Source organism: Pirellulaceae bacterium, assembly GCA_029243025.1.
Lineage (GTDB): Bacteria > Planctomycetota > Planctomycetia > Pirellulales > Pirellulaceae.
The window spans coordinates 115,344-169,813 of sequence record JAQWSU010000010.1 but is presented as its reverse complement, the minus strand read 5'-3'; the positions used below and the strand labels follow the sequence as shown (position 1 = coordinate 169,813).

The window sequence follows — 54,470 nt, the reverse complement described above, 5'->3', positions numbered from 1 at the left end:
GCTGAGGAGTCCAGGAGCCGTCGGATTAAAAGTGGTGTCTTGACTGAGGTCATAGGATTCACCGGTTGCGACCGGCGCGTCATTGATCGGATTGACGGTGATCGTCACCGTCGCGATGTTCGAATCGTTGCTCCCATCGTTAGCATGGTAGGTGAAACTGTCGCTTGTTGTTTCTGAGCCATCGTGCGTGTAGGTGAAAGTACCATCATCGTTGAATTGGAGATTGCCGTTTTCAGGCGAGCCCAAAAGCACTGCCGTCAGAGTTTGCTCGTCGCCATCCGTGTCATTTGCTAGGACGCTAAGTGCACCACCTTCGAGATTCGATGTGGTTTCGTTTTCATTGACCGTAACCGCGTCCGCAACGGCTATGGGGGATTGATTGTCGTCATCGTCCTGGTTCGTCAGATTAACATCGGTTGGGTTGATGCCAGCGTAGTTCCCATCGTCAGAACTGGCGGCTCCGATCACGATTGAGTAGTTCACATCGCCATCGTCGACGTTGTCATCGACACCGGTGACGGTGACGGTTTGAGCCACATTCCAGTTGGAGGAGGTGAAGACGATCGACGAGGGGCTCACGCTGGCTTCGGTCGAGTCGCTGGAATTGATCGGCAGGGTAACATTTGCGGTGGGTTCGGAATCTAACTCGATGGTAAAGCTAACCGTGCTGCCCGTTTCGTTGGTGGTGGAAGCCGAAGGGCTGCTGACCGTGATGCCTGCCGTATCCCCATCGTCCTGGTTCGTCAGGTCGATATCGGTTGGGTTGATACCACTGTACTTTCCATCGACAGAACTCGCGGTACCGATCACGATTGAGTAGTCCACATCCCCATCGTCGAGGTTGTCGTTGACACCGGTGACGGTCACGGTTTGCGGCACGTTCCAGTCGGACGAGGTGAAGACGATTGACGTGGGGCTCACGCTGCTTTCGGTTGAGTCGCTGGAGCTAATCGGTAGGGTGACATTTGCGATGGGTTCGGAATCTAACTCGATGGTAAAGCTGACCGTGCTACCCGTTTCGTCGGTGATCGAAGCCGAAGGGCTGCTGACCGTGATGCCAGGCGTTTCATTATCCTGATTAGTCAGGTTAATATCGGTTGGGTTGATACCACTGTACTTTCCATCGTCAGAACTGGCGGCTCCGATCACGATTGAGTAGTTCACATCGCCATCGTCGACGTTGTCATCGACACCGGTGACGGTGACGGTTTGAGCCACGTTCCAGTCGGACGAGGTGAAGACGATTGACGTGGGGCTCACGCTGCCTTCGGTTGAGTCGCTGGAGCTAATCGGCAGGGTAACATTTGCGGTGGGTTCGGAATCTAACTCGATGGTAAAGCTAACCGTGCTGCCCGTTTCGTTGGTGGTGGAAGCCGAAGGGCTGCTGACCGTGATGCCTGCCGTATCCCCATCGTCCTGGTTGGTGAGGTTGATATCGGCTGGATTAATGCCGCTGTAGTTCGAATCGCTGGAACTCGCGGCTCCGATCACGATTGAGTAGTCCACATCGCCATCGTCGAGGTTATCGTCGACACCGGTGACGGTCACGGTTTGCGGCACGTTCCAGTTGGACGAGGTGAAGACGATTGACGTGGGGCTCACGTCGCCTTCGGTCGAGTCGCTGGAACTGATCGGCAGGGTAACATTTGCGGTGGGTTCGGAATCTAACTCGATGGTAAAGCTGACCGCACTGCCTGTCTCGTTGGTGGTGGCGCCAGAGGGATTACTGACCGAAACAGAGCCCGGTGGAGTCGTCATGTAAACGCCGAAATCATTCGAACTGGCGATCTCTGTTCCCACAGAGACTTGAATCGAGACCGGAGAGCCTTGGCCGGAGAAGCTGTATTTCAAATTGTCTAATGCGCCGAATTGACCATTGCGGCCGGACGCAAGTACGTAGGCGATGTCGTTCGCCGCTCGCGTGATCGTCATTGTTTCGACATCAAAGTATCCAAGATTGTCGGTTGCGACTTCGGCTAGCTGATTGTCATTCGCATCGTAAGCTCGCATGTGTCCGTAGTCCGAACTGTCATCGGAAATGAAGTCAAGGCTGACCTCATTGATGTCTTGGACGAAGTCGATGCGAAGCGTTGCTGGGTCGGTGTCCCACAATTCAGTATTCCATGTGTTACCGAAGTTGTGTGTGCCAGTCGTGGTGAAAATGCCATCGTAGGCGGTTACATTGGCATTGCTCACTCCCGTTCCGATGGCGGTGAATGTGAGACTGGAATCGACTGAATTGAGGACCGTCCCCGTTGGATAATCATCGGGGTCGAACTCGCCATTTCCATTTTTAGGAAATGTCTGGGTTTGATTTGTGGATGGGTTGATGCCAATCGAGTAGTCACCTGGCGAAACAGAAAAGACATAGTCGCCACTCTCATCAGTGACGGTGGTGATTTCGCCACTGTCAAGTGAGGCGTTGCTATTTGCATCCAGGTAGACGGTGATGCCAGCCGCTCCGGTTTCACCTGAGTTTGGGTTGCCGTCATTATTTTGGTCGTTCCAGACTCGACCCTGTAACTCAGCGTCATCACTTCGGATGTATCCAAACGCTCCGTTGAATGCTTGTCCCGTCGTGGGGTTGCTGAGGGACACTTGGAATGTCTCGTCGGCTTCGAGGTCTGAATCACCTGTCGCATAAACTGTAATGGGGACCGACGTTACTCCAGCCTGGAAAGTCACTTGGCCACTAGGAAGCGTTCCACCAAAGTCCGCAGCGTCAGCCGGCGATGTTCCTGAACCGGTTACGCTCCAGTCCACTGTGACCGTTTCACTTTGAGCCTCTGTCATCAGTACATCAAAATTATAGGCCGTAGTGCCCGCACTACCTTCGTCGTTGTCTGCACTTGTTGCACTAACACTCAAGTAAAGATCGGTGGGGTGAACCGTTCCGGTTACGTAGTACTGTCCGATACTGCCGTAATCTGTGTAGCCCGTTGTTGTCGTGGATGAAAACGGATCTCCCGCTCCGCTGCCCTCAATACCAAGATAGTAAGTTCCTGCTGCTAAGCTGATTTCCGAAAAGCTGGCGCTCAATCCGGTTGGATTCGAGGTGGCGATTTGAGTTCCAGTGGAGTCATACAGCGTTGCCAGTACGTCGAGGTTGCTGCCTTGATTGTTTTGTGGTGTTGTGGAGTAAAAAGTGTTTTCAATTGCAGTGGAGTAGGTCGAATCCCCATTTGAGATGAGTGCTCGACCCGTGTAGGACTCGATGGTTAGATCAACGGTGCCTGCAGCCGTTTCAAATTTGACAAAGTCTGAATCATTGCGGTCTTCGACGATGCCAAAAAGTGCAACGTCGATCAGATTCGAGTTAGAAGAATTCAGGCTGGGATAAGTTACGGAGCCGGCCGTGGATATGTCGTCGCCATGGTCATCCGAGCGTAATCCAAAACCATTTTCCGTTGCAATGACATCGATGTCGTCGCGTCCGTGGGAATTGTTCGCGTCGCTCCCGTCATTGTTTGCTCCATAGTATTCGCCGTGATCCCAGGTTGTCACATTCGAGTAATAGCCGCTGCCCATGATCGGGCCCCAACTGGTTTCTCCTGATCCGTGCCCATTGTAGTAGCTCGCGTTAGGTTGAACCGGATTACTCGAAGTCGTTCCATCGTGTGTCAAGTTCAACGTATGGCCGACCTCGTGACTAATGGCCGCGGAAACGCCAATCTCTGATGAATTGAAAACGTAAGTGGGAGTGTCGCTTGCGTTCGTCGATTGATAATTAAAATTGAAGCTGTCCAGGTAGGCAAAGCCGCCGCAACCGCAATTGGCGAAATCATCGACTGTGATGACAACACGGATTCCCCATTCCGTATCTCCTCCACCCGTATTGACGAGGGCTGCTTCACCCGGGTCTTCGGTAGTCACATCAACGTCAAAGGGCGCATAATCCTCTGCGACACGTTGCCAAATGCGTTGGATGCGCGCGAGCTCAGTTGAGGAAAACGCAGCACCGTCGTTTTCAGGATCGTAGGCGGGGGAAACAATCGAGTTGCCGTAGCTGGAATTCCACCAAGTTCCCGTGGCAGTAAAGCCATCGAAGTCAAGGAAAATGGTCTTACTGGCCGTCGGATTGCTGTGCAATAAGAATGTGTCGGGTAAGGGCACTGTGTCACTTACCGACTGAGTATCCGACGATTGTTGAATCTGATCGGGCTCCGCGAACTTTTGCTTGATGGAATGCAAGGTTTCGTCGCTGATGCCGTAAACGGATTCTAAACGAGCTTGGGAGCCGGGCTTCTCCTCAATTGCATCATCGAGCGTTGTGTAGAAATCATTGTCACGCTGAACCAAGTAATCGGGTTCTTTGGGGAGCTGGCAATGATCGTTGTCAAATCGAAATTCTCCGTTTGGATCATGGATTTGATTTAGATCGTGAGTGTCGTTGGATGGGACGATTTCAACGCCTTGACAGTCAGCGCAGCAACAATCGGGGGAGTGGTTTAACTTGTGAAGATAATTTAAATCCTGAGCGGGATTTAGATCGTGAGCATAATTATCGTGCTCAAGTTCTTCCACATCGAACGGATCGGCGGGAGTCAGCCAATCGGTGACTTGCGGTTGGCCGATGAGATCGCTCGCGAGGAGGTTTCGACTTTCAAGAATCTCCAAACAGGAAATCCTTTCGAAACGACAGCTTCTTCTTGTCGATGTTTGACGCTTGCGAATTTGTCTGGAATGAATTTGATTCCTGAGCATTCAACTCTACCCGTGATGAAAGGATGAGTTCTTAAGACATCCTGTGATGGAAGGCAGAGATGCTCACAGTTCGTGTTGGAGACGCGCACCACCCCCGGTGTCCCCGTCCCCCGGTGTCCCCGTCGTACCAATAGCGGAAGAATAGGTGAAACACCCCTCAACTGTGTTGCATCCACCGATCCAGAGCTTAAGTGAACAGCGATCGCAAGTCAATTTGATCGAGAGACGGCCCGCCCCTCTCAAGGGGCAGAAAGGTGCGCGGGGTTGACTCACTTGGGCCGTATTTTGGGTATGCAGACTATGCTACAGCGAATTAACAAAAGTAGGCCGGATCGCGACTTTGCAGCAGAGTGGCGTTTTGCTGATTTTTGAATCTGGGGCGAGTGCCAAACAATTTGAACAACTTTCTGTCTTGCGCTGCTCTGATAGATCAGGTGACCAGGGCTTTCGTGCCGCGGTAGATCCGTGACCACTGGCAGTTCGCTGTCGATCCGCGGAATGCTGGGATTCGACGAGTTGGCCGATGCCATAATTCAGGATGATCCGTCGGATGTGGAATTCGATGAGGTGAGACAATACTTTTGATCGCGAGAAAAGATGACAGCTTGTCTGTTCGCCTGCAAGTCATTCGGGAAGGTTGCCCTCATGATTGTCAGCCGCAGCGAGTGAAGCCAAGACAGACCGGGGGCCCGTGAATGGCTTTCGTCCGTGCATGACTCGAAGATTATCGACCAACGCCACCTCTCCTTTTTGCCAATTGAGACCAAATGTTGTTTCGTTCGCTAAATCAATGGCTCGTTGGATGGCTTCATCGTCTATCAGTGTGTCATCGTCATATCGAATGGATCGGGTTGGATCATTGCGGCGATCTTTCCAGCCTTTGTATGCGGCGATTAATTAGTTGAGGAATACAGACCGCCCGTCTGACAGTTTTCGTATGGTAGGCATGGTGGCTGCAATTTGGGGATTCTTCGTGTTTCTGTTGGCCAGCAAGGCTCGCTGTCGGCAACATGGGCAATCGCTGTTTCCGCATTTATTCAAGGATGATCCGTGTTACGCTGGCCTGCTGGCATCCACGGCAATCTCCTAACTCAGCCATTTCGCTTAATGATCAGATCGATTGACGATGATGGCGGAGTAACTGAATCCTTTTGGATAGGATCGTAGTGCCTTGCACGGGAAGGTTTGAAGCCGCGGTAGTCAAGATTCTTTTGAGCTGAAATTGGAAGGCATTTTGTTACGAAGATGGATTGTCTCTTGGCAAGGTTTCCGTTGAAATAAGTCATGAGGCGATACATATCAGGCCAAAGTTCAATCCTCTGGACCCATTGGGAGTCTATCGAACGAATGAATACGATCCAAGAAAAACGAAGATTGCTTTGCTTGTCGCTAGTGACAGGTTGTTTGCTTGCTGGTCCGTTGCGTGCTGACGACTGGCTTGAATGGCGCGGCAAGGATCGACTCGCCGTTTGGCATGAGCAAGGAATCCTGCAGAAGTTTCCTGATGATGGACTCAAAGTTAGTTGGCGGCGACCGATTGGGTCGGGCTACTCAGGACCGGTTGTTGCCGATGGGAAAGTGATCACGATGGACTATCGGCCGAAGCCGGAGACGGAAATCGCCGAAGCGATCGAACGGGTCATCTGTTTTGATGAGAAAACGGGTGAGACGTTGTGGACGAATGATTGGGAGACGCATTATCGTGAGGTCATGGGATCCTATCGAACCGGGCCTCGAGCGACTCCAACCATCGATGGCGATCGAGTGTACACGTTGGGATCGGTTGGCCACATTCGTTGCTTGGATATCAACACAGGCGAATTAATCTGGTCGAAGGACAGTCGCAAAGAGTACGGTTTGTTGCTGCCCGTTTTCGGAACTTCCACAGCACCCATTGTTGATGGGGACTTGGTGATTTTCGCGACAGGCGGAAAGAACAGCGATCAAGTCCGCGCTTTCAACAAAATGACGGGCGAGGAAGTGTGGAGCGCATTGCCCGCAAATTATGAGTTAGGCTATTCCCAGTTCGTGATCTACGAACATGCCGGCACCCGCCAACTTATTTATTGGGATCCGCAATTCTTGCGGTCATTGAATCCGCAAACCGGGGAAATCTATTGGGAGATTCCCACACAGGTGAATAGCGGTATGTCGATTGCAACGCCGGTCAAAAGCGGGTCCAAAATTTTGGTTTCTTCTTTTTACAGCGGATCCGTGCTGGTGGAATTAGCCGACGATCAGCCGACGGCCAAGCAGCTGTGGCACATCCAAGGTACAGGTGAACGACCTCAGCAAACCGATGGATTGCATGCGATGATCACGACACCAATCATTCAGGGAGATTACTTTTACGGTACGTGTAGCTACGGCGAATTTCGTGGGCTCGATTTGAAGACGGGCGAAAGACTGTGGGTGAATGACAAACTGACTCGTCAGGGGCGTTGGGGATCCGCCTTTTTCGTCGCAAATGGCGATCGGTATTTTATGATGAATGACGAGGGCGAATTGTTGATCGTCAAGTTCAGCCCGGAAGGTCCTGAGGAGGTGGATCGTACGAAACTGATCACACCAGATACGGAATCCGGCTATGGGGTTCGACGTTTCGCAAATAGCATTGTCAATTGGTGTCATCCGGCCTTTGCTAACAAGCACGTGATCGTCCGAAATGATCATGAAATACTGCGAATGTCGTTGGCTGAGTAATGGGTGTTCTTCTTCCTTCTGCTGGGGGGAATGTTGAATGAACCCTCATGGATTCAGAGGCCTCATGTTTCCCCCTCGTTTGCTGCAAGCTTGCTGCGTGGGCGGTGCACGTAAAAACTGTTTTGATCGGCTTGTAAGGCTGCGAAGTGACCCTTCAAACTAGCCAGCTCGATCGCAACTGCTCAATTGAGATAGTGTTTGCCGCAGCCAATGCTCCAACGGGTGGTTGGGGTTGTGTTAATCGACGGTTTCGGATGATTGAAACGACGATAGTGGCGGAGCCAGTGGCGATGAGGAAAAGAGAGAGAGCAGGGGGGATGACTGCAGCAATAGATCACGGGTGGGCTTGGACCAACCGTAACGGATGTAGAAGCTGCTGCAGGTCCGATCCAACGTCACGTTTTGAAACAGTCGTCAGCAGATTCTATTTCCGTGTATAGTGGACGGTTGGGCCGTATTCCGCTGGAATGGCATAGATTTCCCTGGCCTGAGAAGCATTTCTCCGTTGGCTCAGCTTGCAATAAAGGTAATCCATGATCGCGTTGGACGTTGTGAAATTCGTCTGGTCACATCCGGCCAACCGTGACCGACGCGTACGGGCTGTTGGCACGGCCGTAGCTTGGCAAGCCTACAAACGCGTGGTGCGTCGCCCATGGGATATCTCTGTTTACGGCGACATGAAAATGCGTTGTTATCCCGATTGCCAAGGTGGCGGGTTGATGATCTATACCAATGGCATGATCGACTATGACGATGGTAACTTTGCCATGCGGTATTTACGTGCCGGTGATGCGTTTGTCGACGTGGGAGCAAACATTGGCGTCTATACCTTGTTGGCCGCTTCTCGCGTAGGTGCGGAGGGGAAAGTGCTTGCCTTCGAGCCTGGGAAAGTTGCGTTTCAACGTCTTAATGAGAATGTGAAACTCAATGGATTAACGCAGGTGAAGACGATGTTTGCCGCCGTTGGCGAGCAGAGTGGTGAAGCAAGTTTTCTGCAGTCTGCCAATCTGATTAACCGCTTCTCGTTGGACGGTGAAGCTGAAAAGTCCGAAATGGTGCCCTGCGTAACGCTTGATGACATGATCGGGGACACTCGCTACGCGATGGGGAAAATTGATATTGAAGGCGCTGAACCGCTGGCCTTTCAGGGAGCGATCAAGTCATTAGCTGTTGGAAATCCACCGGTCTGGGTGATGGAGTTGAAAGATCGCCTCTTACAGCGTTTCGACAGCTCTGCAGATCAGTTTGCTAGCCAGATTCGTGACTTGGGCTATCGCCTAGGCCAATATGACGCGGATGCCAATCGGTTGAGTTTTCCAGACCGCCCTTGGGAGAATCGCGACAACGTCGTCGCCGTGCATGCCGAGGCGGTCGAGCAGGTGAATAACCGTCTGGCTGATGCCATCTCCTGACGAAGCGATTCTCGCTCGCCGGAATTGATTTCTCTCGATTCCACACTTCCAACTAGGCTGCTTACGGCTGTCGTCGTCGGGAACGCAATGAAACGACGGTCAAAACTAAGCCAATGATTGCGAGGCTTTGTGGCTCTGGAACCGCTGCAACGGAAGGACGAAGACCCCTTTCGTATCCATTTTTTGTGAACGCTTGAACGAAGTCGGCACTGTCGAATTCGCTGTCGCCGTTCCAGTCGCCAGTTCCCCATGTGGAGTTGCCGGCATCCGAGTCCTCGTATTCGCCGGCTGTGAATACGGAGACGAAGTCGCCACTATTGAATTGGCCGTCCAGATTGGAATCGCCAAACCAAGTGTTCATGATATCTTCGACCCAAACTCCACGGTCGACGCTGTCGACCTTCCCGTCGTCATTCAAGTCAAAACGATCTTCCACCAACCCGTCCCGTACGGCACTACTCAAAAGGTCGATGTCGTGAACATCGATCACGCCGTTCAGGTCGGTGTCTCCGTTTTCGAAAACGATCGGGTCACCGGAAGGTGGCTCAGTTAACATACCCCAATAGAGCTCATTTTGTCCGCTTGGAACGATTCCGACGGTTTGCAACAGGAGATTCCAGGAAGCCTCGGCATCGAGTTGGGTCGTTCCGCCTGTCATGTGGTAGCCGCCCTCATATGGCTTCGTGAGCTCTTCCACTTGATTGCGGCTGTAACCAATGTAGACCACTTCTTCGACTGACTCGTCGAAGGGATGTTCACCAACCAGTAGCCCGATTCCTTCCAACTGAACTGCGTATCCACTCGTTGGAACACCGTCTTTACCAAAGTAGAAATAGAAACCTTGTTCAAAGAAATAAGGCATTTCATCTTCGTCGGAGTTTGCCCAATCCAATCCTAACACCGAGTAGAAACTATTGTCGTTAGCTTCGTTGGCCAAGGCACCGCCATTTGCCGATTTGAAAGAGAATTCGATCACTTCACCTTCGACTTCCCAGTCCAGAAGATCGAATTCGGTTTCGCCATCAATTCCTGAAGCTTGGACGGCGAAAATTCCACCATCTTTTCCAGCCCAAGTAGTGGTCCGTTCGTTTACAAGCAGTCCGCCCGCCTGTTCCTCAATTCCATCAAAGGTGAGTTCCACAGGCACGCCACCATTCCATTCATCACCATCATTTTCAATGCTGTCAAAATCAAAGAAGTCCTGACCCCTTGGCACAATGACCGGATCGTAGGTGACGCCAAAACTGTCGGGGAAGTTGGCAACTGAGATTGTGTACTTGTCACCCATCAATCGAGACTGACCGTGGGCTGAGTTGATACAAGTTGTTACCAAAAACAAAGCGGTAGACCAACAAATAAATTTAAGCATTTTGAATTCCCGTCGCTGATTGATTGGGCAGCGTACCGATGCGAGTGCAACGTTCATCCTACACAACCAGCGAAGTTTAACAAACAACTTTCTGGCGATTTGAACGGCTGGATTTCCGCTTTTCTGACGCCTGCTAACGCGCTGATGCCCGCCAAAAAGCCTGGAAAAGCGGCGTTGAAGCAGAATTTAACCGTTTTGCGGCTTTAAGGAGTCCACCCTTCGTGGGTGCGATCTCTTCCCTACTTGGCCGGTCGATCGGTGTTCGGACATCGTTTGGCCGCCAGCCGGGGGGGAGCTGCGAGTTTTGGCGGGAGGTGATAAGCCCTGTTGACTCGGAGGAGCCGGGGGCCGATTGCGTGCCATGAACATTTATCGAGCCGATTTGATTAGAAGGAGTCACACAGAATGGTGATCGAGCCTCAAGCGTCGCACGGGCATATAGGGTCCTGTTCCACCGTTGGAGACTCCCGGCTTCAGGGGAATCTGTGCGGTCATGATGCGACTTGGTGTCTGGCGCGAATGCTTGTGAGCAATTATTTGACGACTTCGACTTGGACTGGCGCGGTTGGATGACGGGGATTCTTCCGTCGCCATCGAGCTCCGTGGTTGAATTGTGTCCACGCGAATCTGAGCCATCGGAGCAAGGCTGACGCTAACCAGAGTGCCCAGCAGAGCATGGCAAGTCGATAAAACCAGACTGAGATTGAAATGACGAATGGCTGTGGGAGGTTTTGTCCCGTAAGCGGTTGAAACCAGACGAGATGAGTTCTTGTGGACGCGTTACCTTCGATAAACATGTCCGGGTTACCCAATAAGCCTTGTCCCACCACAATTGTTAGGCTGACCATCGCGACAACGGTCGTGCCGATCAGCAACAGTTGCAGCAGATTGAAAGCAGCCCAATGGATCTTGTCGGGATCTTGCTTACCTCGCCAGGCAAGCAAAAACAGCCAGCCAATCACAGATAAAGCCACCATCAAATGAACTTGGGTTAAGCCGATTGCGAGTAAAACCCATTCAAGACGATGGAGCGGAGATAAGGGAAGTCCTGCCAAAATCAACGCTGCGACTATTGCAAAGACGAGAATGGACCAAAAACGAACGGCGGGCCCACGTCTCGGCCCCGTTGCCCACAGAATCCATCGACTTTCCGGCACGTCCATGGATGTTTCAACATTCGAAGCAGGCAACGGCAATGCGATCCTTTCGGTCTCGATGCGTGTTTCGATCTTTGTTGGTGTGCTCCAGGAGATTTTGATTGTTTGATTTCCTGGACCTACGGGGACACTCAATTGTCCTTCATCAAAGCGTATCGGAATTTGGCGATTGTCGATGACGATTGCAAGGATTTTGGCACGGGAGTCGATGCCAATCTTGAATTCAGTTGCCAGGCTGGATTCAAGCTCAATGGTGAGATCTGTATTACGTTGTCGGCGTCCAACGGATGTTTGATGTTCGACTTGTTTGATCGTAACCGTCTCGCCCTCAACGGCAGATGGCCGACTGAATGTCAGCAGGACATTTTCATTGGGCCAGGGATGCCAAGTGGGGATCAGGTTGTCTGCGGATGTTTCGTAGATGGGTTGCAAGCCTATCTGCGTGAAATTCCAGACCGGTGAATTGACAAGGGACCAACGTTCGATCCAACGGGAGGTTTTATTTGCCGTCAAGCTAATTTCTTGACCGACTGGTAATTCGCTTGTCCATTTGAAACTTTGTTGTTCCATTGGAATTGCGACGTTGACCGAGCTGTCGACGACGTTGACATTGGCTGTCAACACGCTTTCATTTGGCAGTAGAGGGATTTGTAGAGATAAGGCTTTATCGGATTTCGACAGACGTGTTACTTGGGTATGAACTTGCCAAATCAGTCCAATCTCAAGTTGCCGTTCGACGGCAACGATCGAGTTGAAATCTCTGCGATCGTAACTCGCTTCGGCGGCGCTCGTCGCCACTTGTTGCTTGGAAAAAAAGATTTGCTTTTCCGGCACTCCATTGGCGCTCAGGCCACTGATATTCCAGCCGGGAGCGGTGATGTTGACTCGCTTGGGTTGGAGCAAAAAGGTCCATTCCCACTCGGCCGTGTCCGGCAGGATTGCTTGCATTTCCACCTGATGGACGCCTGCCGGTAAGACCACCCAGAGGTAATTATCTCGCCGAGTCACAAATGCATTGGGTGAATTGGCGACCTTCACGGAAACAGGGGACCATTCAGGCAAACGTCCCGGAAGCGGAACGGCAACCTGTAACGCCGTGTGAATCTCCGAGGTTACCGTGACACGATTTGCAGCAAGGTTTAAGTCAACGGTTGGAATTTCCGCGGTATTCGGATAGGCATCAGACGGCTTGAGCAGGCGTTCGCGCAACTCTTGAAGCATGGCCTGATCGGGGATTTGCGCTTGCAGCGACGTTGGCAGTAAATAAAGGGCAATGGTGATCACGGCAGCAGCAGCGCGCGGGGATACTTTCTTGAACAGAGGCCCCACGCCGAGCACAATTGCTCCCAGTGATAACAGCAGAACTAACCGGACCACTGTCAGCAAGCGATGGATTGGCAGCGAGATCAGGATGGGGTGGATTTTCTGCTTCTCAGAAACGGGACCATTCCAGCGGATCTCGATTTGATTCCATCGCCATTGTGGTTTTCCTGGACCGGTTTGGATTTTTGCTTGCGGATCGAAAAGCAGATTCGAACTTTGGAAACGTGCATTGGATGAGTCGATTTGTTTCGCCGCCTCATCAAAAATCTGATTTTCGGCGGGCATCAGTGTCCGTCCGTATCGCGCAGACGAAAAGGGAACAGCGCCGATTCGTGAGAGCATACTTCTGGCAGCATAGCCGTTGTTCTGCAACTCGAGTTGCGGATAGATCACGCTTTGTATTTGGATGGCGAAAAACGGGATGAGGCATAAAACGAGGCACAAGATTGCCAGGTACTTCCAGCCGATAAGCCAGCGTCGGTCACTTCCAGATGGGACAACGCGAAGCAATGCTATTGGCATTAGCAAGAATAGCCATAACAAACGAGGTGCTCCGGGTTCCTGGTAGGCCAATCCAAAGGCCAGAAAAGCTAGGATTCCTGCCCGAATGCCCCATAAACGAAAGATGGCTAGTGAGAAAATAAGCAGCAGGAACAGGTCGAGCAGTGTCCAGGAGGTTAACCAGTCGCCTGAAACTTCGTCGGCACCAAAGAGGGCAAGCAGTCGCCAACCGGGGGGAAGGGTGAGTGTCATATTGAGCGAATCAGCTTCTCTTTTCCAGCCCGTTGCAGAGAACTCATCGGTGCGTTCGACTCGACCAATCGCTTCCAGATGAAGGTCTTGCACACGGACTTCAACGCCCTGGGCATCCGTTTCGGGGTCCGTTGTAATCAATTGGGCTTTGCCATTGACGCGAACCGAGCCCAGGTCTTGGCCAGCAACCACGTCGAGTCGACCGATTTCTTGAATAGTGCCATGGAGCTGATCGTGAAACGTGAGCCCCTTGCCACTTTCATCGAGCCAGAAATGTCGCTTCATGTTGAGGCCTGAAGCCATTTGTTTGCCCATCCCTCTTTTTTTTTGGATGAGACGAAAAGGTTTGCTTGTTTCCCATTGATAAATTGGCAGATTACGCCACTCGGCTGGGAAAGTCGTTTGAGTTGCATCGATCGGCCGCACGCCTTCCAGTTCGATCAAGCGAAATTTTGGCTTCGCCCGAAAGCCGACCAACTCCGAGTTGGTGATTGGCTGCGTCGTTGCTGAGTAACCAATTTCCCTCGGATCGTCTGTGCGAAACGCATGGACGTGAATGGACCACTTGCCGGCGCGGATCTGGGCCCGCATCTGACCGTCCTCATCGATCGCCACGGGAATTGGGCTTTCAAGTCGGGTGAGAATCCAGCCTTTCGGTAGAATCCAGCCTAAATCCTCTTCTCGACTCTTACCGGATACGGTCAGCTCAATTTCTGTTTGCAACCAGATGGGGATCCCGTCTTCGAGGACGCGGTAGACCTGGATTGAAACCAAGTCTTTGTCCTCGACTTCTGCCCGTTGCCGCTTGAGCCACAAGTTGCCACTCGTATCCCAGTTAGGGAGAGCAACGGGTTGACCGTCGAGTTCCAAAGACAGAATGCCAACCTCGCTTGGGATCGCGATTCGTTGGGGAATTTCCGACCAAACGAATTCACCAACGAGTTCGTGAACGCCAGGGGAAAGTTGCAACGCAGGCCTGCCGTTTTGTTGCAGGACGGCAATCGGATCTCCGTTCAACTGCACATTGAGCGGCCAGTTCTGATCGCTGCCAGGCAAAGGTATCCAACACCGTTGAAAGACGCGGACATCGATCGACCAAGATGCTCGATTGGCCTTGGCTTTTAGTTGGAGTTCAGAAGGCCAAAAACAAATCGGCTGATCGGCCAGGTTGTAGATGGTCGGGCATTGGTAACCCGGTGTATCTGAAGTCACCCAGTCCACCCATGGCTGAAGAGGAGCAGGTATGTCCGTTTCAGCTGACCTGACACTTGTCCCGAACAGAGCGATGGCAAGGAATAAGCAGGAGGCAGAGAAACATGTCCGGTCTTCCATCGTCTGAGTTCTTCTCTCGATCTGTGCTGAATCGGTTTGCCAAGTAGCAGCCCAATGATCTTTCAACAGCATTATCCTACCTTTTTCGCGACGATCCGATTCTGAAAACGAGTTTGCTGGATGAGGCACATAAAAATCTCGAGAAATCTCTACCTTCGTTCGATGCCGAATCGCTTGCCTGCAGGGGTGACAGGCTATTGGACCCTAGAGCCCGTTGAGGCTGGTGTTTTTGCGCGCCGCGGAGAAATTTTTCAGAAAACGGCCGGCTTGTTCGCGGAATGGTTTGGCGGAAGAGTGCCAAATGAAATCTGTTGCGGGGCGGTTTGACTCGGGCCAGCGCCTGTCAAACGGATGGATTTTTACCTGCGAACAATTCGCCGGTAGAAAGCTCTGGCGAGGGAGTCCGCTTGGTTACCATCTTGAGCTGCCCAATTGTTCACGCTGGATTGTGGTGAGTTGACCGATGCCGCTGCGGGCCAATTTCAGTAACTGCTGGAACTCTTCGTCACTGAAGGTCGCCTCCTCGCCAGTGCCTTGGACTTCGACGTATTGCCCGCTGCCTGTCATGACAACGTTCATGTCAACGGTTGCTGCAAAATCTTCTTTGTAATCAAGATCGAGTACGGGTTGTCCGTCGACGACACCTACACTGATGGCTGCCACACTATCCTTGATGGGCGATTTTGCTGGTGCTGGATCAAGTTGATCGATCGCGTCGATCAAGGCCATGAAGGCACCTGTAATGCTGGCTGTACGCGTTCCGCCGTCGGCTTGAAGCACGTCACAATCAACGGTAATCATTTGCTCGCCAAGCGCTTCGAGGTCGACGATTGCCCGCAAACTTCGACCGATGAGTCGCTGGATTTCTGTTGTTCGTCCGTCAACTTTGCCACCCCGGTCCCGTGATTTTCGCGGGCTAGTGCTGCCGGGGAGCATATTGTACTCAGCGGTCACCCAGCCTTTGCCGGAGTCAGCCAACCAGGGAGGGACACGAGCTTCGATGCTGGCGGTGCACAGGACAACGGTATTTCCGGCTGAAAAGAGATAACAGCCATCCGCCATGCGGGTGAAATTGCGTTGCACCTCGATGTGGCGCAACTGCTCGGCCGTTCGTCCATCGTGTCGCATTCAATCGGTTCCTTCTTAGTTCTGTGATCTGGCGTGAGGTTATCGATCGAAATCAAGCTTGCGATTTCTTGATCAACCACAGCAGTAGACCTTTTTGCACATGCATCCGATTGGCTGCCTGTTTGACGATGACGCTTTGAGGGCCATCAATCACTTCTGCCGAAACTTCTTCACCACGGTGTGCTGGCAAACAGTGCATAAACACTGCGTCGCTAGGTGCGAATTCCATCATCCGCGCGTTAACTTGGTAGTTGGCGAAATCTTTCTTGCGAGTTTCGGTTTCGTTCTCGAAGCCCATGCTCGACCAGACGTCGGTATACACCGCAGAGGCGTCTTTCAAGGCGACCCGCGGATCGTCTGTCTGTGTAATTTCGACCTTGCTGTTCATTTTTTGCAGCGAATCGAGCAGCGAGGAATTGAATTGGTAGCTGCTGGGGGCTGCGATCGCGAAGGAAATGCCAAGTTTCGTACAAGCCAAAGCCAAACTACGTGATACGTTATTAGCATCTCCGACGAAGGTGAGCTTCTTGGAGCCGTTTTGTCCTTTTAGTTCGCGCAGCGTCATCACGTCGGCGAGAGCTTGGCATGGATGAGACTGATCGGTCAATCCATTGATGACTGGGCAATCGCTGTGTTTCGCTAGTTCGACGACCATTTCATGTCCGTGAGTTCGACAGACGATTACGTCGACATATTGGCTGATGACCTTGGCGAAATCAGCAATCGATTCGCGTGTCCCCCAGCCGACATCCTGTCCGAGATACAAACTGGTTCCACCGAGATGCGTCATGCCGGCTTCGAAGCTGACGCGGGTACGCAGTGACGGTTTCGAAAACAAAAGTCCGAGCACCCGTCCCGCTAGTTCCGGTGGGCGCTCTCCCCTTTCATATCGCCGTTTCAAATCGGTTGCGATCGAAAGGATCTCTTCGATTTCATTCGACGTTAAATCATTGATTGTCAGTAGATGACGCATATCGAATACCTCAGTCGTAACATGGACTCGATTTGAGCAGCGAGGTGAATTTGGCCGCGGCACGAGTCTTTCTGCTAGGCTTGGGAATCGTGATTCTTGAGCACATCGGATAGGATGTCGATTCCCGTATTCACTTGTTCGGCGGTAACGTTAAGTGCTGGAAGCAAACGGATGACGGTTGATTGGGTGCAATTTACGAGCAGATTGTGATCCAAGCAGGCCTGCACGATCGGGGCGCCCTCGGTCGAGAGTTCGATACCGATCATCATTCCCTGGACGCGAATCTCCTGGACCAAATCGCATTCCGCTGCGAGCTGTTCAAGCCGCTGGCGAAATAATTCGCCCATGGCTTTTCCATGTTCCAAAAGATTGTCTCGTTCGATGATCTCAATGGTTGCGATGCCGGCCCGAGCTGCGATCGGGTTTCCGCCAAAAGTTGCTGCGTGCATTCCGGGACGCAGGCTAGGCGCGATTTCTGGTGTGGTCATCATGGCCCCACCCGAAACACCGCCACATAACGATTTGGCAAGCGTCATGATGTCGGGGGTCACGCCGAAGTGTTGGTAGGCGAACCATTCTCCCGTGCGGCCGCATCCGCTCTGTACTTCGTCGAAAATTAATAGTAGCTGGTGTTCATTCGCAAGCTCTCGCAAGCCCTGCAAAAATTCTGCCGATGGTATCCGGATTCCCCCTTCTCCCTGAATGGGTTCGACCATGATCGCGCATGTTTGGCTATCGATGCGACTGCGAACCGCCTCTAAGTCGCCATAGGGAGCATAAACAAAACCGGCCATGAGCGGGCCAAGGCCTTCGTGATATTTCGGTTGAGCTGTCGCAGCCGTTGCACCCAAAGTTCGTCCATGAAAGCCCCCTTCAAAGGTGATGATCTTGTAACATTCGGGCGCGGTGTGGAGTCTTGCGAGTTTAATGGCTGCTTCATTGGCTTCGGTGCCGGAATTACAGAAGAACGCTTGGCCTTTAAAGCTGCGTTCTGAGAGCAGTTGAGCCCATCGTCCTTGTGACTCGACATGCCAACTGTTGGGCACATGAATCAGCGTTGCGACCTGTTCCTGGACGGCGGATACCACCTCGGCCGGGCAATGTCCAAGAAGGTTACAGCCCCAGCCCGGAAATAGGTCCAGATAGCGTTTGCCTTCACTATCCCAGACATAGGAGCCTTCGCCCCGAACAAGACTGACCGGATAGCGACCGTAGTTCGGTATGACGTATTTCTTAAACAGATCAACTGTTTCGTTGGAGCTGAGTGTGGTGTCGGTACTCATCGCGTCGTTCTGCTCGTTAAGTATAGGAATGGATGGAATCCGTGACGGACTCCAGAGAACACGGAAGACAGCTGAAAGGCTGCCAGGGTTCGCCTTTCGTGGAATGTGGAATGCCGTGCTTGGGTGCCTTTAACGGGGCCGATCATGTACGATTTCTGTGCCGACGCCGCTTGTCGTATAGACTTCCAGCAACAGCGAATGACGTAGCCCTCCATCGACGATATGCACTTTCTTGACTCCTTTCTCCAAGGTCTCGAGGCAGGCTTCTACTTTCGGGATCATGCCGCTCGCGATGCTGCCGTTCTCGATCATCTGCCTTGCTTCGCTCGCTCGCAGTGAATGTAAATGGGTGTTCGGATCGTCTTTGTCCCTTCGTACTCCATTTACATCACTCAGGTAAACTAGTTTTTCGGCGCTCAACATCTGGGCAACGGTGGTTGCGGCTGTGTCCGCGTTGACGTTCAGCAGCTTTCCTGTTTCTGTTTCTTGACACATGGATGGGATGACGGGAATGTGACCTTGATGGCAGAGGTCAATAATGGTGTCGCAGTCAACTTGCGTGACTCGTCCCACCTGGCCGAGGTCAATCATTTCTCCATCTGCCGCGGGTAACTTGATGCGTTCGCCGAACAGAACGTTGGTTGTTTGGTGGTTGAGGTTGGTAGCACAACCACCCAGTTCGACAATTTGTGCTGCCAGATTGGTGTTTGTTTCTTCTGCGAGGACTCGCTTCACAATGGCGAGTGTCGCATCATCGGTGTAGCGACGGCCCTGGATGAAGTGAGGTTCGATGCCGGCGGCATCCATCGCCCTCGAAATGGCTGCTCCTCCTCCATGTACCACGACAGGACGCATGCCAACCGTTTCCATGAAGACCAGATCCAAAAGCACATGACGCAGTGCATCGGGGTCTTCCATCACGCTGCCGCCCAGCTTGATGACCGTAATCTTGTCGCGGAATCTTCGAATCCAGGCGAGTGCTTCGATCAGAACGTCAGCTTTCTGGATGGCTTCTTTCAAGGCAAGAACGCTCCCGGTACAACCTGGCCGACTTCCCCACCGCTGGCCGGGCCGCAGGGGGCTCACGCCGGCGTCCGGGACGTCGATTTTCCGGAGGGGAAAACTCGCTATTTTAGGACTTGGCTATTTTTATTGTCAACGCATGGGCCGTGATCACTCGGCGGGCGATCCAGAATGCGGGAGAATTCAGGCGTAAATCCTCCTAACATGCTATGTTTTCATCAATCGGGCGAAAAAAAGAGTCGGTTTGCCACCGATTTCGCTTTGAACTGCTAATCCGCCTCCCTCGGGCGTTGTCCGGGAGCGGCCCAAGAAAGGTCTGAGGAACTGATGACTCATCCCATTGCTGTTGTTTTGGCTGCCGGTAAAGGCACGCGTATGGAATCGGACTTGCCGAAAGTGCTGGTCAAGGCTGCTGGGCGATCGCTGGTGGAGTATGTCTTGGATGCGCTGTCGGATGCGGGTGTCGATGAATCGATCGTCGTTGTCGGCTATCGGGGTGAGGATGTCAAGCAAACGTTGGGAGAGCGTGGGTCGGTTCGATTTGCCGAACAAACCGAGCAATTGGGGACCGGGCACGCGGTGAAAATGTGCATGCCGTTGTTGGAGGGTCATGACGGTCCAGTCCTTGTCTTGACGGGGGATTCTCCGATGACTCAGGCTTCTTCCTTGCGGCAGTTGCTGGAGGAATACGAAGCCGAACGTCCTGCTTGTATTTTGGGAACGCTGATCAAGGAGGATCCGACAGGCCTGGGACGGATTGTTCGTGATCGGGATGGCGAATTTAGGGCGATCGTGGAAGAAAAAGATGCCTCGGAGGATGAGCGAGCGATTCAGGAAGTCAATATGAGCACCTACATTTTCGACTGCAAGTCATTGCTCAGTTCCTTGCGAGAACTCAAAAATGATAATCGCCAAGGGGAGTATTACATCACCGATTGCCCGGGAATTCTGCAGGCTGCCGGCAAAGTCGTCAAGGCGTCGCCCGTGTTGAAGCCTTGTGAGGCGTTGAGTGTGAACAATATGCAGGACTTGCGTGTCGTTGAAGATGAATTAAAACGGTCCCATGTGCTATGATCGGCATCGCTCGGACGTAACTTGGTTTTCCGGGCTGGCAGCGATCAGGAGCATCGCTTTGTCGAAATCCCTTGTCCGTTCATTCGGGGGCAGCCCACTTCGGCAGCCTGCGTCATCACCGAGGCGACCTGCAGAGTCTTATGCGTGGACTGAAAATCTTTAGCGGTCGGGCGAATCGGCCGCTTGCCGATCGAATCTGTACTTTTCTCAATCTCAGCCCGGGAAATATCGCCTTGAGTGATTTTCCTGATGGCGAAATCTCCTGCAAGATCGAGGAAGACGTTCGTGGTCGCGATGTGTTCCTGATTCAGTCGACTTGTCCGCCTGTCAATAAGAATCTCATCGAACTGTTGATCATGATCGACAGTTGCAAACGGGCGAGTGCGGCAAGAATCACGGCCGTATTGCCCTATTTTGGCTATGCTCGCCAAGATCGTAAGGATGAAGGACGCGTTCCGATCACGGCCAAGCTAGTGGCAAACCTGATTACGCGTGCGGGAGCCGATCGAGCGCTGACCATGGACCTGCATGCGGCCCAAATTCAGGGGTTTTTTGATGTTCCGGTCGACCATCTCTACGCAGCACCCGTGCTCAATGGGTTCTTCCTCGACATGGGCTTGAAGCCTGATGACATCGTCATTGTCAGTCCGGATGAAGGCAGTATCAAACGGGCTGTCGGTCATTCCAAACGGCTCGGCGGTCAAATCGCAATCGTAGACAAACGCCGCAGTAGTCCTTCCGAAACGCGACAAGCCAATATTATCGGTGGTCCGATCGATGGTCGGGTGGCTTTGATGTTTGACGACATGATCAGCACGGCCGGTTCCATTTGTGGTGCCGCGCGGATGGTCGACGAAGCGGGCGCCAGCGAAGTCTACGTGGCAGCAACTCATGGGGTGCTTGCCGGAGAAGCCGTTTCGAGACTCAGAGATGCCCCGATTAAGAAAATTGTTTTGACCGACACGATTCCGTTGACGACAGAACAGGCGATTCCCAAGATCGAAACGCTCAGCGTGGCTGCCCTGCTGGGCGAGGCAATTAAACGAATTCACCACGATGAGTCGATCAGTGAGATTTTTCGTGTCGCCGGTGTTACGCCAGGAAAGTAAGTCGCCGTGCTGAACCTCGATCTTGAATCTGGGCGGCCGTTGAAACTGGCGAGACCGTCTCCGCTAACGGTGCGATAATTCGGTGATTTCGCCGGAGTTTGGGCGTGGGGCCAGCCATTGGTTGCTGAGACCGAATCGTTTTTTAGGATTCGGGACCAACCTCGTCGCGGCGGAAAACGGCCACCACATCTTCGACAGGAACGACAAATAGTTGATTGTCAGGTTCGAAGTCGACTGGAATGGCATTTTTGGGGTGAAACAGAATCCTGTCATACTGCCGCAGTGGAACGTCCTCATCATTTTCCACTCGAGCCGAAATGGTTACGATTCGTCCTGTAATCGTGGGGATTTCAGCTTGGTCCGGCAAGGCGATTCCCCCTTTGGTCTCCCGCTTGGGCTCGTCTTTTCGGACCAAGATCCTCGCCCCGATGGGCTCAACATACTCGAAAACGTTTTTCTTCTTCTTGCTCGCCTTCGCCATCTCAAATCCTACCGTGGGCCGATTTGCGTCCCTGTGAAAGGGGAATTCAAATTTTGATCGCCGGACGCCTCACAAAATCACAGTCAAAGCCCCCGAGGTCAACTACCGAGAGGCCAACTACCGAGAGGCCGGGGGCATTCTGCGGAGAGTTGGGAAGCAATACCGGTTGCACCAAGGGTAATAGGGTGGCAAAACGACGACAAGGTCTATCGGCTCCCGTTTTGCGAACAATCAACCTCGTTCTGGGGCTCAAACGGGGTTGTAATTCACCGTTGATCTGCGAAAATTCCAGATTCCCGTCTGCTCGCTAGACCGTCCGTTGACGAGTTCCCGGCAGAGCGACGGTCTGATGACGACCCGGTATGATCGAAGGAATCAAGACTCCGATGTCCGAAAATGAAGTACTGAATGCCTCAATTCGAGAATCTCGCGGCACCCGAGAAGCTCGACGTATGCGAGCTCAAGGTCAAACTCCGGCCATCCTGTATGGACACGGCAAGGAATCAGTGAGTTTGGCACTCTGCGCGAGTGAACTGTCGATCTTCCTGCGTCGCGGCGGCAAAGTGACGAAGTTGGCGGGCGCTGTCTCTGACAATGCTTTAGTCCGTGATGTGCAGTGGGATGCAATGGGCAACGAAATCTTGCACATTGATTTCACTCGCGTTAGTTTGAGCGAGCAAGTGGAGACAAACGTGGCAATCGACCTGCGGGGCGAGGCTCCTGGAATCCGGAGCGGGGGAGTGATTCAGCACTTGCTCCATGAAGTCCAGTTGAAATGCTCGGTTCAAAGCATTCCAGATCGATTGCATGTGAGTGTCGGTTCTCTTGAACTGGGGCAGACGATCACCGTAGCCGATTTAGACCTGCCTGCGGATGCAGAAGCGCTGGCTGACTCCACGGTTGTGATCGTGCAGTGTGTTGAGCCGGCGGCCGAGTTGGAAGAAGAAGCAGCGGTGGCTGATGGAGCAGAGCCTGAAGTGATCGGACGGAAGGAATCGGACGAGGAGGGCGATAGCGATAGTTGAGCACGGGACAAATGGCTCGTTGGTGGACTCAGGTCTGGCAGATTCTGGGCGGTTGGCGAGCGACAAAAGCAACAGCTAACCCCGAATCGTTGCCTGGATCGAAACCGATGAAGTTAGTGGTTGGGTTGGGAAATCCTGGCCGGAAATATCGAGCAACTCGGCATAATGTCGGTTTTGAGGTGGTGGCCGCTGTTGCGAAACAGAATGCGGCTGGTCCGGTACGCGGGAAATTTCAAGGGGAGTTGACTGATATTGCCACCCCCGCTGGGCGAATGGTTTTGTTGAGTCCCACGACTTACATGAACCGAAGTGGACAGAGTGTGCGAGCCGCTTTGGATTTTTATAAACTTGAACGAACAGATTTGCTGGTGATTTGCGATGATTTCCACTTGGACGTTGGTCGGTTGCGATTTCGAGCCAAAGGCTCGGCGGGCGGCCAAAAAGGTCTGGCGGATATCATTCAAAAACTCGGTAGCGAAGAGTTCAGCCGACTTCGAATTGGAATCGGGCAACCGCCGGAAGGCTGGAATGTGCCTGACTACGTGCTGGGTCGGTTTCATGATGAAGATCGACAGATGATGGATGCTGCGGTGCAACGTGCTGCAAAAGGTGTGCTCGATTGGGCCGCCAGCGACACGGTTCATTGCATGAACCAATACAATGGCTCGTAACGGGCCGTAAATAACGAGGAGATCAAGTTGGCAAGTAACGTGTACGAGGGCATGTTTCTGCTCGACAGCAACCGGTATTCGCGCGATCCGGGTGGCGTCGCAAAGCAGATCGATCAGTTAGTCACTGATTGTGGTGGCGAAATGTTGGCCAGTCGCCTTTGGAGTGAGCAAAAGTTAGCTTATTCCATCGAAGGGCACCGCAAGGGTACCTATTGGCTTACCTACTTCCGCATAGACAGTCTGAAGCAGACCGATCTCAATCGAGCCTGCAAGCTCAATGAAAATGTCTTGCGAAATTTGATCATCAAGATCGATGATCGGCTCGTCGATACGTTCGTCGAGCATGCCAAGGGAGTGACGTCTACACCGGCGACAAAACCCGAGGTAACCGGGCCGCCGAAGGAAACTGCGACAGAAACTGCGACAGAAACTGCGACGGATGGTTCGTCCGAGGGAGCAGTAAGCACGGAGACGAAAGAGTAGTGTTCTGGCAGCTTTGCTCGTTCCAAGGATAAGGATCAACTGATGGCAAGCTTTAATCGAGTAATCCTGGTGGGTAATATTACCCGCGACGTAGAGCTTCGCTACACCCAAAGTGGGTTGGCGGTGACGGAAGTTGGCTTGGCAGTCAATGATCGACGCAAGAATCAGTCCGGTGAGTGGATCGATGAAACGACCTTCGTCGATGTGACGCTCTGGGGACGTCAAGCCGAAGTTGCGGGAGAATACTTGAGTAAGGGTTCCCCCGTTTTGATCGAAGGCCGATTGAAGTTGGATTCCTGGGAGCAAGATGGCCAAAAACGGTCGAAGTTGCGAGTGGTTGGTGAGCGAATGCAAATGCTGGGAAGCCGTCCTGCTGGATCGCGTCCGCCTCAACAGCAGGCCTCCTCGAATTTTAGTCAACCGGCAAGTGCACCTGCCGGCGGCCCGCCTCCGCCAGAAGATGACATCCCGTTTTAGTTCAACGGTCGGGTTCGCGAGCCTTTTTCACGCCAAGAAACATTCAAAAGCAAAAAATAAGTATTCGTCAGGAGATATCAGCCGTCATGCCGCAGTCCAAAATTCAAAAACGGAAGTCGAGCCGTCGTCAAATGCGATTGCCCCAAGGACCCAACGGCGGTGTTGAACTCCTGCTGATTCAATCCGTCGATCATCTCGGGAGCCAGGGTGACGTTGTCGAAGTCAAAGCAGGCTTTGCGAACAATTACCTGCTACCCCAAGGGCTCGCTACCGTTGCGACAGATCATCACAAGCGAATGGTCGAGAAGCATCGTGCGAAGCTAGAAGCAATTGAACAAGCGCGGCTGGCTGGTATCAAACGCCAAGCTGATACGATTGCTCGCCAAAGCGTCACGATCGAAGCCAATGCAAACAACGAAGGACATCTTTATGGTAGCGTGGGAGCTGCCGAGATCGTGGATGCCCTCAAGTCTCAAGAAGTCACACTGTCAGCGGACCAGGTCAAGTTGGAAGGCCCGCTCAAAGAGCTTGGTCTCTACACGGTCAATATTCAGCTGCACGCTTCGGTGACTTCCGAATTGAAAGTCTGGGTCGTTCCTGCCGTGGGCGAAGACAGCGAAGGCTAAAGCCAACCAGTAACCTCGTTCTGATCAGGCACACTTCGATTGTCGCCCGTTTCCACCAAGTTGGAGACAGGCGAGGAACGGAGTGTGCCTGTTGTTTTACTTTTCTGTCTGGGTTGACGATACACGGAGGATCACCCAAATGTCATCGGTTCGACGCCTGGATCAGCCAAGAGCTCGTAAACGCGACTCGGAAATACTCGATCGACAACCACCCTGTAACCGGCAAGCAGAAATGGCCGTGTTGGGGAGTATTCTGCTGAAGCCTGACGTTTGTGACGAAGTCGTGATGCGGCTTCGGCCTGATGATTTTTACGATGAGGCTCATCAAAAACTATTTGAGCACGTCGTCGATATGAACGATGCAGGAAAGAAAATCGATGTCACGCTGCTTGTTGATGAACTGCGACGGACGGGCGATTTCGAAAATATCGGAGGCGCCGCATTTCTCGCCAAAATTGGTAACTCCGTCGCAACAGCTGCACATGCGGCTTACTATGCCGATATTGTCCGACAGGATTCGACCTCTCGCAATCTAATCAACGCCTGCACTGAAATCTTGCAGGAGGCTTACGAGCCGAAAAACAATGCCCAGGAATTATTGAGTCGAGCTGAGCAACGAGTGTTCTCGATTTCGGAGCGAGGCGAATCGCAGTCTTTGGCCGACATTCGCGATATTCTCCACGAGGCAATGGATCGTATTGATGCTCGTCTCAAGGGTGAACATTTGGATGGCGGGGTCGAAACGGGGCTTACCGAATTTGATAATCTGACCGGCGGCTTGCACAATTCCGAACTGATTATTCTCGCCGCTCGTCCGAGTATGGGAAAAACAGCGCTGGCAATGAATATCGCCGAACACGTGGCGATGAAAGGGCCGCAACCTGTCCTTTTTGTGAGCTTGGAAATGTCCTCGATCGAACTTGCCGATCGTATGCTCTGTTCGATTGCTGAGGTAAATAGCCAGCGACTGCGGAATGGAACAATTTCCAAGGAGGATCGCAAACGATTGGTTGAGACCGCCGCCGAACTCAGTGATGCTCCGTTGTTTGTGGATGATTCTCCTAGTCGAACAGTCAGCGAAATTGCTGCCTCGGCACGACGAATTAAACGTCGAGAGGGCAAGCTCGGGTTGATTGTGATCGACTATCTGCAGTTGATCGAGCCTGACAATGCCTCGGATCCACGGCAAGAACAAGTGGCCAAGATGGCCCGACGACTCAAAGGGATCGCTCGAGAAATAGGCGTGCCTCTCCTCTGTCTTGCTCAGTTGAACCGTCAAGCAGAAGTCGCCAAGGAGAATCGACCGCGACTTAGCCACTTACGGGAGTCTGGCGCAATCGAGCAAGATGCAGATGTCGTGATGTTTGTGCATCGTGAGGAATACTATCGAACGGCCGACGAACGTGAACAATTCGCCGGACAAGCCGAGATTATCATCGCCAAGCAGCGAAACGGCCCCATCGGCGAAGTCGAATTGGTTTGGCGGAAGGAATTCACTCGGTTCGCCAATCCGGCACCTCAACACTACGATGAGTTTGAGAAGTTTAATTCCGAGTTCTAACTCGCGTGGACGTTTGCTGAGTCGCGCTGATTCCCGACGCAAGAGGCCATCATGTCAGCCAAATCGCACACCGCCGTCATCCTTCCGGGAGACGGTATTGGTCCCGAAGTCAGCACCGCAGTGATGAAGATTCTCGCTGCGGCAAATGTACCACTTGCGTGGGAGCCCCATCAGGCTGGTCTGGCGGCACTGGAACTTGGCGAAGACGTGTTGCCCGAATCTACCTTGCAAGCGATTGAGATGCATGGCGTGGCACTCAAGGGACCTTGTACGACACCCGTTGGCGAAGGCTTTACCTCCGTCAACGTGCAACTTCGAAAACGGCTCAATTTGTTTGCTGCTGTTCGCCCCGTCCGATCGCTTGAAGGAGTTCCCACTCGCTTCGAAAACGTTGATTTGGTGATCATTCGCGAGAATACCGAAGGCCTCTACAGCGGTGTCGAAAACCAAGTTACCGATGATGTGGTGATGAGCATGAAAGTTGCCACCGGAAACGCATGCTCGCGCATTGCGAAATGGGCTTTTCGATTTGCTACACAACGCCAACGCCAAAAGATCACTGTCTTTCACAAAGCCAACATCATGAAAATGACCGATGGGCTCTTTTTGCGTTCCGCGAGAGAAACGCAGCAGCGCGATTATCCCAACATCGAGTACCAAGAGGTGATCATTGATGCTGGCTGCATGAAACTTGTGCAGGACCCCTCTCAGTTCGATGTGCTGCTACTCGAGAATCTCTACGGAGATGTTGTCAGCGACCTCTGTGCCGGCTTGGTCGGAGGGCTTGGGGTGGCGCCAGGTGCCAATATCGGTGAAGAGCGAGCCGTCTTTGAAGCCGTTCATGGGTCCGCTCCTGATATCGCGGGAGAGGGGGTGGCAAATCCGCTCGCCTTGCTCATGTCGGCCGTCATGATGCTCAATTACATCGGTGTCGAGCGGGCGGACGCTCGCTGCACGCAGGCCGCCGATCGCATCAAGCACGCTTATAGTCAAGCTTTGGCGGCGGGTGACACGACACGCGATCTGGGCGGTCAGCGATCAACGGATGGCTTTGCCGATGCAGTCATTTCACGGCTTGCCGAATAGATGTCTTGTGGTGCCCTGCCTTACCTAAATTTCCTGGTTGGTCTGCGGTGCACTTTCTGGTTGATTGTTTAGGGCGATTATGGTCAGCTTGTCGACAGTGAAGACTACGTCAACAAGGCAGTTCCCGAACATCGATTTGACGCCAATGATAACAGGAATGTAAGGAATCGACTCCCATCTTCGTGAGGAACGAGGAGCCATGGACTGAGGGAACGAGTCGAAGTCGCGTTGGAAACAGTGCGAGTCAAGGAGGGCCTGAATGTTACACCAAGGGATGTGTGTGTGTCTTTTGTTACTGGTAAACCACTGGGGTTTACTTTCTGCCGAAGCTGGCGTGATTCGGGATCCGGAGATCGGACCCTATCAAATGATTCGTCCGATTTCATCAACGATTGTTCATCATGGTGAGACGATTTCGGGTGATCCGAACCTTTACAATGGGGCCGGGTTAAATCACCGAAATCCGCTCTTTGCCGAACACGATTCTAATCCGGATACGAGCTGGGAATATGAGATCGAACCAACCGACTATCCGCTCTCGATAGAATTCGACTTAGGTGACAATTTTCTCGTAAGCGAGATGTGGATTTGGCAACCGCCGAGCGAAAATGGTGTGGAACGGGGTATCGATCAGTTCGATATCATCATGCGCGACGAGAATGGTTTGGAAGTTGGTACGCTTACTAACGGACTCGAGCAAATGGCTGCGGTAAGCGCGGAGCCGATCAGGCGTTTTGCAGCTTTTGGCGATTGCCTTATCCTGCCGTTTCCGGACTGCGTTCGATTCGTCGAGTTGCGAATTCACAGTAACCTGGGGGATCCAGATTACCTCAGCTTGGCTGAAGTCGCTTTTGCGGGGCGGAGAAAAAACGTCTGGGTTCCCGAGCCGATGTCTGGGCATCTAGCTTTGATCGGATTGATCGGGGTGGTTGGTAGGTTGGCAAGGCGAGGCAGAGGATAGTTGCTGATGAAGGGGCCCTACGAACGATTGAAATACGATTTGCGTCGGACCTGGGAATGTCCCCAATGTCATCATCGGGAAAGGACATCCGGTGCGGTGACCAGTTTTCAATGCAACTGCCAGAGGAGGGAGTCACCGGCCAAACGGCTTTCGATGCGATTAGTCGAAGACGGCGTTCGGCGGGTGGGCTAGACCGACTTTGGGGCGTTGATTCGGAACTTGCTCTGAGTAGGAAAACCTCGCGGGAATTGTCATTTGGGGGCGTGGAACCAGCTGATTTAGGCTGATTCTAGTGGACGGGTGGATGGTCATCTGTCATGATAAATGGGTGGCGTTTTATGCCAGCAGGGCCATCCTGTCACCAAGTGATTTGAATGTGGAACGAGGGCTGAGGCAGCAATTCAAGGGAATTGCATCAGAATACGAAGGAGGCTCGAATGATTCATGTTGTGGTTAGAGGTAAGCGCCAACAGCTGGCCGCTTTCACGCTGGTTGAGCTGTTGGTTGTGATTGCGATCATCGGTGTCTTGGTGAGTATTCTGCTACCCGCTGTGGGGGCTGTGCGTGATTCGGCACGTCGCGTTGAAAATACGAATAACCTGCGGAACATTGGTACAGCGATTCTGCTGCACGAAGAGAGCAAGAGAAAGCTGCCTGCGTTGGTGAAACGGAGTGTCGAGGACCCGAATGATCTAACCAAGTCGGTGTCTTGGGCGTTTCAGATACTTCCCTATCTCGAATTGGGAAACATCTACGACCGATACGATGATTCGAAAGCCTGTTTTGCCCCCGAGAATCAGATTGCGATGGGGACGCCGATCTCTGTCTATGCGAATCCGCGGTCGCGCGATGCGCGCGGCGATCGGACTTACGCAAAGAGTGCGAACCGCGCCGGTTCCTCGCTGGACTATGCCGTCAACGGCGGGACCATTGTTGATGACAGACGCCAACCGGTTCGTTTGCCCAGCCAACGGCCGAGTCCGTCCACCCTCTATCCGTATGATCAAGATTTCGATCCAAAGTTTTCTGGCCCCTTTCACGCCGCACAGGCTGTGTCGACCGCAGCCGTTCGAGATGGGTTGAGCAACACGCTTTGCGTTGGTGATCGTTGGATTGGACCAATGGGATCAGGCTCGGGAGTCAATGATCAGGCTGGCTTGGCTGGAGACAGCCTCTTTACGACGGTCCGCTTTTCTAATCTGGGCACGTCGACTCAACTGCCGTTTCCGGACAGTAAGGAAGAGGAATCGGTCTACAAATTTGGCAGCCCGCGCGGGAATGACGCTTGTTTTGTCTTTCTCGACGGACGTGCCCAATGGGTTCCCTATGATGTGGACAAGAATGTCTTTCAAGCACTTTCGTCGATTAACGATGGCTTTGTGATTCCCGGTGACTGGGATGATTAACGGCGTCGAACCGGTTCCCGTCGTTCGGGCCCGATTGATTTGAATTCACTGATGAACGCCGCCAGGAGCTGGGCGGCGTTTTTTCTTGCGCGTCGAACCAAGGAATGGGCGAAATGTTTTACGATCACCTTCGTCATCGCTGGAAGCAGGCGTGGTGCACTGCCCGCCGCCTGTTTCCCTGGTTCAAGCCACGACCGCTAGGTGAGCGAGGTGAACGGATTGCCGCGAATTATTTGCGGTGTCGTGGTTATCAAATTATTGAGCAGAGATACGCGAATCGCTACGGTGAAATTGACATTGTGGCAGTCCATCAGCGTACGGTGGTGTTCATTGAGGTGAAGACGCGGCGTGGAACGGACCGGCGTGCTCCACTCGAGGCGGTGACGCTGGAAAAGCAGCGTAGGTTGTCGAGAATCTCTCTGTCTTATCTGAAGCGTTATGATTTGTTGGAATACTCATCGCGTTTTGATGTGATGGGTCTCGTGTGGCCAAAAGGTCAGCGGCGCCCTGAGATCACGCATGTCATTAACGCCTTTGAGCCTTCTGGGACAAACTCGCTCTACTCGTGAACGGAATACGATGGCCGTTGACGCTACTGTGAAAAGATGGTCGGGCCGAACCACCTGATTGGTTGGCCGGTTGCTGGGCAGAAAATTTGTTCCGCCGCGGAGCGGAATTCAGAGAGGTCCGGCCTAAGAGACCGCATTCCAAACTTCGGAATGCTGGGAACCAAAAGGATGGGAACCAAAAGGATGGGAACACAGCCATCGACCCGTGGCGGGTCGATGGAGTTTCGCCGATTAGCTGGCAGTCGCCGGAGCTTAGTTGCGTCGTCGTTCTTTGAGGCGAACGGCTTTACCGATTCGGTCGCGGAGAAAGTAGAGCTTGGCTCGACGGACGACGCTTGAGCGTTTGACCTCGACCTTGTCGATTCGCGGCGAGTTGATGGGGAATTTTCGTTCTACGCCTTCGCCTGCGACGATTCGTCGGATCGTGAACGTTTCATTCATGCCTGAACCGGCTCGGGCAATCACGGTTCCGGTGAAGACCTGGATCCGCTCCTTTTCGCCTTCCAGGATTTTGGTGTGAACATCCACCGTGTCGCCGATATCAAACTCGGGTGGCTTTTCCTTCAGGCTACCCTTATCGACCAAATTGATCAGTTCTTGTTTATTCATGGCAACGTCCTTCATCTTCGAATCGATGTTAGTCGGTGTCTCGATCGTCCGGTCGTTCGGTCGGCGGATTCTCAAGGAGATCCGCTCGGCGGTGTCGCGTGCGTTCGAGGCTTTGTTGTTTACGCCACTTAGCGATTCGCTCATGGTCACCACTCAACAGGATCTCGGGTACTGAGTGCCCTCGATAGTCTCGTGGTCGCGTGTATTGTGCGAATTCTAGTAGTCGGTTTCCTGTTGAAAACGAATCGTCTTGATTACTTTGTTCGTGTCCCAGGACGCCTGGTACCATTCGGACCAGGGCATCGATCAGGACCATTGCGGCCACTTCCCCTCCATTGAGGACGAAGTCGCCGATCGAAATCTCGTCAGGTTGGAGGATGTCGACCACGCGTTGGTCAAATCCTTCGTATCTTCCGCAAAGCAGAATCAGTTGTGATTTTGTCGACAACTCTTCTACAAGTCGTTGATCAAGCCGGCGTCCTTGGGGCGTCAGCATGACCACGTGAGCTTTTTCAGGTTGTTGGGATTGAACTTCCTCGACACATTCCACGACCGTGTCGACCTTGAGCACCATCCCCGGGCCTCCGCCAAATGGCCGGTCATCCACGTTGTGATGTTTGTCTTTGGACCAATCTCTTAGGTTATGCAGTTTTACTTCAACCAATCTCAGCTCAATTGCTTTGTTGAGCAGACTTTGTCCCAGGTAACCGGGAAACATTTCTGGAAACAAAGTCACCACATCGAAACGCATGGCGAGATTAACTCAAGGGGTTACTCGGCCGAATCTTCCGTCTTTTTTTCCGCGGCTGCTTCTGCAGCGGGCGCCTCGGCGACTGCGGCTTCTTCTGCCGGCGCTTCCTCGCTCGCGAGAGGCACTGCCACTGGTGCAGGTGCAGCGGGTTTGATCTTTAGTTTTTCCAAGGCAACCCGCTGCTGTTCAAGGTGTGTGCCATTGGTTCCATACTTCTTGATCAGGACTTTGACCCGATCAGAAGGCTGAGCTCCAACACCGAGCCAGTAATCAATCCGGTCCGACTGAAGGATGGCGCGGGCATCTGTCTCGCGGATCATGGGATCATAATAGCCCAGTTCCTCGATCACACGACCATCACGGGGTGCTCGTTTCTCGATGGCGCACACTCGATAGAACGGTCGGTGTGTGCGACCCATGCGTTTTAGGCGAATACGTACAGACACTTCAAAATCTCCTGAAACCTCACGTGAAAATCTGCTGTGTGAACAACCTGAATATCATTTTGTTCGTCGTTTCCGACGACGTAATTCTTTCTCTCGTTGCTGACGTAGTTTGGCTCGTTCTTTATTGCTGAGCCGCTTGCCAGTCCCTTTTTTCTGTTTGGACAGTCGGCCGCCGGGATCCATCATCCCGCCTTTTTGTAGTTCGCGGACCATCTTCATGCGATCTCCGACCCCTTTGCCGGACATGCTTTTCATGATGGAGGCCATTCCATCGAACTGCTTTAGCAGTTCATTAACTTCCTGATGTTGCACCCCGGAACCGGCGGCAATTCGCTGCCGACGACTGCTGTCGATCGATTTGGGGCTGCGGCGTTCTTCGGGGGTCATCGAATCGATGATGCCGAACAGACGCTTCATGTCACCTTCTGTATCCGTTTGATTCATCATTTTGCCCAGGTCGCCCATGCCTGGCATCAAGGTCATCATCTTTTGCATCAAGCCAGGACGCGAGAGTTGGGACAATTGTTGGCGAAAGTCGTCCAGTGTGAACTCGCCTTTTCGCAAGCGTTCTTCGGTCTCGGCCAGTTTTTCTTGATCGAGTTCCTGTTGGGCGGTGCGAACCATCTCGACCACGTCGCCCATCCCGAGAATTCGACCGGCCATGCCTTCCGGACGAAACGGTTCCAGCGATTCGAGTTGTTCACCCGTACCGATGAATTTGATCGGGACTCCGGTGACGTGTTTGACGGACAAGACAGCACCACCGCGTGCGTCTCCATCAAGCTTCGTCAGAATCACCCCATCGAGTTCGAGTGCTTCATTAAACGCTTTTGCACTGTTAACTGCGTCTTGTCCCGTCATCCCATCGACGACCAACAATGCTTGGTCGGGGCCGACCTGTCGATCGATATGAGTTAACTGGTCCATCAATTCTTGATCAATGGCGAGCCGACCCGCCGTATCAAGAATGAGGACATCCACGTCTTGGGACTTCGCTGCCTTGACCGCTTCGCGGCAAACCTTGACCGGATCCTTCTCGTCTCGCTGCGAATGGACCGGAACCCCTAATTGCTCACCAATTACATGCAATTGATCGATGGCGGCCGGACGTTGCAGGTCAGCCGCAGCCAACATCGGTTTGCGACCCTCTTTCTGCAATAGGCGTGCAAGTTTTCCGCAGGTTGTTGTCTTTCCCGAGCCTTGGAGGCCGCACATCATCAGGATGGTCGTTCCACCGGACTTCAAATTCAGCGAAATGTCCACCGGTCCCATTAACTGAACCAGTTCGTCGTGAACGATTCCTACCAGCTGTTGGGACGGGTCGAGGGCGGTTAAGACCTTTTGGCCAAGTGCTGCCGCACTCACTCGCTCCATAAATTCCTTGGCCACGTCGTAGCTGACATCCGCTTCCAGCAGCGATTGTTCAATCAACTGCAGACCATCGCGCATGTTACCCTCGGTCAACTTGCCTTTTCCGCGCAGTGATTTGAGCGCAGATGTCAGACCGTCTTGGAGGGATTCAAACATGACCGTGTCGCAGCGATTGGTGCCAAGGTTTGCAAGAGCTCAGCAGTCGTGGGAATTTGCATGACCACCCACCACCGGCGGGGGGTACAGGGAATCCAGCATTCTAGCGGAAAGGCGAGTCTCTTGTAAATGGACAGTCCTGACAGGAAATGGACCGTCCCGACCGTCCTTTGCTGAAATGGGCCGTCTTGCGTTAATCAATCCGACGCGGGAGGCGCGAAGTCGAGTCGCAACACGGATTGGCTGCTACCGGCTTGACTGTGAAGCTTGCCGTGGCCGATCAGCCGGGCCAATTTACAGACTCCCAGCCGATCTCCCTGCTGTTCACAATAACCGTAGGTTAGGTCGACTTTGAGCTTTGCCGAGCCTACTCCCTTTACCCCGATTGCAACTTCGATCAGCTTCGGATCGACCAGCTGTGGCGTCCCTTTTGTTTGCAGACTCAGCTCGTCAGCGGATGAAAGGCTCACCACCAGGTCGATTGGGAAATCTTGGTTGACCTTAGCAGTCGGGGCAAGCGGCAATTGAATCTGGAGTTTGAGCTCTCCCGTTCCAACCGTCAGATCGGGCAACGGAATGCGAGTTCCCCAGTCGGCCGGAGGTTGTGGCAGATCGGCAACGGTCGGAGGAGAGAGGCCCGAAATCTTCAGATCTTGGATCTGGCTCGGCTCCAACAGATTCAGGACGCGAATTCGATGGTTATTCGTGTCGGCCACATAGAGCTTTCCGGCAGCGAATGAGAGGCCTGCCGGTTCGTTGAACAAAAATGGTTGGTCGTTATCAGCAGGGTTCGTCAGTGTGGAGATCGTCGCTTCCGACAAATCAATCACTTTTACTTTATTGTTGTAGGTATCGGCGACGAACAGTTTTTGATCTCCATAGGCGATTCCGATTGCATGTTGCAGTTTTCCGGAGCTTAGTTTGCCGTCAATGTCTCCAAATTCGAACAGTCGATTGGCAGGCAATTGTGACGGGCCGATCAGTGTCGAAACGGGCCGTGTCGGGTCGAACGGGAGAACGCGGATGGCACTTCCCTCACTGTCAGCGACAAAAAGTCGTCGACCGTCGGAGGCAAGGCCGCTGGGTTGCGCGAAGGAGGATGCATTGAGTCCGTAAGGGGTAACTGGCAAGCGAGGACCATCGACAATATCTTCCCGCCCATTCCCAGCGTAGGGTCCGATGGTGTCACCCTTCAATGGCATCCGCCAAAGCTGATGGCTACCGGCCATGGCAATCATGAGATGATGATCGTGAATCCAAAGTGCCCACGGGCTATTGAGCGCCGTTTCCAGCGGTGCACCCACCCATCGTCCCGATTCGGGCTTTTGATTGGGATCCCCAGTCCAGCCTGGCCATGCGTTTCGTCCTTGAATCCCCATGCCAGCGATTGTCCTGACCGTTTTCTGCGTTAAGTCGACGTGGCGGATCAGATGGTTTTCGGTGTCGGCCACGTACAGATTCTGTTCGCCATCGAAGGCAAGTCCCTGCGGATGGTGAAACTCGGCCTGGCCAAAATCACCATCCGTTCGTCCCTGTTTGCCGCTGCCGATGATCAGCGGAGAACGACCCTCGAGATCGGTGACGATAATTCGGTTGTGATTGCTGTCGGCGATAAACAGTTGTTGGGTCTTTTCATTGGCCAACACTTTGCCAGGAAAGCTCAACGTTCGCTTCGGCTGCTTTTTCGACAGCTGATCAAATCGCAAAGGGGTTTCATCCAAAGAGCCCTGTTGGCGGTAGTAGGGGATTGCCGCATTGAGAACGGCCTGCATTTGTTCGAATTGAAATTCCCCGCTTCGCATAAAGACCGCCTTGCCGTTGGGGTCGATTAGCAGGATGGTTGGCCAGCTGTTGGCTCCAAACGTCCGCCAGACTTCCAGTTGCGGGTCATTTACGACTGGGTGTTCAATTTCGTACCGTAGGATCGCTTCACGCAGATTGTCATCTGCTCGCTCGGTATCGAATTTGGCCGAATGGACTCCCACAACGACCAGCTGTCTACTGAATGCTTGTTCGAGTTTTTTTAATTCCGGCAGGATGTGAATGCAGTTGATGCAGCAATAGGTCCAAAAATCGATGAGCACAAATTTGCCTTTGAAATCCTGCAGTTGCCGAGCTTCTGTCGTGTTGAACCAGGTCAAATCAGAGGGGAGGTCTGGAATGGCAATTTGGCGTTGGAAAGGGTTCGCGATCGCTGGGGCAGCCGGTAATGCCGGCTGTTTCGCCCCAATTGGTGGCTTTTCAGCCGAGGCTGCCCCCTGTTCGGCGGAGCCCCGTTCGGAGCCCTGACCGCAGGCAATGGACGAAGCGATGGTCACTGTCGTCAACGCACCAAAAAAAAATAGCAAAAAAATTCGAGGTTGGGTCTCGGACATGGCATCTCGCTTCATGAGAAAAAATGGTCTAGCCAATCGATTTTTTTTTCCGCCAACGTAACAATGGTGAAAGTTTAACGATCACTCGGGCAGGATTTTCCTGAGAGGTTGCGTCTCAAAGAAAGGCTCTGTTTCCGCGATGGAATTGAGCCGAATAATCCGTAGTACCGTGCATGTTGGACATTGGTTGGAAATCGGTTTGCCCTTGATCTGTGGTCTAAGATTCGTGTGTTACACGAGACGGCCAATCCGCATCGTATCTGTCACATCGTGCACGTTTTAGTACTCAGCGTGAAGCATTTCGCGTCCGAGTTTGAAAGGGGGGATTTCGTGCCACGCAACTTGATTGTCGTTCCGATTCTTGTCTGCCTTTGTAGTCCGATCTGTGCCCAGGAGTGGGCGCGGAAAATGTTCAAGACGGCCGACCATGATTTTGGCACCGTCGCTCGAGCGGCGAAATCGGATTATGTCTTTGAATTCAAAAATATCTACAAAGAAACAATCCACATTGCAGGTATTCGAGCCAGCTGTGGTTGTATCACTCCCACGATTGAGAAGCGATCCCTTGATACATGGGAAAAGGGTGAAGTTCACGTCAAATTCAACACGCACTCCTTCTTGGGACGTCGCACGGCAACCGTGACCGTCACGATCGATAAGCCTTACTTTGCGGAAGTTCAACTGGCGATCAAGGGGCACATCCGTGGCGATGTCGTGTTTGATCCAGGCACAGTGAACTTTGATTCCGTTGGTTTTGGTGAGAAGGCTGAGCGTCAAGTTAACGTGAACTACGCGGGCCGAAGCGACTGGGAAATTGTTGATATCCGCAGTTCAAATACCAATTTGGTCGTCGAACCTGTCGAGACACAGCGAGTTAATGGTCGGGTTGGATACGAATTGAAGGTTCGACTGAAGCCCGATACACCGGTTGGTTATTTTAACGACGAAATGATTCTAGTGACGAATGATCGGCAATCGCAACAAATTCCGCTGCGTGTGGAAGGGATGGTTGCGTCTCCCTTGACGGTCAGTCCCGCGGCCCTTTCCTTGGGCGTGTTGGGACCAGGGCAGACGGTGACCAAGAATATCGTTGTCCGCAGCAAGAAGCCGTTTCGAATCACGAAGGTTGATTGCGAGGACGACTGTTTTGAATTTGTCCCGTCGGAAGAAGCCAAACAGCTGCATTTGATTCCTGTTCGATTCACGGCAACGGACGAGCCGGGTAAGATTTCGGAGCAAATCCAGATTGAGACCGATCTTGGAGCTGGATTCGCCGGAACGGTGATGGCGACAGCCACCATTCGCTGAGGAAATTGATTCAACTCGGTGTAATCAAGAGCGGAGCGTGTTTTGACGTTCCGCTTTTCTGTTGCGCATCGAACGAAATATTTTCAGCTCAGTTAGCTTCTATTCGGTTCGTTGGCAGGTGCGATATCGAAATCGTAGAGCTGCTGGATGGCATCGGCTGACTGTTGAGAGAGCGAGTCAAAACGAGCTCTAAATTCATCGTAGTTCAGCACTGCCTTGCCCGCCAAATTGTTGAACTTGCGTTCGAGAAGTGACCGTAGCTGATCGCTGCCTCGTCTCGCGTGTCCCTCGGGATACATCACCATGCCTGACGAGCTTTGTTGTCCATCGTGAGTCGTGATTTCAATCGATGTTGGAATTCCATCCGGATAGGCTTGGTCGAACGAATCACCCCCGTGTTCGAAATTGATGCGGTCCATGATACGGCGAGTGAGTGGATCATGGAGGGCCGCATCGCTGTAGTCGTCTGGCATCAACATCAGATCCAGCCAATTAGCCGTTGCCAATTGGTGTGCTTTCCGCAACACCGTTGCGATGATGTAGATCATGGAATGATCGGCGGATTGCCGGGTGCGAGGATCTCTTTTTGCGGGATCGCCGATGATGCTGAAGGCGGGTTCGTAGATGCGGATCCGGATTTGTTTGATTTTTTCGAGGTCTTGATGCAGATTAGGAGATCGTTGTAGCAAGTCGATGAGCCCTTGAATGGCTCCTGCCGATTGGTGCTCGTAGAGACCGATCTTGAAGTGCATCCCCATGATAGCGAAGTCGTCTCCGTCCATTGCCAAGCAAAGCTCAAAAGGGCTTTCAGTTGGGGTGGACGGTGGTTCGAAAAGACAGAACAACGCCTGAGGATTGCGGAAGATATCTGCCGGTCCCACAAAGCCGTTCATTGATCTGCTTACGCTCAACACTGCCATTTCGCTGGTCAAAGCGGCTGACGCGCCTTTGGAATCCGACAGTTGGTGCCCGGCTCGAATGGCGCGAAAAGGAACGTAGTGAGCTACCAGCATGCCGATGGCTGATTCGATCTGGGCTGCCGTTGCTCCGACCAGGGCGCCGAAGACAGCGGCCGAAGCGATTCCGCCATGCACGACATGATCGATCTTGTAATCCTTTAAGCCGAATACTTCCGCCAGCCGTCCTCGAATTTCATCATGGCAAATCATGGCTCGAACGGTTTGGACGCCGTCCCATTGGCCGATCTGGGCTCCAGCGACGGCAACGGGGTAAAAATCGTTATGCCCGAATTCGCCTCGCGTTGCATTTCGTGCCGGGTTGAAACCAAAATTCGTACCGTTGGAATCCCATTCACGAACGGCTGCGCAGTTTGCCACAATTGCCTTTTCGGGTTGCAACCGCTGTTTCGATCCAAAGCAAGGGACTCCCCAATCATCGGTACGGGGATACTGAAGCGCTTCTGTTCGTAGAACGGTGGGCGCATTGGCGCCCCACGACAAGGCCGAGAGTCCGCAGGCAACACTGTCAAGATGGAACAGTTCGGTGCGTTCAAAGACGCTTGACGCCGGGTTGCCGCCGTTGTTTCGACAGAAATCGATGGCGTACTGTCCGATTTGTAATGCTTGATTGCAGTTGCGAGGTAGATGTCTGTAGGAATTTGACAAAAGTTCGGTCCCTTCGGCAGGCGTAAAAAGTACAGCGAGTTTTCTACCTTCAGCTTTTAAATGGTTGAATTGGTGAACCTGTTTGATTAGGTCAACTCGCGATTCGTTCACCGCGCCTCAGGCGTTGCGTCGATGGGCCGCCTTTTGCTCGTTTTCGGCGATCTCAAAAGTTCGTCTTCTTCCACCCGAATAGAAGGCACTTCGTTGCTCGTTGGAGGCGTTTCGCACAGTCAAGTCGATCACGGCCCCTCCGACCTGACGGACTGTCATGTTGGCGTTTCGCTCGGCGAGTGGCTCTGCGATGACAGCAACGATCAGATCGTTTCGCAATACACACATTCCCGTAAATGCAATCGACTTCTTTGCTGATCGGCGCGAATTTATCGCAGCTTTCCGTCGAGAGCTGCACCCGTTCTGCCGCCACAACCATTCGGCTGGTGATTAAAAAGCAAAAGCAAAGAGTCCAAAACTCACACATGCTTAGCGGGCGTTTTACCATCTCCATGACTTCAGTTTCTTGATCGAGGGACGTTCCATTATCCGTGATCTGTTGAAATGAATTCGGTGAGGTGGAGTATGATGTTTGTTGCCCGAGGCTGCAAATGATTCCCTTAATTCGTACGCCATGAGCTGAGTTGGTCGGATTCGCGTTAGCGATCGGACCGGTGGGGACTGTGTTGGAGCCGGTTTTTTGATGATCGGAAGTGATTGAATTCGTGACCGGATTCTGTTGCTTGGGTTGGCGATTGAGTTGGGCGACCTACGTTGTTCAGACTGCCGCTTTTGAAATGGCGGTCCGTCCGTTATAACGACGGCATGTTCAACTCAAGCAACTTTCCCGTTTCTCGTCTACGTCGCCTGCGGTACAACGACCAGTTGCGCGCTTTGGTGCAACAGACTCGTCTCGATCCAGGTCGGTTTATCTTGCCCCTGTTTGTGCGAGCTGGTGAGTCGGTGGTGCAGCCAATCGTCTCGATGCCCGGCCATGCCCAAATTACCATCGATCACCTGGCCAAGGAACTGGATGAGGTTCAGCAGCTTGGGATAGGGGGTGTGATCCTGTTTGGTATACCCGCGGACAAGGATCCGCAAGGTTCCGATGCCTGTTCCGACGATGGCATCATTCAGGCAGCGATTCGTGAGTGCAAAAGAGTGGCACCGGATCTGCTCGTCATTTCGGACGTCTGTTTTTGCGAGTACACCGACCATGGTCATTGCGGGGTGATTCGAAAAGATGGGGAGCGATTTGATGTGGACAACGATTTGACTTTGAAGAATCTTGGTGAGCAAGCATTGACTCACGCGCGCGCCGGAGTTGATTTGGTTGCACCCAGCGGGATGATGGATGGCATGGTGCAGGCGATTCGTGCTGCGTTGGACGGTGGCCGATTTTCTGAGCTTCCGATTCTTAGTTACGCGGCCAAGTATTGCAGTGCTTTCTATGGACCTTTTCGGGATGCTGCTGACAGTGCGCCCCAGTTTGGGAATCGTAAAACTTATCAGATGGATCCGGCGGCAGATTCTGGTCAAGCCTTACGTGAAGTGCAGCTTGACTTGAATGAAGGAGCCGACATGGTCATGGTCAAACCGGCGATGGCCTACTTGGATATCATCCGCCAGGTTCGAGACGCATTTCCTGGCGTGCCGCTCGCGGCTTACAACGTGTCTGGTGAATACAGCATGATTAAGGCGGCTGCCCAGAACGGCTGGCTGGATGAACGGACAACCGCGATCGAATCGTTGTTGGCGATTCACCGAGCGGGCGCCTCGATTATTTTGACTTATTGGGCAAAAGACGTGGCCAAATGGCTATCGGAGTGAGTTGTCAGATCCGCTTGGTCGACAACAATTCCTAGGGGTGCCTGCTTTTTTTAACTCTCGCAGAAGTGTCAAGACACGATGAACCACGAACGAAGTCACCAGATTTTTGCTGCTGCCCAAAAACTCATGCCTGGCGGAGTGAACAGTCCGGCTCGCGCTTTTGGCGCGGTGGGCGGCGAGCCGATTGTCATCGAGCGTGGGGAAGGTGCGTACCTGTATGACGTGGATGCGAACAAATACATCGACTACATCGGCTCTTGGGGACCGATGATTCTGGGGCATGCTCATCCCACCGTGATTGCCGCCGTGCAGGATAGTGTGGGGCGTGGGACAAGTTTTGGTGCGCCCACAGAAGCTGAAAACGTACTCGCGCAACTGATTGTTGATGCGGTGTCGTCCATTCAAAAGGTCAGACTGGTGAACTCGGGTACCGAGGCAACCATGAGCGCAATCCGCGTGGCAAGGGGGTTCACCGGAAGAGATCTGATTGTCAAATTTGCCGGGAACTACCATGGTCATGTGGACAGTTTGTTGGTGGCTGCGGGTAGCGCTGCGGCGACCCTTTCGGTGCCCAACTCACCCGGAGTAACCGCGGGTACGACTCAGGATACCCTGGTCTTGCGTTATAACGATCAGGAAGCGCTTGCCGGACTTTTTCAGCAGCACAAAGATCAAATCGCCGCAGTGATTCTCGAACCGGTGGTGGGGAATATGGGGTGCGTGATCCCAACCCCTGATTTCTTGAAGCAATTACGAGATCTTACCCACGAACACGGCGCTTTGCTGATCTACGATGAAGTGATGACGGGCTTTCGTGTTGCCTATGGCGGGGCCCAGTCGCTGCAGAAGATCGAACCCGATCTGACAACGCTTGGGAAAATTGTGGGTGGTGGATTGCCTCTGGGCGCTTACGGCGGCCGGGCAGATGTCATGAATCACGTCTTGCCTGCCGGCAAGGTGTTTCAAGCGGGGACTCTGAGCGGAAACCCGATCGCTACGGCGGCTGGAATTGCGACGCTCAGCGAGTTGCGTGCACGACCGCCCTACGAGTATCTCGAGGAAATCTCAGCACGACTGGCTCAAGGCTTGACTGCCGCTGCTGAGGCTGCGGATCTTCCGCATTCTCTGACTCGTGTTGGCAGTATGATGACCTTGTTCTTTAATCCGGAACCGGTCACTGATTGGGATGTGTCGAGTCAATCCGACACGGCTCGGTTTGGCAAGTACTTTTGGGGATTGGCGGATCGAGGCGTCTATATGCCTTGCAGTCAGTTTGAAGCTCTATTTGTCTCAGCAGCGCATTCCCATGAGGACATCCAGCGTACAATCGATGCGGCTCAGGAAACGATGACCGGTTTCCAGACATAAGGGCCGGCTGGAAATAGTGCTTGGTCGTGATCACTCCGGTTTCTCGACCTTTTCCTCGGCTGCACTCTTGCGGTAATAAAGCGGTACCAATTTCCAGAAGTCTTGCCGTTTTCCTGCCGCGAATTGTTGGTTTGCGATTTTCGCCAAGGCGAGAGCGGTAGGGGCCCAGCAGGCTGAATCAATCACTCGGGTTGTGGCGGGTAGCCGAGATTGGAGCGTGTTCAGACCTGGACCTGTAACTTGATCCGTTTCGGTCAAGTTGGCGAGCCACACATCGGCATCCTCAATGGTGGTTTCGCTGAGGCGCGACAGATGGTTTTCGCTGCAGCGAAAAGTTGCTTGGAATAGTTGTTTTCGCTGTGCGTCCATCACAACTTTAAGTTCGCCCGTGACGGGAGCCTGGTGTGCGATGACTTCCAAGGAATCAATCCCCAATACTTGGCAATTCGCCGCGTAGGCGAAAGTTTTGGCGGCGGTGACACCAATTCGTAACCCGGTAAAGGAACCGGGGCCCTGGCAGACAGTGAACAAGTCGATTTGCTCTGCCGTTAGGCTGGCTTCGGCTAAAGCAGACTGAATTTGAACAGCGAAGCTCTGAGTGGTTTTTTGATTAAGCGGAAAAGTAGTTTGGTAGATCGTGACATTCTCGCGCAGGAGTGCGATACTGCCGGGCTGTACGGAGGTTTCGAGAGCGAGGGTATTCATGTTCCAGAGCTCGCCAGGGGCTGGCGTCTTTTAAGGGCGATCGATGTGATGGTGCTAGTCAGAGCGGTGGTTTGTCTCGGTAGGCAACAGGCACGGACGAAAAAACGAAATGGGTGATCAAAAGCGTCTTCGAATTGGTTTCCACCTCGGTGTGCTGGCGACGGTTGCAGTCGTTGTGCTTGGCGTTTGCTGGTGGCTGCACGGTCGTCATTTTGTTGAAAAAATTGCGACTCAACTTTGTCTGCCCTGCGGGCTTGTTTGGCTTGGGATGTTGGTTTTGACCTACTTTTCATGCTTGACGCAGCCCAAACGGGTGAGCGTGCCAATGCTTGGACTGTTTTTGTTCTACTGGACGACTGGAGCTTCGTACACCGGAGTATTCATGGCCCAGCGTTTAGAGGGGCAGTTTGATCGCGTCGATATGAAAGGGGTCGAGCCATTTGATTTGCTGGTCGTTCTGGGGGGCGGGACCCGATCGAATGCGGACGGCGATGTCTGGCTAAGTCTAGCCGGCGATCGGGTGATTCTTGCAGCGCGGCTCTATTATGCGGGGAAGGTTGGACGATTAGCGTCCTCGGGGCGGGCCTATGAATGGGAAGCGGGCCAGGTGACGACCGTTGCCGGATCGGCAGCGCTGATTTGGCAGGAATTGGGGATTCCGAGTGACGCGATGTTGCAATTAGATGGGCGTAACACGTTTGAAGAAATGAAGAATCTCCGCACGTTGTTGACGCAGGAGCCAATGCCGCGCGTTGGCTTATTGACCTCCGCCTTCCACATGCCACGTGCCATGCGGATTGCTCGAGCAAATGATTTGGATGTGATTCCCGTCCCCGCTGATCAACAGGCCTATTTTATCGAGCCAATTCCCTTGTGTTTGATACCTTCTCGCCATGGCTTTCGGCTGACCGAATTGGTCACGAAAGAATGGCTTGCGGCCCTTGTTCAACGCTGATTTCTTCCGCTTTTGCCTGTGAGAGCAGGCCTTCAGAAGTTATCTGCCTGGAACTAATGAGTGGCAAAAAAATGCGTCTGAATTAGGATAAAGGGAGTCTCGCGTCGCTCCCTCTTTCGCAAGTGTATCTATTTCGTAACACGCGAACAATTTCGTTTTACAAAGTCGTAGAAACTCGTACGATGAAAGTCCGTTTTGAAGGCATCTCCGCGCCCAGCCGTCACGCCCAGGGTGGTAGGATGCAACGTCTTGAGTTGGCCTGGGAGCTGATTTTGGCGGCATTTTGCGGATAATTCAAGTGGATGGAAAGTGATGATGATCAACCGTTGTTGTTTCGGTTTGTTGGTAGTTTGTTTGTTGGTTGGTTCTGCGACCAGTTTCGCAAGCGAGCAAAAGTTCACAAAGGTTGACGCCGAACGTAATGGTCTGCTGGGTTTTTCAGCATCGATCGACGGTGGTGTGGCTTTCACCGGCGCACCGGCACAAGCCTCCAAGCCAGGCAAAGGCTATTTGTTCGACGTCAATACGGGACAACCAACTCATACGTTGACCCCTTCCGTATCGGGAGTGGACGATCTATTTGGTTTTAATGCCAAAGTGACGGGCAATTCAGTGCTTGTCGGAGATCCGGGAAATCCTTTTGCCAGCACGAAGATTCCAGGGGCAGCTTATCTGTTCGATGTGAACACGGGGACGGAGTTAATGAGGCTCACGTCGGATGACAGTTTTGCCGGTGATGAATTTGGGTTTGGTATTAATGCAATTGATGAGTTGGCCATTATTGGCGCTCCGAATCTCGGGCAGGGACAAGGCGCGGCCTATCTGTTTGATTTGGATTCGGGGCTGCAGTTACAGAAGCTGACCGCTGCGGATCCACTCAATGGGGCGGAATTTGGTGCCGATGTTGCTGTGAGTGAGCAATTTGCGGTGGTGGGTGCTCCAGGGAATTTTGAGACTCTCGGATTCGTTCCGGGCTTTGCCTACGTCTTTGATGTAGCCACGGGCCAGCAGCTTCATAAATTGCAACCGATTGATGGATTTGGTGGTGACGAATTCGGATTTGATGTCGCCATTGATGGAAATGTGGCTGTGATCGGCGCACCGAACGGCGGCTCTGGATTCGGGGCTGCTTATCTGTTTGATGTATCGACGGGACAGCAGCTTGCCAAGTTGGAGCCAGAAGAGTCCCAGGTGGGGGACGATTTTGGGGCATCCGTCGACATTCAGGCGGGGGCAGCTTTGGTCGGAGCCAGTGGCTTAAACAGTGTGCTGGGCGCCGCCTATCTTTTTGATGCGGAAACGGGACAGCAGACTCAAAAGTTCGTGCCTACCGATATCGAGTTCCGAGATGCTTTTGGTGTCTCCGTTTCGCTCTCGGAGAATAGCGTTTTTATTGGAGCCCCCCAGGACGACGACACTACGCTGAATGCGGGCGCTGCTTACTTGTTTACCGTTGCGGGACTTGAAGGGGATTTCAACCATGATGGGGAACTCGATGCGACCGACATCGATCTGTTGACTCAAGCGGTAAACACGGCAAGTCATCTAGCCGAGTTCGATTTAAATGCAGACAGTTTCGTCGATCATCAAGATCGCACGATTTGGGTCGAACAGCTTGCCTACACCTATCTTGGCGACGGAAATCTTGATGGACAGTTTGGGACCGGAGATCTGATTTTGGCGTTGTCCGCAGCCGAATACGAAGACGACATACCGCACAACTCGGGGTGGGCGGAAGGCGACTGGGACGGTGATCTGGATTTTGGGACGAGTGATTTGGTTGCCGCACTCCAAACGGGAGCGTATGAGCAGGGACCTCGTTCCGCGATGGCTGCTGTGCCAGAACCCAACAGCCTTGCCCTGATCGCATTGGGGCTCCTGAGTGTGTTGCGATTTCGGGCCGGACGGGCCCCTTTCCAGCCGAGTAAACGATAGGCCGACTGCTTATTGGCGATTACTTCGGAAGGACAAGTGTTGCCGTACCGCTCCCGGATCCTCGATTGAACATCTCGCCGACGAAGCCCAGGCTGAAGATTTCTGACGTGTACCGTGCGACTGCCTCGGCGGGGGTTTCTTGGAGCAGCAACATATCGCCCGGCATGATCAGAATATTCTCTCTCGGATCTCGCATCGCTCGGTTCAAATTGACGCGAATCGGAACTTGGCCTCCACCGGGTGTCTTTCTGAGTACCGTTAACAAGCTTGGGCTTGGATTGCCCAGCCCGGTCCGCAGAGCACCGGAGCCGCTGAAGTTTCCGATCAAAAGGCCGCCGTTGTTGACGGGTCCGCCCACACGGAGAATCGCTTCTATCACGCGAATGTCGTTATCGCGGGGCAATGGCACCTCTCGTGGTGGCATTAAGCCACCCGTGTAATAGACATCGGTATCACGGGAGGGTACGAAGACGATGTCGCCAGACTTCAAGTGAACATCAGCTTGCGTGAACGGACGCGGTAAATCGGGAGGGACTCGCGTGGGAATTCGAATTGTTTTCCGAGCATCGGATTCCTTGTTCTTAAGTTCGTTTTCACCCCATTCGATCGGCGCGTCAAACCCAGCGACGTCATCGTAACCTCGGTAAATGATGACTTCATTCAGCGCCGTGGGACCCGGGAGACCTCCTGATTTGGCGAGTGCACTCAATACATCCGCCTCGGTCTCCGGGAGTTCCAGCACGTAACCGGTTCCCTGCCGTCGGGCGGCGTCCAGGCTGGGAGCTGACCCGAAGAGTCGGTAAGTGGGGTCGTTCAAGGAAGGTCGTGCTGAGGGTGCGTCTTCGCGAATAATGAGAATTCGAGCTTGTCGAGGTCGAACCAGAGTCAGCAGGACACGCGCTTCATCGGGCTTGAGGATTTGCTTGTCGTTACTGGTGTAGGCGTCACGAATCGCCGTTTGGGCCTCTTCCAGTGTCAATCCGATCAGTTTGACTCGGTTGACGAAGGGCAACGGGATCGTCCCATTTTCGCCAATCGGGATCGGGAAACCAATCGAGGGTGGAAGGTTCGCCACTTGAGGAAAATTGATCGGTGGCAGCGAATCGCGGTCTCCGAGTGCACCTTCGATGTAAACACCGACGATGTCGCCCACGCCTAAGAGATATTCCTTGGGGGGTTCGACACGTAGCCAGTCCAGTGGAATGGGCACCAAGCCCTCTTTGGATTCGGCCAGTAAATCGTCGGGTAACAAACGCGCAGGAACACCATTGGCCACCGGATTCGTGATCGCCGAACAACCGGCGAGGCTAAATGCGATCAAGGCTGAAAGCAGTCCGAATCGGATTTGGCGATGTTGTTGGTCTGACATGAGAGAAATGTCCGCAGCGAATGCTCGAGTCGAAAAGGGAAGTCTTGGTGTCTTATTTTCCATCTTTTTTGTCACGACTTTGCCAAGGTGTTGGTTCGGTCTTACTTTGCCAGCCATCTTGTCCGGTGGTCGAAATCTCAGGGGAAGTGCTTTCGGGTTCTGCTCCCGCGGGCAAGCTCGTCTCGGCTGCGTCGAGTTTGTTGGGTTCCGAGAAACCGGACGACGTTTTGGGGCGAGTCGGTTTTCCGTTCTGAGGTTCATTTAGCTCTAAAATTGGGCCAGAGAATGTGTCGGATGCCTTCGGATCGGTGGTTGTTGCTTGCTGATCTTGATCCGTTTCTGTCGGTGACTGATTCCTTTTTGGGCCGGTGATTTTTGGGCCGGTGATGATGGAGCCCTCGAACGGATCGAACTCTCCCTGTTGCGATGTTGGCGGGTTGGCGTCGGCTTGCGGTAGGCTATCCGAGTCGTTCGATGATGCCTGCCAGGGGGGCGGCGGAGGGCTTTCACCCCACGTCTCTTCGAACTGAACGGGTTCCGTCGTTTCAAAGGAGACTGGTAATACTGCCGAAATTGGTGACAACGCCCCTGTCTGATCGGCGCCGTCAGCATCTGCTGTGTCGAGCGATTCACTGGGCGGTTGCAATTCTTCGAATACCGGCTCTTCAACATCGGGATCTTCAGGAGCTTCGTCCGGATTCGGAACGGGGTCCAAAATGTTTTCGGGGACTAGCACCGGTTCGTTGTCGTAACCTTCCCTCAGTCGAAGTCCCTCACCACTGCCGGGAGCGATTGACGATGGGACAATTGCTTGCGCCCGATATCCTGAGTCATGAGCGATTTGCGCACCCAGTTCAAATCCGTGGTACCAGTCTTCCACCGCGCGTCGACCGTTTGCATTTCGATAACCAACACGCCAGTACTTTCGCGGTGGTACCGGGGGAGCGACGGGTTTGCCGCCGGCATAAACCTGGTCGACAAAGCCTTGGAGAAATCCACTTGCATAATCGTCGCTGAACGTATCTCCCGATTCCATCCGAACTCGCTGCCATTCCTGCTTGGCCCAACCGCGATATTTTCGGCAGGCGAGTTTGCCATCGGTAACTTGGGGGTACTCGTTCAATTCGCAATACATCGTGCGTTTAGCCAAGTGATATGACGAGCAGCCTAGTTGGGAGGTAATCAGGACGCTACCTAGCAAGATCCACACGTACCGGCCTCGGAACGCATTCAGGAAATCCTGCCCGGAAACAGCTTTGCTGAACCGCTCACTTTGATTTTGGCATTGGTTGATCATTGACGTCCGACTTGGCGATAACCGATCTGACGGATCTGCCTCGCCGACCTTCGTGAAAATTAATTGTCTGATGGATTGGTGAAACGAAAAGTGTTTGGTCTGGGAAGAGAAGCGGGGCGGAGGGTAGCAAAACCGTATCGGGCAGGTCTAGTCGAATTGCGCCGGTTTCTTAGCTGTCGAGGCGGGCTGCTTTCGCTCGCAAAAGCGAACCGATTTGAGCGATTTTTGCAACGTAAGTCGCTTTTTAGCAATGACTTGTGGCGTTTGGGTGCCTGGGGGGAGCGTTTCGGTTAAGTTATTGAAGCAAATTGGGCAGAATTCGGCGGTCAATGCTTGCAATGCCTGCGACCCCGGTTAGTCTGAAACTTAACACTCAAGATTTGAACGTCGATTGTTTGGAATTCGGGACGGAATTCCCTCTGCTAGAAATGAACCTTGTTGATTGCACCTGAGGAGAACCGCTAATGACTCGTTGGGGAAAAGTAGGACTTTCGCTCTGCGCTTGCGCGATGGGGTTTGGTTTGGCATCCCAGGCCGATTCGGCCTTAATGACTTTTGATGTGACTCCCGCTTTTGCACCGAAAGGTCCCGAATCACCGAAATGGAGCAATTACGTGTTAAACGCAATTGCTGGTGTTCAGTCGAAGACGAACATCGGGAATCGGGAGACAAGTGCGTCCGCCTATGAGGTGATCGACCGCCGCATTAGGCCGGAGGAAATCATCTACACGCCGTTCCATTCATGGCGTGCGACCGCGAATCCTAACCCGGAATTTACCGTTCCTTTCCTCGGCGAGTTCGGCAATCGCTTTCATTTTGGGCTGCATCTTGTTGGTTCGGCCGATCGGCAATTCGCTCTAAATGACATTAATTGGCAGCTTGAGAGCGATGATGTAGGGGGCTATTTCAACCAATCGGGGAGTCTGGCGGGTGCGACCTACTCCGCCACGCGAGTCGGTATCGATTGGGGGCCTGATGGGATGCGAGGTGGCGGGGATGATGGGATCCTCAGCGGCGGACAGCCGGGAACCGACTTGGTGAATGAATTTATCTATGTTGGCATTGGAGATGGATTCTACTCATCGGAACCGACGGCCATGACCGACCAAGATGACATAAACATAACACTGGCCGATATTTACGATGGATGTGCAGATCCGAATGGGTGTTTGGTAGAAGTAACAGGCACCTACTCGTTGCCCGGCAGCGAAGTAGGGGGGCGAATTGAGTCCTCCGGATCGTTTATCATTGAAATCCCTGAGCCTTCTTCGGCCTTCCTCGCGTTGATTGGGTTAATCTGTTTGAACGCCGTCCGACGACCGTGTTCTTGAAATTTTAGATAAAAATCAGCCGATACCTTGATTCGGGGGTATTAAGGGGTTAAACTGGGCCGAACGGTTAAAGTGACTAGGTAAGTGTCAGCCTGAAATCGCGACCCAGGACCTACAACTTGGAGAAGACTTTGATGAAGAAACCAGTGATTCGATCCCTGGTGCAAGTGGTGTGTGTGGTTGCTGTTCTTGCAGCGATTGCTATTCCGCTTTCAAACCTGATGGTTTCTGAGACCACCGCTGAATCCACAATGCCCGCTGTTGTTGACGCTCAACCGGTTGAAGCGTCGTCCGCAGTTTCGGCTTTGATGGCAGGTAGTGCGGTTGGTCCGGCGCGAGGAGCAGTTTTAATGCCTCGCCATCCAGCCAGTGCGTTTGTGCCCTAGTGTATGAAACTTGCTTCGGCGAGTTCTTCGATAAGAGAGAAACAAGCGACCCATTAATGGGCCGCTTGTTTTGCGCGCTGCTTAATGAGGCGGCGTCCTTTGGCTCTTCGAAAACTGTTCGTGTGGCGGGTGGCCCGGACGACGGTTTCAAGGGACGGTTTCAAGGGACGCGATCAACGATTGTTGAGTTCTGAATGGGTTTCACGATCGAGCAAACGGTAGTGAATCGCTTCCGCTAGATGATCGGCTTGGAGTTGTAATGAGCCGTTGATGTCAGCGATTGTTCGGGCCACTCGAAGTATTTTGTCGTGGGCGCGAGCCGAAAGGCCCAGATCGTTGAGGCTGGACCGAACAAGTTGGCTACTGGCTGCATCGAGGACGCAATGTTCTCGAATCTCTCGACTGTTCATGCGTCCGTTTTGTCGTGTGAGGCTTTGGTCGAACCGTTGCCGCTGTGCCGCTCTGGCGAACACGACTTGCTCCCGCATTGTTGCTGAGTTGGTTCCAGCGGCTTTTGCGGCCAGTTCTTGGTAAGACACGGCTGGTACCTCAAGGTGAATATCAATTCGATCAAGCAGAGGGCCACTGATTTTGGCCAAATAACGTTCTACTTGAGGTGTGGAGCACTGACAGCGGCGCCGAGGGTCATGGCGATATCCGCAGGGGCAGGGATTCATCGCCGCGATGAGGATGAAGTTGGCGGGGAAGGTTGTGGAACGCAAAGCGCGTGAGATGGTGACCTGTCCGTCCTCCAGCGGTTGCCTCAAGACTTCAAGTGTACGGCGGTTGAACTCCGGCAATTCGTCGAGAAAGAGGAGACCATTTTGCGAAAGGCTGATTTCTCCCGGGGATGGAGGGCTACCGCCGCCAACGAGTCCAGCTTCGCTGATCGTGTGATGAGGTGCGCGAAACGGTCTTCTCACCATCAAGGCAACCCCTGCCTGCATCTTGCCCATCACGCTGTAGATTCGACTGGTTTCGATCGACTCACTCGCCGTCAATTCGGGCAGGATGGTGGCGACACGAGATGCCAACATTGATTTCCCCGTGCCGGGAGGTCCAACCATTAACAGGTTGTGGCATCCGGCTGCTGCGACGGTGAGTGCCCGCTTGGCCAGCTCCTGTCCTCGCACGTCCGCGAAATCGTTTTCATAATGGGAGTGTTGTTGGAACAAGTCACTCACTCGTGAGGGGGCGGGGGGCAGGTCGATCTGACCGCCGAAAAAGCCCACGGCTTGAGCCAAGTTTTGCACAGGAATGACATCCAAAGATTCAACGACGGCCGCTTCGGCGGCGCTGGCGGTTGGCACAACGATGCCCCGATTTCGATCTTTTGCTGCACGAATTGCCATCGAGAGGGCGCCAATCGTCGGTCGAGTTAAGCCTTCCAGAGAAAGTTCGCCCACGACTGCATAATGGCCGAATTTGTCCGGGGCGAGTTGTCCACTTGCGGCCAGAATTCCCAAGGTGATGGGTAAGTCGAATGAAGCGGCTTGCTTGGGAAGTTCACCTGGGGCCAGGTTGATGACGATGCGATCTCGAGGCCGAACGAAACCTGAGTTGACGATCGCGCGTGCAACACGATGAGTACTTTCTTTGACGGCTTGATCGGGCAAGCCGACCAGGATGGTGCTCGGCATTGATGTCGATGTCACGTCGACTTCGACCTCCACGGGAACAGCTTCGATACCAACCAATGCGTAGGTTTTGAGTTTGGAGAGCATCTTTGCTGGGCCTTGGGGGAAGGGAGTTGGGTGGGCGAGACGATTCGACCGCATTTCCTGATAAACGCGAGATCGACAATGTCGCATTTTGCGACTTCCTCTCGATCGAAGCAATGATCAGTGAGAGCTTGAAAGGCAGGCGGTGTGACGGCAGGGGCGTTTGATTTTTGGCTGAGGGCAGTATCATGATTGCATGACATCTGACTTGACCCAGGAAGAGGTTGCAGCATCGCATAAGCTGTTGATTGTTGGAGCTTCGGCAAGATCCGCTGCCGAATCGGCGCAGGCGACGCAATTCCAATTGGTGGCTGCTGACCTGTTTTCTGATCGTGACTTGCTTTCAATTTGTGAAGCGATCCGGCTTGAGCCTAACTACCGAGGTCTCAATCAGTGGATCGAGCGAGTGTCCCCCGACTATTGGATGTACACGGGAGCGTTGGAAAATCATCCATCACTGGTCGAAGCGACTTCGGTCCGCGTTCCCTTGTTGGGAAATTCGTCCGATGTGCTCAAGCAGGTTCGAGATCCTCGTCGACTAAGTGCGGTTGCTCAGCAACTGGATTGTCAATTTCCAAAGACGATCTTCGGAGCAGGGGCCCAGCCAGCAACTGGTCGCTGGCTGGTCAAGCCGCTCCGATCTGCGGCCGGGCTTGGTATCACGTGGAGTTTGAAAGGCGATCGTTTGCCGGAGGGTTGTTACCGTCAACGCTACGAAGAAGGCTGCTCTTGTTCTGCTGTGTTTGTGGCTCAGAAAACGGGAACCAAACTCTTAGGTGTCACAAGGCAACTGGTGGGTGACTCTGGATTCGGGGCAAGCCAATTCCAGTACTGTGGCTCGATCGGTCCTTTGGAGCTCACCAGTAGGCAGCGGCAGAAATGGCATGATCTGGGCTCCTGTCTTACCCGCGAATTTGGCCTGATGGGGCTATTCGGTGTCGACGCAATCCTGCAAGATTCGTCTCTTACGCTGATCGAAATCAATCCGAGATATACGGCTTCCGTCGAAATCTTGGAACGATCGTTGGGGCGCATTGCGATCCCGCTCCATCTTCAGGCCTGTCGCGGTCAGTCGATTGATACCAGGTCAATTTCGTCTGTCCCTGCGGACGTGGGTCACGGAAAAGCGATCGTTTATGCCCCTGGCGATGTGACGATCACGGCTGCTTTTCTTGAGGCGATTGATCAGATGAACCAAGATCAACAAGTGGTTGCTGATTTGCCGCGTCGGAATTTGAAGGTGGCTGCAGGCAGTCCTTTGGTGACCGTTTTTGCTTCTGTTGCCAAGGCAGCCGAGCTTGCTGAAGCAAAGGAAATTTCCTCGGTTTATCAAAGGCTGCGTCAGCGAGCCGAAGCTGTCACTTCCCTGTTGGACTTTCGTGGGGCCAAAGTTGTACGCCAGAGATGATCGGATTGGTTTCCATTTCTCGGGCGTTGCTACATCACCATGACCACACCTTCGACATTTCGGAGTCGATCATAAACGTCCAGGACAGTTTCTGCGGAGTCGATAACCGGTTCAAGCGTGACCGAGACGTGCTCGCCATTTGGCGTTGCTCGCATGTTGAATTCCGGGTCCACTGCCATCCCCAGCGCTTCTCGCACGGTAGCGACGACCCGTGCCTCAAAAGAGTTCTCGCTGATGCCAATTATTTTTAGCAGGAATGGGCAGGGAAACTCGTGCGTGTTGTTCAAAAGCGTTAATGATTCTTCCCGGCGATCTTCGGTCACTTTCGGAGACTCCTTTGCCTTGGGGTGACGTTACAGCATTAAGTTTCGTTTTCTAGTCAATGGAAGTCGGATTGCAAGAAGTTTGCTGGATCATACTAGAAAACGAGAATGAATTTTGATTTTCAAGTATGATAGCGTTGTCAAGACTATCCGTGACAGTCAGAAATCTTAACTTTCCGTCCGTAATGCACTGTAACAAAGCTTGCGTTCGTTAGGGCGACCCGATTACAGTTGGTCCGCCCAATTTGAGGTGGTTAACGGTTTTTTTTGCATTGGGTAATTTTTACGAGTGTTTCCACGCGTTCGCGCAGGAAACTTAGGCGGGTTCTGTCTTCTTCCTTGATCTCATTCGCAGTGAGCTGAATATGTCCCTATGTCGTCAACGGTCGTGGAACGTTCTGCACTCCTTTACTGCTCGCTCTGGCAGTTTATTTTCTTCCCTCCAGACACGACGGCGACGTCCACGCAGTCGTTCATTGGAGTCACTTGAGCCTCGCGTCGTTCTCGCCGGCGATGTGTTG

The 54,470-nt window shown here is 53.1% G+C and carries 43 protein-coding genes (1 of these 43 only partly in view); 23 read left to right on the top strand and 20 right to left on the bottom strand.

Going from position 1 to position 54,470, the window contains the following annotated elements; translation table 11 throughout:
• On the bottom strand, positions 1–4,617 hold a 4,617-nt coding region (locus P8N76_05395; protein ID MDG2381087.1), incomplete at its 3' end, for an Ig-like domain-containing protein.
• 1,434 nt (positions 4,618–6,051) lie between these two features.
• On the opposite strand from P8N76_05395, the gene P8N76_05390 reads away from it, so the two are divergent.
• Both P8N76_05390 and P8N76_05385 read left to right on the top strand, forming a co-directional pair.
• Complete coding sequence (locus tag P8N76_05390; protein MDG2381086.1) at positions 6,052–7,407, top strand: PQQ-like beta-propeller repeat protein; 1,356 nt, start codon at positions 6,052–6,054, stop codon at positions 7,405–7,407.
• A gap of 533 nt (positions 7,408–7,940) precedes the next feature.
• Entirely contained in the window at positions 7,941–8,819 is an 879-nt protein-coding gene (locus P8N76_05385; GenBank protein ID MDG2381085.1) for an FkbM family methyltransferase, read from the top strand.
• A 61-nt stretch (positions 8,820–8,880) separates the two neighbouring features.
• On the opposite strand, the gene P8N76_05380 is transcribed toward P8N76_05385, so the two are convergent.
• From P8N76_05380 to argB, 6 genes are all read right to left on the bottom strand, one after another.
• Positions 8,881–10,188: a hypothetical protein gene (locus P8N76_05380; protein MDG2381084.1), complete on the bottom strand. Its 1,308-nt coding sequence runs from the start codon at positions 10,186–10,188 to the stop codon at positions 8,881–8,883.
• Positions 10,189–10,721: 533 nt separating this feature from the next.
• Entirely contained in the window at positions 10,722–14,753 is a 4,032-nt protein-coding gene (locus tag P8N76_05375; protein MDG2381083.1) for a hypothetical protein, read from the bottom strand.
• Positions 14,754–15,164: 411 nt separating this feature from the next.
• Positions 15,165–15,881: a ribonuclease PH gene (rph, locus tag P8N76_05370; protein ID MDG2381082.1), complete on the bottom strand. Its 717-nt coding sequence runs from the start codon at positions 15,879–15,881 to the stop codon at positions 15,165–15,167.
• A 52-nt stretch (positions 15,882–15,933) separates the two neighbouring features.
• Positions 15,934–16,854 (bottom strand): ornithine carbamoyltransferase, encoded by a 921-nt coding sequence (gene argF, locus P8N76_05365; GenBank protein ID MDG2381081.1) that lies wholly within the window; start codon positions 16,852–16,854, stop codon positions 15,934–15,936.
• A 74-nt stretch (positions 16,855–16,928) separates the two neighbouring features.
• On the bottom strand, positions 16,929–18,137 hold the full coding sequence (locus P8N76_05360; protein ID MDG2381080.1) for an aspartate aminotransferase family protein: 1,209 nt from the start codon (positions 18,135–18,137) through the stop codon (positions 16,929–16,931).
• Between the two features lie 129 nt (positions 18,138–18,266).
• Positions 18,267–19,157 (bottom strand): acetylglutamate kinase, encoded by an 891-nt coding sequence (gene argB / locus P8N76_05355; GenBank protein MDG2381079.1) that lies wholly within the window; start codon positions 19,155–19,157, stop codon positions 18,267–18,269.
• 330 nt (positions 19,158–19,487) lie between these two features.
• Here argB and P8N76_05350 point away from each other — a divergent pair, with 330 nt between their 5' ends.
• Together P8N76_05350 and P8N76_05345 are read left to right on the top strand one after the other, a co-directional pair.
• Entirely contained in the window at positions 19,488–20,234 is a 747-nt protein-coding gene (locus tag P8N76_05350; GenBank protein ID MDG2381078.1) for an NTP transferase domain-containing protein, read from the top strand.
• A gap of 140 nt (positions 20,235–20,374) precedes the next feature.
• Positions 20,375–21,343 (top strand): ribose-phosphate pyrophosphokinase, encoded by a 969-nt coding sequence (locus P8N76_05345; protein MDG2381077.1) that lies wholly within the window; start codon positions 20,375–20,377, stop codon positions 21,341–21,343.
• A gap of 142 nt (positions 21,344–21,485) precedes the next feature.
• On the opposite strand, the gene P8N76_05340 is transcribed toward P8N76_05345, so the two are convergent.
• The gene (locus P8N76_05340) at positions 21,486–21,824 is read right to left on the bottom strand and encodes a co-chaperone GroES (protein ID MDG2381076.1); all 339 of its coding nucleotides are present in this window, start codon (positions 21,822–21,824) and stop codon (positions 21,486–21,488) included.
• Positions 21,825–22,210: 386 nt separating this feature from the next.
• On the opposite strand from P8N76_05340, the gene P8N76_05335 reads away from it, so the two are divergent.
• The 10 genes from P8N76_05335 to P8N76_05290 all read left to right on the top strand — a co-directional run bounded on the left by P8N76_05335 (position 22,211) and on the right by P8N76_05290 (position 30,689).
• Positions 22,211–22,849 carry a 50S ribosomal protein L25 gene (locus P8N76_05335; GenBank protein MDG2381075.1) on the top strand — a complete coding sequence of 213 codons (639 nt, stop codon included), beginning with the start codon at positions 22,211–22,213 and terminating at the stop codon, positions 22,847–22,849.
• Positions 22,850–22,860: 11 nt separating this feature from the next.
• On the top strand, positions 22,861–23,520 hold the full coding sequence (pth, locus tag P8N76_05330) for an aminoacyl-tRNA hydrolase (protein ID MDG2381074.1): 660 nt from the start codon (positions 22,861–22,863) through the stop codon (positions 23,518–23,520).
• 27 nt (positions 23,521–23,547) lie between these two features.
• Positions 23,548–24,003, top strand: coding sequence for a 30S ribosomal protein S6 (rpsF, locus tag P8N76_05325; GenBank protein ID MDG2381073.1), 456 nt, complete (start codon positions 23,548–23,550; stop codon positions 24,001–24,003).
• Positions 24,004–24,045: 42 nt separating this feature from the next.
• Positions 24,046–24,480: a single-stranded DNA-binding protein gene (gene ssb / locus P8N76_05320; GenBank protein ID MDG2381072.1), complete on the top strand. Its 435-nt coding sequence runs from the start codon at positions 24,046–24,048 to the stop codon at positions 24,478–24,480.
• Positions 24,481–24,566: 86 nt separating this feature from the next.
• Positions 24,567–25,106 carry a 50S ribosomal protein L9 gene (gene rplI / locus P8N76_05315; protein MDG2381071.1) on the top strand — a complete coding sequence of 180 codons (540 nt, stop codon included), beginning with the start codon at positions 24,567–24,569 and terminating at the stop codon, positions 25,104–25,106.
• Between the two features lie 139 nt (positions 25,107–25,245).
• Positions 25,246–26,667: a replicative DNA helicase gene (gene dnaB, locus P8N76_05310; protein MDG2381070.1), complete on the top strand. Its 1,422-nt coding sequence runs from the start codon at positions 25,246–25,248 to the stop codon at positions 26,665–26,667.
• A gap of 51 nt (positions 26,668–26,718) precedes the next feature.
• Entirely contained in the window at positions 26,719–27,753 is a 1,035-nt protein-coding gene (locus P8N76_05305) for an isocitrate/isopropylmalate family dehydrogenase (GenBank protein MDG2381069.1), read from the top strand.
• Between the two features lie 259 nt (positions 27,754–28,012).
• Entirely contained in the window at positions 28,013–28,714 is a 702-nt protein-coding gene (locus tag P8N76_05300; GenBank protein MDG2381068.1) for a hypothetical protein, read from the top strand.
• Between the two features lie 437 nt (positions 28,715–29,151).
• Positions 29,152–30,120, top strand: a complete 969-nt coding sequence (locus tag P8N76_05295) for a DUF1559 domain-containing protein (protein ID MDG2381067.1) — start codon at positions 29,152–29,154, stop codon at positions 30,118–30,120.
• Between the two features lie 113 nt (positions 30,121–30,233).
• A complete protein-coding gene (locus P8N76_05290) occupies positions 30,234–30,689 on the top strand; it encodes a YraN family protein (GenBank protein ID MDG2381066.1) in 456 nt (151 codons plus the stop codon).
• A gap of 252 nt (positions 30,690–30,941) precedes the next feature.
• On the opposite strand, the gene rplS is transcribed toward P8N76_05290, so the two are convergent.
• The 5 genes from rplS to P8N76_05265 form a co-directional block, all read right to left on the bottom strand.
• Entirely contained in the window at positions 30,942–31,298 is a 357-nt protein-coding gene (gene rplS / locus P8N76_05285; protein MDG2381065.1) for a 50S ribosomal protein L19, read from the bottom strand.
• A gap of 28 nt (positions 31,299–31,326) precedes the next feature.
• On the bottom strand, positions 31,327–32,049 hold the full coding sequence (gene trmD / locus P8N76_05280) for a tRNA (guanosine(37)-N1)-methyltransferase TrmD (GenBank protein MDG2381064.1): 723 nt from the start codon (positions 32,047–32,049) through the stop codon (positions 31,327–31,329).
• Between the two features lie 20 nt (positions 32,050–32,069).
• The gene (gene rpsP, locus P8N76_05275; GenBank protein ID MDG2381063.1) at positions 32,070–32,495 is read right to left on the bottom strand and encodes a 30S ribosomal protein S16; all 426 of its coding nucleotides are present in this window, start codon (positions 32,493–32,495) and stop codon (positions 32,070–32,072) included.
• A 54-nt stretch (positions 32,496–32,549) separates the two neighbouring features.
• Entirely contained in the window at positions 32,550–34,022 is a 1,473-nt protein-coding gene (gene ffh / locus P8N76_05270; protein MDG2381062.1) for a signal recognition particle protein, read from the bottom strand.
• Positions 34,023–34,219: 197 nt separating this feature from the next.
• Positions 34,220–36,397 (bottom strand): thioredoxin-like domain-containing protein, encoded by a 2,178-nt coding sequence (locus tag P8N76_05265; protein ID MDG2381061.1) that lies wholly within the window; start codon positions 36,395–36,397, stop codon positions 34,220–34,222.
• A gap of 408 nt (positions 36,398–36,805) precedes the next feature.
• Here P8N76_05265 and P8N76_05260 point away from each other — a divergent pair, with 408 nt between their 5' ends.
• Positions 36,806–37,705 (top strand): DUF1573 domain-containing protein, encoded by a 900-nt coding sequence (locus tag P8N76_05260; GenBank protein MDG2381060.1) that lies wholly within the window; start codon positions 36,806–36,808, stop codon positions 37,703–37,705.
• Between the two features lie 92 nt (positions 37,706–37,797).
• On the opposite strand, the gene P8N76_05255 is transcribed toward P8N76_05260, so the two are convergent.
• Complete coding sequence (locus tag P8N76_05255; GenBank protein ID MDG2381059.1) at positions 37,798–39,441, bottom strand: MmgE/PrpD family protein; 1,644 nt, start codon at positions 39,439–39,441, stop codon at positions 37,798–37,800.
• Positions 39,442–39,447: 6 nt separating this feature from the next.
• Positions 39,448–39,660 carry a hypothetical protein gene (locus P8N76_05250; protein ID MDG2381058.1) on the bottom strand — a complete coding sequence of 71 codons (213 nt, stop codon included), beginning with the start codon at positions 39,658–39,660 and terminating at the stop codon, positions 39,448–39,450.
• Between the two features lie 486 nt (positions 39,661–40,146).
• On the opposite strand from P8N76_05250, the gene hemB reads away from it, so the two are divergent.
• Both hemB and hemL read left to right on the top strand, forming a co-directional pair.
• Positions 40,147–41,151 carry a porphobilinogen synthase gene (gene hemB, locus P8N76_05245; protein ID MDG2381057.1) on the top strand — a complete coding sequence of 335 codons (1,005 nt, stop codon included), beginning with the start codon at positions 40,147–40,149 and terminating at the stop codon, positions 41,149–41,151.
• A 78-nt stretch (positions 41,152–41,229) separates the two neighbouring features.
• Positions 41,230–42,519, top strand: a complete 1,290-nt coding sequence (gene hemL / locus P8N76_05240) for a glutamate-1-semialdehyde 2,1-aminomutase (protein ID MDG2381056.1) — start codon at positions 41,230–41,232, stop codon at positions 42,517–42,519.
• Positions 42,520–42,549: 30 nt separating this feature from the next.
• On the opposite strand, the gene tsaB is transcribed toward hemL, so the two are convergent.
• Positions 42,550–43,224 carry a tRNA (adenosine(37)-N6)-threonylcarbamoyltransferase complex dimerization subunit type 1 TsaB gene (tsaB, locus tag P8N76_05235; protein ID MDG2381055.1) on the bottom strand — a complete coding sequence of 225 codons (675 nt, stop codon included), beginning with the start codon at positions 43,222–43,224 and terminating at the stop codon, positions 42,550–42,552.
• 109 nt (positions 43,225–43,333) lie between these two features.
• On the opposite strand from tsaB, the gene P8N76_05230 reads away from it, so the two are divergent.
• Positions 43,334–44,179 (top strand): YdcF family protein, encoded by an 846-nt coding sequence (locus tag P8N76_05230; protein MDG2381054.1) that lies wholly within the window; start codon positions 43,334–43,336, stop codon positions 44,177–44,179.
• A 312-nt stretch (positions 44,180–44,491) separates the two neighbouring features.
• The gene (locus tag P8N76_05225; protein MDG2381053.1) at positions 44,492–46,114 is read left to right on the top strand and encodes a PEP-CTERM sorting domain-containing protein; all 1,623 of its coding nucleotides are present in this window, start codon (positions 44,492–44,494) and stop codon (positions 46,112–46,114) included.
• Between the two features lie 19 nt (positions 46,115–46,133).
• Here P8N76_05225 and P8N76_05220 read toward each other — a convergent pair whose 3' ends face one another.
• Positions 46,134–47,483, bottom strand: a complete 1,350-nt coding sequence (locus P8N76_05220) for a polysaccharide biosynthesis/export family protein (protein MDG2381052.1) — start codon at positions 47,481–47,483, stop codon at positions 46,134–46,136.
• Positions 47,484–47,535: 52 nt separating this feature from the next.
• Positions 47,536–48,618, bottom strand: a complete 1,083-nt coding sequence (locus P8N76_05215) for a hypothetical protein (protein ID MDG2381051.1) — start codon at positions 48,616–48,618, stop codon at positions 47,536–47,538.
• Between the two features lie 626 nt (positions 48,619–49,244).
• Between P8N76_05215 and P8N76_05210 the strand changes: the two genes are divergently transcribed.
• Positions 49,245–50,111, top strand: a complete 867-nt coding sequence (locus P8N76_05210; GenBank protein ID MDG2381050.1) for a hypothetical protein — start codon at positions 49,245–49,247, stop codon at positions 50,109–50,111.
• A gap of 134 nt (positions 50,112–50,245) precedes the next feature.
• Positions 50,246–50,497 carry a hypothetical protein gene (locus P8N76_05205; protein ID MDG2381049.1) on the top strand — a complete coding sequence of 84 codons (252 nt, stop codon included), beginning with the start codon at positions 50,246–50,248 and terminating at the stop codon, positions 50,495–50,497.
• A gap of 173 nt (positions 50,498–50,670) precedes the next feature.
• Here P8N76_05205 and P8N76_05200 read toward each other — a convergent pair whose 3' ends face one another.
• Entirely contained in the window at positions 50,671–52,308 is a 1,638-nt protein-coding gene (locus P8N76_05200) for a YifB family Mg chelatase-like AAA ATPase (GenBank protein MDG2381048.1), read from the bottom strand.
• Positions 52,309–52,414: 106 nt separating this feature from the next.
• Here P8N76_05200 and P8N76_05195 point away from each other — a divergent pair, with 106 nt between their 5' ends.
• On the top strand, positions 52,415–53,626 hold the full coding sequence (locus P8N76_05195) for an ATP-grasp domain-containing protein (GenBank protein ID MDG2381047.1): 1,212 nt from the start codon (positions 52,415–52,417) through the stop codon (positions 53,624–53,626).
• Positions 53,627–53,655: 29 nt separating this feature from the next.
• Here the strand turns inward: P8N76_05195 and P8N76_05190 are convergent, their stop codons facing one another.
• On the bottom strand, positions 53,656–53,949 hold the full coding sequence (locus P8N76_05190) for a DUF493 domain-containing protein (GenBank protein ID MDG2381046.1): 294 nt from the start codon (positions 53,947–53,949) through the stop codon (positions 53,656–53,658).
• Positions 53,950–54,425: 476 nt separating this feature from the next.
• Between P8N76_05190 and P8N76_05185 the strand changes: the two genes are divergently transcribed.
• Positions 54,426–54,470 carry the start of a lamin tail domain-containing protein gene (locus P8N76_05185; protein ID MDG2381045.1) on the top strand. Its footprint extends 6,495 nt past the window's final position, so the window shows 45 of its 6,540 coding nt (coding positions 1–45); its start codon is at positions 54,426–54,428; its stop codon lies off the right edge, out of view.

What these genes read in the sequence shown, in the direction of transcription:
- P8N76_05390 (MDG2381086.1), top strand. Translation starts at nt 6,052, where the DNA reads ATGAATACGATCCAAGAAAAACGAAGATTGCTTTGCTTGTCGCTAGTG.
- P8N76_05385 (MDG2381085.1), top strand. Translation starts at nt 7,941, where the DNA reads ATGATCGCGTTGGACGTTGTGAAATTCGTCTGGTCACATCCGGCCAAC.
- P8N76_05380 (MDG2381084.1), bottom strand. Translation starts at nt 10,188, where the DNA reads ATGCTTAAATTTATTTGTTGGTCTACCGCTTTGTTTTTGGTAACAACT.
- P8N76_05375 (MDG2381083.1), bottom strand. Translation starts at nt 14,753, where the DNA reads ATGGAAGACCGGACATGTTTCTCTGCCTCCTGCTTATTCCTTGCCATC.
- rph (MDG2381082.1), bottom strand. Translation starts at nt 15,881, where the DNA reads ATGCGACACGATGGACGAACGGCCGAGCAGTTGCGCCACATCGAGGTG.
- argF (MDG2381081.1), bottom strand. Translation starts at nt 16,854, where the DNA reads ATGCGTCATCTACTGACAATCAATGATTTAACGTCGAATGAAATCGAA.
- P8N76_05360 (MDG2381080.1), bottom strand. Translation starts at nt 18,137, where the DNA reads ATGAGTACCGACACCACACTCAGCTCCAACGAAACAGTTGATCTGTTT.
- P8N76_05350 (MDG2381078.1), top strand. Translation starts at nt 19,488, where the DNA reads ATGACTCATCCCATTGCTGTTGTTTTGGCTGCCGGTAAAGGCACGCGT.
- P8N76_05345 (MDG2381077.1), top strand. Translation starts at nt 20,375, where the DNA reads ATGCGTGGACTGAAAATCTTTAGCGGTCGGGCGAATCGGCCGCTTGCC.
- P8N76_05340 (MDG2381076.1), bottom strand. Translation starts at nt 21,824, where the DNA reads ATGGCGAAGGCGAGCAAGAAGAAGAAAAACGTTTTCGAGTATGTTGAG.
- P8N76_05335 (MDG2381075.1), top strand. Translation starts at nt 22,211, where the DNA reads ATGTCCGAAAATGAAGTACTGAATGCCTCAATTCGAGAATCTCGCGGC.
- pth (MDG2381074.1), top strand. Translation starts at nt 22,861, where the DNA reads ATGGCTCGTTGGTGGACTCAGGTCTGGCAGATTCTGGGCGGTTGGCGA.
- ssb (MDG2381072.1), top strand. Translation starts at nt 24,046, where the DNA reads ATGGCAAGCTTTAATCGAGTAATCCTGGTGGGTAATATTACCCGCGAC.
- rplI (MDG2381071.1), top strand. Translation starts at nt 24,567, where the DNA reads ATGCCGCAGTCCAAAATTCAAAAACGGAAGTCGAGCCGTCGTCAAATG.
- dnaB (MDG2381070.1), top strand. Translation starts at nt 25,246, where the DNA reads ATGTCATCGGTTCGACGCCTGGATCAGCCAAGAGCTCGTAAACGCGAC.
- P8N76_05305 (MDG2381069.1), top strand. Translation starts at nt 26,719, where the DNA reads ATGTCAGCCAAATCGCACACCGCCGTCATCCTTCCGGGAGACGGTATT.
- P8N76_05300 (MDG2381068.1), top strand. Translation starts at nt 28,013, where the DNA reads ATGTTACACCAAGGGATGTGTGTGTGTCTTTTGTTACTGGTAAACCAC.
- P8N76_05295 (MDG2381067.1), top strand. Translation starts at nt 29,152, where the DNA reads ATGATTCATGTTGTGGTTAGAGGTAAGCGCCAACAGCTGGCCGCTTTC.
- P8N76_05290 (MDG2381066.1), top strand. Translation starts at nt 30,234, where the DNA reads ATGTTTTACGATCACCTTCGTCATCGCTGGAAGCAGGCGTGGTGCACT.
- rplS (MDG2381065.1), bottom strand. Translation starts at nt 31,298, where the DNA reads ATGAATAAACAAGAACTGATCAATTTGGTCGATAAGGGTAGCCTGAAG.
- trmD (MDG2381064.1), bottom strand. Translation starts at nt 32,049, where the DNA reads ATGCGTTTCGATGTGGTGACTTTGTTTCCAGAAATGTTTCCCGGTTAC.
- ffh (MDG2381062.1), bottom strand. Translation starts at nt 34,022, where the DNA reads ATGTTTGAATCCCTCCAAGACGGTCTGACATCTGCGCTCAAATCACTG.
- P8N76_05265 (MDG2381061.1), bottom strand. Translation starts at nt 36,397, where the DNA reads ATGTCCGAGACCCAACCTCGAATTTTTTTGCTATTTTTTTTTGGTGCG.
- P8N76_05260 (MDG2381060.1), top strand. Translation starts at nt 36,806, where the DNA reads ATGTTCAAGACGGCCGACCATGATTTTGGCACCGTCGCTCGAGCGGCG.
- hemB (MDG2381057.1), top strand. Translation starts at nt 40,147, where the DNA reads ATGTTCAACTCAAGCAACTTTCCCGTTTCTCGTCTACGTCGCCTGCGG.
- hemL (MDG2381056.1), top strand. Translation starts at nt 41,230, where the DNA reads ATGAACCACGAACGAAGTCACCAGATTTTTGCTGCTGCCCAAAAACTC.
- tsaB (MDG2381055.1), bottom strand. Translation starts at nt 43,224, where the DNA reads ATGAATACCCTCGCTCTCGAAACCTCCGTACAGCCCGGCAGTATCGCA.
- P8N76_05230 (MDG2381054.1), top strand. Translation starts at nt 43,334, where the DNA reads ATGGGTGATCAAAAGCGTCTTCGAATTGGTTTCCACCTCGGTGTGCTG.
- P8N76_05225 (MDG2381053.1), top strand. Translation starts at nt 44,492, where the DNA reads ATGATGATCAACCGTTGTTGTTTCGGTTTGTTGGTAGTTTGTTTGTTG.
- P8N76_05220 (MDG2381052.1), bottom strand. Translation starts at nt 47,483, where the DNA reads ATGTCAGACCAACAACATCGCCAAATCCGATTCGGACTGCTTTCAGCC.
- P8N76_05215 (MDG2381051.1), bottom strand. Translation starts at nt 48,618, where the DNA reads ATGTATTGCGAATTGAACGAGTACCCCCAAGTTACCGATGGCAAACTC.
- P8N76_05210 (MDG2381050.1), top strand. Translation starts at nt 49,245, where the DNA reads ATGACTCGTTGGGGAAAAGTAGGACTTTCGCTCTGCGCTTGCGCGATG.
- P8N76_05205 (MDG2381049.1), top strand. Translation starts at nt 50,246, where the DNA reads ATGAAGAAACCAGTGATTCGATCCCTGGTGCAAGTGGTGTGTGTGGTT.
- P8N76_05200 (MDG2381048.1), bottom strand. Translation starts at nt 52,308, where the DNA reads ATGCGACATTGTCGATCTCGCGTTTATCAGGAAATGCGGTCGAATCGT.
- P8N76_05195 (MDG2381047.1), top strand. Translation starts at nt 52,415, where the DNA reads ATGACATCTGACTTGACCCAGGAAGAGGTTGCAGCATCGCATAAGCTG.